Here is a 56,705-nt window from a genome sequence, read left to right as displayed (position 1 = left end):
ATCATCGGCATCCTGGGTGCGATCGTGCTGCGTACGATCATGATCTTCGCCGGCAGCGTGCTGATCAGCCAGTTCCATTGGCTGCTCTACGTGTTCGGTGCCTTCCTGCTGTTCACCGGCTGGAAGATGTGGTTCGCCGCCGGCCAGGAACCGGATCTGGAAACCAACCCCGCCCTGCGCTGGATGCGCAAGCACCTGCGCCTGCTGCCGGACTACGCCGGCAATGCGCTGAGCGTGAAGCGCGATGGCGTGCGCTGGTTCACCCCGCTGTTCGCGGTGCTGATCCTGATCGCGGTCACCGACGTGATCTTCGCCGTGGACAGCATCCCGGCGATCTTCGCGATCACCACCGACCCGTTCATCGTGCTCACCTCCAACGTGTTCGCGGTGCTGGGCCTGCGTGCGATGTTCTTCCTGCTGGCCGGCATGGCCGACCGCTTCCACCTGCTGCCGTACGGCCTGGCGCTGGTGTTGGCCTTCATCGGCATCAAGATGATGATCATCGACCTGTTCAAGATCCCGACCCCGGTGTCGCTGGGCGTGGTCGCGGTGATCATCGCCGCCACCGTGGTGCTGAGCCTGAAGTACCCGCCGAAGGAAGGCTCGGGCCACGCCTGAGCCTGAGCGGTGGGAAGGCGCGGCCGGCGGGATTGTCCCGCCGACCGCACCCACTCTCCCGCAACAGTGGCCTTGGTTTCGCGCCAGCCACCGCCATTGCTGAGGTATGGACAACAACACGCCCCTGCCCGCCGGCGACGTGCCGGCCCCCCGCAATGACCGCTCGCGCATCCTGCGGGCGTTCAATGTCAGCCTGGCGGCCGTGCTGGTGCTGGTGGCCGTGTTCGCCCTGCAGGGCACGTTCGACTGGCGACCGTGGGCGGTTGCGCCACTGGAAGCCAAGGGCCTGCTCGGCCTGATCGGCGGCCCGATGCTGCATGCCTCGGTCGAGCACATCGCCGCCAACAGCATCGCCATCCTGATCCTCGGCACCCTGGCCGGCAGTGTGTATCCCAAAGCCACCGTGCGCGCCCTGCCCCTGCTGTGGCTGGGTTCAGGCCTCGGCGCGTGGATGCTGGGCAATCCGGGCAGCGTGCACCTGGGTGCCAGTGGCGTGACCCATGGCCTGATGTTCCTGCTGGCCAGCCTCGGCCTGCTGCGCCGCGACCGTGCGGCAATCGCCACCGGCCTGATCGGCATGCTGTTCTATGGCGGCATGCTGATGACCATCCTGCCGCATGCCGATGGCGTGTCCTGGCAGTCGCACATGGGCGGCGCCTTCGCCGGCATCATCGCCGCGCTGCTGTTCCGCAACGCCGATCCGCTGCCGCCGCGCCAGCGCTACAGCTGGGAAGACGAAGAAGACGAGGCCGAGCCGCTGGCCGACGACGAGCTGGAGCCGCCGTCACCGCAGCGCGTGCCGGTGCTGTGGCAGCCGCGCGAGGGCCAGGACTACGTGGTGATCCCGTTCCGCCGGCCGGACGAGCCGCGCGGTTGAGGGGACGGTCGTGCCGGCCGCTGGCCGGCAACCTCATGAACCGGTAGTGGCCGACCTTGGTCGGCGCGGTTGTTGCGTGCCAACCAAGGTTGGCACCTACCAGAGCACACCGGCCCCCGGGTAGCGCCGGGCCATGCCCGGCGCGTTGATCGCTCAGTTCCCCGCTGTGCCCATCCCATCCACCGCCTGCCGGCCCAGCGCCGGATCATCGGTGAAGAAGGCATCGATGCCGGTCGCCAGGTAGGCGCGCATCTCGGCGATCGAGCCTTCGACGTTGCGCGCGTTGTCGGCGCCCTTGCGCAGGTTGCTGGGCTGGAAATGGTTCTCCGGGCGGAAGGTGTACGGAATCACCATCAGGCCGGCCGCGTGCGCATCATGTACCAGCGAGGTCGGCGTACCCAGCGCGCCCTTGGCATCCAGCGGAATGATCGAGCGCAGCTCGGGGCCGATGCCATCGGCGTAGGCGGCGATGTCCTTCAGCCCGGCCGGGGTCATCATCTGTGCGTAGGTCAGCGTGCCGCCGGCCTTGGCGATGTCGGCCGGCTGGGTATCGCCCTTCCACAGCAGCTGCAGCAGGCGGATGTTGCTGCCCCGGCCGATCTTGCCATGCAGGTAGCGCAGGTTGGCAGTCTCGAATGACTGGATCGTGACCGGGCCGACATTGGTGTACGCGTTGCCACGCAGTGCGGCCAGCAGCTTGTCTTCCATCGGCAGGCCGATGGACTGGAAATAGGTCGGGTGCTTGATCTCCGGCACGAGGCCGATGCCACGGTTGGCGCGCCCGGCCTGCTGCACCAGGAAGGCCAGGATCTCGTCCAGGCTGGCGATGCGGAACTGGCCGTCGTAGGCGGTGCTGCGCAGTTCCGGCAGGCGCTCACGGGCGTACAGGGTCTTCAGCTCGGCCAGGGTGAAGTCCTCGGTGAACCAGCCCTCGACCTGCTGCCCATCGATCACCTTGCGGGTGCGGCGGCTGGCGAACTCCGGATGCGAGGCGACGTCGGTGGTGCCGCCGATCTCGTTCTCGTGGCGGGCCACCATCACCCCGTCCCTGGTCATCACCAGGTCCGGTTCGATGTAGTCGGCGCCATCGGCGATGGCCTGCGCATACGAGGCCAGGGTGTGCTCGGGCAGCAGTGCGCTTGCCCCGCGATGGCCGTAGACCGACACCTTGGGCACGGCCGGGGTGGAGGATTCAGCACTCATGGCCACCGATGGTGCCACGGCCAGCGACAACAGCAACGCACAACCCCACGACTTCACTGCGACTTCCCCAAGCGGTATGTGATGGGCGTCAGTATGCGGCGGCAATGTGACAGGTGGGGGACCTGGGGTCGGATCCCCGCAGGGGCTCCGACCCCGTGGCGGAACCGTGCAGGGTCAGAGCCCCTTTGGGGATCTGACCCCGTGTTACTTGCCGATGCAGAAACTGGAGAAGATCCTCCCCAGCAGATCATCGGCACTCATCTGCCCGGTGATCTCACCCAGCGCATCGTGGGCCAGCCGCAGTTCCTCGGCGGCCAGCTCCAGGTGCTCGTGCGCCAGCTCGCCATCGGCGCGCTGCGCATGTTCCTGCGCGCGTTCAATCGCATCCACGTGGCGCGTGCGCGCGGAGAACTCGCCGTCCACCTGCTCACCGGCACCGGCCGAAGCAATCGAACGCAGGCGCGCATGCAGATCGTCGAGCCCGGCGCCGGTGGCGGCCGAAACGAACACCCGATCCGGATCAGCCAGCGACGGCAGCGCCGCCAGCAGATCCGACTTGTTGTGGATGTAGAGCTTGTGCGGTACCGCCGCCACGGCCTCGCCCAGCGCCGCTTCACCGGCCGCCGGATCGCGCGCATCCAGCACGATCAGCGCCAGGTCGGTGCGCTCGATTTCCACGTGGGCGCGGCGCATGCCTTCGCGTTCGATGGCGTCGCCGCCGTCGCGCAGGCCGGCGGTGTCGACCAGGGTCAGCTCCAGCCCGTCCAGGCGGATGGTTTCGCGCAGGGTGTCGCGGGTGGTGCCGGCGATGTCGGTGACGATGGCGCGTTCGCTGCCGGCCAGCGCGTTGAGCAGTGAACTCTTGCCCGCATTCGGCGGACCGATCAGCACCGCGTGCAGGCCATCGCGCAGGCGACGGCCGCGTTCGGCATCGCGGCGCAGAATGGCCAGATCGCTGCGCGCCTGTTCCAGCCCACGCCGCACCTGCGCGCCGCCGAGGGTATCCAGCGGTTCGTCGGCGAAGTCGATGGCCGCTTCCACGTGGATGCGCAGCATCACCAGCTGCTCGACCACCGCATCGATGCGGCGCGAGAACACGCCATCCAGTGAACGACGCGCCGCGCGTGCGGCACGGTTGTCGCCCGCGGCGATCAGGTCGGCGATGGCCTCGGCCTGGGCCAGGTCCAGCTTGCCGTTGAGGAACGCCCGTTCGCTGAACTCACCCGGCCGCGCCTGGCGCGCACCGAGCGCGATGCAGCGCGCGACCAGCTGCTGCAGCAGCACCGGGCTGCCATGGCCCTGCAGTTCCACCACCTCTTCGCCGGTGAAACTGTTCGGTGCCGGGAACCACAGCACGATGCCATCGTCGATGACCTCGCCGTCGGCATCACGCAGGCGCGCGTAGTGCGCGTGGCGCGGGCGCAGTGCAGGCGCCCCCAGTGCATTGGCAATCGCCGCAGCGCGCGGACCGGACAGGCGCAACAGGCCGACACCGCCGGCGCCGGTGGCGCTGGCGATGGCCACGATGGTGTCGGTGCGGATCGCGTCGTTCATGGCTCAGAGCTTCTCCAGCTGCGCGCGCGCCTGGGCCGCGCCGCTGCCCTGCGGCTGCAGCGCCAGGTAGGTGGTGTAGGCCTGCTTCGCCTTGGCCTTGTCGCCGGCGTTGAAGTAGGCATCGCCCAGGTTCAGATGGGCCACCGCGCGCGACGGGTCGATCTTCAGCGTGTTCTCCAGCCAGCGCGCGGCTTCTGCATAGCGCTGCTGGCGGTAGTAGACGAAGCCGAGGTTGTTGGCGGCCTGGGCGAAATCAGGACGCAGCTTCAGCGCTTCGGCGAACTGCGCGGCTGCCTCGTCGTACTGCTTCTCGCGGTACAGCTGCAGGCCGCGGTCGTTGGCCTGCTGCGCGCGCTGGCGGTCGGACGCCGGGCCAGCGGTGGGCACCACCAGCTTGGCCTTGCCACCCTGCAGGTCGGCCACCGTCACCGGCGCCTGGCTGCCCTTCGCCTCGCTGGCCGCATCCACCTTGTTGTTCAGCGCGATCGCATCGGCGGTCAGCTGGCGCGTATCGGCGTTGAGGAATTCCTGGCTGTCCGGCACCTGGAACACGAACTCGCCGCCCTGCGAACCGGGCAGGCTGCCGAAGGCCGGGGTCTGGTGCGAGACCGCCGATACGGCCGGCGCCACGTAGGCGGCCAGCTCGGTACCGGTGATCAGGCCGTCGCCGTTGAGGTCGCCCTTGCCGGCCAGCGCCTGCAACAGCACCCAGGTGAACACCGAGTGGCCGTTGGGGCCAGCATCGGCCACCTGCTGGTCGGCACCACCGGCGGTCAGCATCTGCCGCGCGCTGCGACGCGCGTTCTCGCGCAGGAACGACGACGACGACGGGCCACCGCGGGTCAGGCCCAGGCCGCTGTAGCAGGCATCCATCACGAACATCACATGCTTGGCCTGCATGCTCTCGGCAATGTTCTGGATGTCGGTCATCGCGATGGCGTCGGTGGCGAATTCCTTCGGGTCCGAATCGACCGGAATGATGTAGCCCAGGTCGCGCCCGGAAGCGAGCTGGCGGGTCGCGCCATGGCCGGCGAAGAACACGAACACGCGGTCGTTCTTGCCGGTGCGGTCATCGGCCAGGCGATCGTGGAAGGCCGCGAGGATGTTGTTGCGGGTCGCCTGCTCGTTCTTCAGCACGATCACCTGCGAGGACGGGAAGCCGAACTGCCCGGTCAGGGTATCGGCCACCGCCTGCGCGTCGTGGCTGGCGTACTCCAGCTTCGGCCACTTGGCATAGTTGTCGATGCCGACCACGATCGCCCAGGACTTCTCGTAGCCGGTGGTGACCGTGGCGGCACCGGCATCACCCTTGCGCGCACGGGCGACAGTGAAGTCACGGCCGTTCCAGCCGGCGAACTGGTAACCATCGGCGATCAGCCGGTCGAGGATCTGCGGCAGCGCCTTCACCGCACGATCGTGGATGTCGTGGAACAGGATGATGCCGCGCTGTTCCTTGTTCACCTGGTCTAGCACGCGCTGCACGATCGATTCCGGTACCGGGTCGGCCCAGTCCATCGAGTCGATGTTCCACATGATCGACTTCAGCCCGGCCTCGTTGAGCAGCTGCAGGCCTTCGGCATTGCGCGCGCCATACGGGAAACGGAACAGCGGCGCGCGCTTGCTGTCGACGTCCTTCAGCAGCGTGTCGGTGTCGAGCACCTGCTGGCGCAGCGCGTCACCGGTGGTGCGCGACAGCTGGGCGTGGGTCAGGCTGTGGTTGCCGACCGCATAGCCCTCTTCCATCAGGTTGCGGCTGATCTTCGCCATCGGGCCGAGGCTGACCTTGCCATCGGCCTCGACCTTGCCAAGGTTGCGGCCCACTTCAAAGAACACGCCCGGCACGTCGTAGCGCTTGAGGATGGCCACCACTTCATCGGTATAGGCCTTGTGCGGGCCATCGTCGAAGGTCAGCACCACGGTCTTGGCCGGCAGGTCGCGGCCGAAGATCTCGCGGTCGCTGTCCTTCATCGACATCGGGTAGGGCTCGATCACGCCGTAGTCGCGCAGGATCGCTTCGCGGCTGTAGTCCTTGTGCAGGTGGGCGATGTAGTCGTCCCACTTCTCACGCTTCAGCTCGATGGCACGGGTGCGCTCGAAGCGGCTGAAGATGCGGGTCAGTTCCTGGTTGTAGTTTCGCTCGATCTCGTCGAGTGCCTCCAGGTCCTCGCCGATGCGCTGGTGCAGCTTGACCGCCGGCAGCGACGAATCAGTGCCGACCCGCTCATGCAGATCACGCAGCACTTCGCGGAAGGCCAGGCGGTCGGCGTCGAACAGTTCCGGCGCCGACTCGATGTAGTCCAGCACGGTGCCGAGGGTGGCGAAGCGCTGCGGGCTGGAGCCGCGCAGCAGGGTGTCGAACTGCGCGGCGATCGCCGTGCGCTGTTCCAGGCCATCGTGGAACAGCTGCTGGCCCACACGCGTGGAGGTGCCGCGGTCGGCGGCCGATTGCTGTTCCTCGTCTGCCAGCAGCACGATGATCCGGCGGTAGCCGTCGAGCTGCTTCTGCAGCGCCGCCAGCAACGGCGCGGCGGCCGGATCGGCGGCGGCCGCGGCCTGCGCGCTTGGCTGGGTGACGGTGGTCGCCGGCGCCTTCGCGTCCTTGTCGCCGCAGCCGGCAACAACCAGGGTCAACAACAGCGAGGGCAGGAACAGGCGGAACGACGACGCACGCGGCATGGCGGACTCGAAGGTGGGAGGAACGGTGTGCCGGCGATTCTACCGCCGCATGCGAAAAGCCCGCCTTGCGGCGGGCTTTTGCTGGGGTCAGCCGGCCAGCGGCCGGCTCTACCGATTACTTCTTCTTGACCGGGGCCGGAGCGGTGGTGGCCGCAACCGGCTCGCCGCCATGGCGCTTGGTCATCCACCACTGCTGCAGCAGGCCCAGGCCACCGTTGACCACCCAGTACAGGACCAGGCCGGACGGCATGAAGGCCATCATGACGCCGAACACCAGCGGCATGAACTGCATCATCTTCTGCTGCATCGGGTCCATGCCCGGTGCCGGGGTCAGCTTCTGGGTGAACCACATCACTGCCACGTTGATGACCGGCAGGATGAAGTACGGGTCGCGTGCGGTCAGGTCCTGGATCCAGCCGAACCAGGGCGCCTGGCGCAGTTCGACCGATTCCACCAGCACCCAGTACAGGGCGAAGAAGATCGGCATCTGGATGAGGATCGGCAGGCAGCCGCCCATCGGATTGATCTTTTCCTTCTTGTACAGCTCCATCATCGCGGTCTGGAACTTCTGGCGGTCATCGCCATAGCGTTCCTTCAGCTGCGCGATGCGCGGCTGGAAGCGGCGCATCTTGGCACCGCTCTTGTACTGGGTCGCCGACAGCGGGTACAGCACCAGCTTCAGCAGCACCACCAGGCCGACGATCGCCCAGCCCCAGTTGCCGACCAGCTTGTGCACCTGGTTCAGCACCCAGAACAGGCCCTGGCCGATCACCGCCATCATCGAGAAGCGGCTGTAGTCGACCACGCGGTCCAGGCCCGGCACGTCTTCCTTGGCGATCAGGTTGACCAGCTTCGGGCCGACCCACAGGCGGGCCTCGGTGCTGGTGGACTGGCCCGGGGCCACGGTGAAGGCCGGGCCACGCGCTTCAATCAGGTCACGACCGGCCACCTGCGACAGCACGTAGTGCGCGGTCTGGTCCTTCTGCGGGATCCAGGCGGTGAAGAAGTGATGCTGCAGCATCGCCAGCCAGCCGCCGGTGATGTTCTGGTTCAGTGCGCCGTCGTCCAGGTAATCCTTGAACGCACGACGCTGGTACTTCTTGTCGTTGTCGTACCAGGTGGCGCCGTTGAAGCTGAACGAATCCGGGTTGGTCATGCTCCGCGACAGGATGGTCGGGGTGCGGTCCAGGGTGCGGTAGACGTAGCCGTTCCACGGTGCGGCGCCGGCATTGCTGACTTCGTCCTTGAAGCGCACGGCGTACTCGTTGCGCGAGACGGTCAGGGTGCGCTTGATGGTCACGCCGTTGTCGGCGGTCCACACGAACGGGATCTGCAGTTCGTTCTGGCCCTTGGCCAGCACGAAGTCCTTGGTATCACCGACCAGCTTGAAGCCGTCAGCGCCGGGAACCGGGGTGTTCTTGTCTTCGCTGGCCCAGCCACTGATCGCGCTGTACGGATGCGCGGGGTCTTCGGTCAGCAGGCGAACCGGCGGGCTGCCTTCGTCCTTGGTCTGCGGGAACTGCAGCAGCTCGGCATCGAGCACACGGCCGCCGTCCAGTACCAGGCGCAGCACGTCGGTGGTGACGGTCACGCGCTGGCTGGCCGGGGTGGCGCTGGCCTGGGCCTGCACAGCGGCCTGGCCCGGCGCACCCGGGACCTGCGCGCTGGGGATGCTGCCCGGGGTCGCGCCCGGAACACTCTGTGCAGCAGCCGGGGCCGACGTGGTCGTCGGTGCCGGGGTCGGAGCAGCCTTTTCACGGCTCCACTCCATCCACAGCAGCACGGCCACCATCAGCCAGGCAAAAATGAGGAATACGCGGGTCTGGTTCATCAGCGGACAGGCTCGGCGGGGCCGGGACGCGATGCCGGCTCGGTCAAAGAAGGAGTTGCGATGCCATCAGGCGGCGGCATTGTGCCGTCCACGCCCGGCGCGGGCAATGCACGCAGGCGACGCAGCAGGCGCAGGAAGGCCTGGCGGATCTCGTCGTTGCTGGCGGAACGCGCAGCACTACGCGCCACGACGACGAAGTCGCCTGGCTGGATTTCGGTACGTGTCTGACGCAGGATGTCGCGCAGGACGCGCTTGATCCGGTTACGCCCCACGGCGTTCGGATCAACCTTGCGGGAAACCGCCAGACCCAGCCTGGCCGGCCGGTCAGCCGGCAGCCAGTGCAGGGTCATCAGCGGATCGGACACACGGCGGGCGCCGTTGAAGACCGTTGAATATTCGGCACGCGTGCGAACCCGCGCAGAGCGAGGGAATCGCTTGCGCGGGTCTGCAGTATTCACTGTCGAAGGGATTGCGTCTGCCGCGGGGTGCGGCATGGCAATCAGGCGCTCAGGACTTTGCGGCCCTTGGCGCGGCGACGCGACAGGATCTTGCGGCCGTCAGCGGTCTTCATACGGGCACGGAAGCCGTGGTCGCGCTTACGCTTGAGGTTGCTGGGCTGGTAGGTGCGCTTCGTGGCCATTGGGGGCCTCTCGTATGAATGGGACGGAAAGAACCGGAAATTCTAGAGAGGTACCCTACCCCGCGTCAACCCCTGGCAGCTACGCGAATTCACCGGGCTGTGCAATAGCTGTGGATGTTTTTGTGAATAAGTAGGGGACAAGCATTCCGAAGGCGGGCGCTCGGTGGTAGTCTGAGCCATCCATTTCCCCCCTTTCCGGCCTGTGTTTGGGCGCCTTGTCGCGTCCATGCCCCGGCCACCGGACGATTATTGCTGATGGATGCCTGGTCCCGTAGTCTCGAGCGCCTCGAAGCGGAGTTCCCGCCGGAAGACGTTCATACCTGGTTGAAGCCGCTGCAGGCCGATCTGCGCGTGGACAGCCTGGTGCTGTATGCACCGAATGCCTTCATCGTCGACCAGGTTCGCGAGCTGTACCTGGCCCGGATCCGCGAGCTGCTGGCGCATTTCGCTGGTTTCAGCGACGTTTTTCTTGAAATCGGCTCGCGCCCGCGCCCTGTGGAGGCGCAGAACGCGCCGGTTTCCACGCCGTCGGCGCATGTGTCCAGCGAACCGCAGGTGCCCTTCGCCGGCAATCTGGACAGCCACTACACGTTCGCCAACTTCGTCGAAGGCCGCAGCAACCAGCTGGGCCTGGCCGCCGCCTTCCAGGCAGCGCAGAAGCCGGGCGACCGGGCGCACAACCCGCTGCTGCTGTACGGAGGCACGGGCCTGGGCAAGACCCACCTGATGTTCGCCGCCGGCAACGCCATGCGCCAGGCCAATCCAGGTGCAAAGGTGTTGTACCTGCGTTCGGAACAGTTCTTCAGCGCGATGATCCGGGCCCTGCAGGAAAAGACCATGGATCAGTTCAAGCGCCAGTTCCAGCAGGTGGATGCGCTGCTGATCGATGACATCCAGTTCTTCGCCGGCAAGGACCGCACCCAGGAAGAGTTCTTCCACACCTTCAACGCGTTGTTCGATGGCAAGCAGCAGATCATCCTGACCTGCGACCGCTATCCGCGCGAAGTCGAGGGCCTGGAAGCGCGCCTGAAGTCGCGGCTTGCCTGGGGCCTGTCGGTCGCGATCGAACCGCCGGACTTCGAGACCCGCGCCGCGATCGTGCTGGCCAAGGCGCGCGAACGCGGTGCCGAGATTCCCGATGATGTTGCGTTCCTGATCGCCAAGAAGATGCGCTCCAACGTGCGCGACCTCGAGGGCGCGCTGAATACCCTGACCGCCCGCGCCAACTTCACCGGCCGCGCGATCACCACCGAATTCGCCCAGGAAACCCTGCGCGACCTGCTGCGCGCCCAGCAGCAGGCGATCAGCATTCCCAACATCCAGAAAACCGTTGCCGACTACTACGGCCTGCAGATCAAGGATCTGCTGTCGAAGCGTCGGACCCGCTCGCTGGCCCGTCCCCGCCAGGTCGCCATGGCCCTGACCAAGGAACTGACCGAGCACAGCCTGCCCGAGATCGGCGACGCCTTTGCCGGTCGCGATCACACCACGGTGCTGCATGCCTGCCGCCAGATCCGGACCCTGATGGAGACCGACGGCAAGCTCCGCGAGGACTGGGACAAGCTGATCCGGAAGCTGAGCGAATGATGCACGGATGCCGATGAGGCGTCATCGCACAAAACGGTGCAGAATCCGGTAGCAAGCGCGGGACACGTTGTGGATAAAAATGCCGTTTGAAATCGCGCCAGATTTATCCACAGCTTTCCCCACCCCTTGGGGGTCGGTAATGCAGAGGGTTTCGAGGTCTGAAATACCTTTAATTACAAAGACTTAGCATTGTTTTCCAGCGATTCTGTCTCTACCAGCACCACCAAGCTTTTGATTTATTCCACATTTTTTAAAGCATAGGGGCACGGAACCACATGCGTTTCACACTGCAGCGCGAAGCCTTTCTCAAGCCGTTGGCACAGGTCGTCAACGTGGTCGAACGCCGCCAGACCCTTCCGGTTCTGGCCAATTTCCTGGTCCAGGTGCAGAACGGCCAGCTGTCGCTGACCGGTACCGACCTGGAAGTGGAGATGGTGTCGCGGATCGCGGTTGAAGATGCCCAGGACGGCGAAACCACCATTCCCGCCCGCAAGCTGTTCGAGATCATCCGCGCCCTGCCCGACGGCAGCCGGATCACCGTCTCGCAGACCGGAGACAAGATCACCGTGCAGGCCGGTCGCAGCCGTTTCACCCTGGCCACGCTGCCTTCGAACGACTTCCCGTCGGTGGATGAAGTGGAAGCCACCGAGCGCGTGGCCATCGGTGAGGCGACCCTGAAGGAGCTGATCGAGCGCACCGCGTTCGCGATGGCCCAGCAGGACGTGCGCTACTACCTCAACGGCCTGCTGTTCGACCTGCGCGGCTATGCCCTGCGTACCGTTGCCACCGACGGCCACCGCCTGGCGCTGTGTGAAACCGATCTGGCCAAGCCCAGCGGGTCCAAGCGCCAGATCATCGTGCCGCGCAAGGGTGTGACCGAACTGCAGCGCCTGCTGGAAAGCGGCGATCGCGAGATCGAGCTGGAAGTCGGCCGCAGCCACGTGCGCGTCAAGCGCGACGATGTCACCTTTACCTCGAAGCTGATCGACGGCCGCTTCCCGGACTACGAAGCGGTGATTCCGATCGGTGCCGACCGTGAAGTGAAGGTTGATCGCGAAGCGCTGCGCGCCTCGCTTCAGCGCGCCGCGATCCTGTCCAACGAGAAGTACCGCGGCATCCGCGTGGAAGTCTCGCCGGGCAACCTGAAGATCAGCGCGCACAACCCGGAACAGGAAGAAGCCCAGGAAGAGATCGAAGCCGACACCACGGTCAGCGATCTGGCCATCGGCTTCAACGTGAACTACCTGCTGGACGCTCTCTCCGCCCTGCGCGATGAGGAAGTCATCATCCAGCTGCGCGATTCCAACTCCTCGGCGCTTGTACGTGAGTCCAGCAGCGAGAAGTCGCGCCACGTGGTGATGCCGCTGCGTCTCTGACAGCTGCTGTTCCACGTGGAACCGAACGACGCCCGGGATCTTCCCGGGCGTTTTTTTTTGCAGGTTCCACGTGGAGCATCGAGAAGACGCAGTTCTCCGGACGACGTCACTTCCGTCGATGGGCTCGGTTGAAATCCGTTGCCTTTCCGGGATGTTCGTCTCGATCGTTGAAAACAGGATCGCTGGATCGTAGCAATGACGAGTCGCGATTGATCGAAAGTCCAGGTGCAGGATCCGATACTCGTCGCCTGTCCCCAGATCTGGCCTGACAGGGACCGATGATCCTGCATCGCGGCGCGATGGACTTCCCTCTGCAAACGCCGCTGTCCACAGGGAAGATTCGATGCAGATTGGGGCAAGCCTAGCTTCTAAATCTGGGTATAAATCTAAAGCATGGTGGTGATGGTAGAGCCAGATCTCGTGGAAAAACACCTTATCTGACTGATTTAAAAGAAATTTATGCACCTGAAACCCCCTGTATATCGGCCTCCCAGCCTGGGGGGGAACCTGTGGATAGTTTCGAAGGCATGGCAAAAGGGCTTTTTTATCCACAGATTGCCCATACCTTGTGTATAAGTCATACAGGGCAGCTGTGGACAGCGTGGAACGATCGGTCTGAATTCTTTGAAATCTGTGGAACCGCCCAGGGCATGGGACCGTAGATTTCGAGGAATCTGCAGGTTCATCCGCCGGTACTCGTCGGCGACGAGGCAAGTGCTGTCCACGGCATCGCCTGAAATTGGCGAAATCCAAGGCTCACACCCCCGCTACCCTTCGTAGAATCGAAGGATTTCCGGGCTTGCCGAGACCCGCATCTGCTGGGATGAGGAAACAGCGCCACGTGGAGCCAGCGGTCAGGGCGCAGGCAGACCTGCGGTAACTGCTCCATAGCTGGCCGGATAGCTGGCCGGGCACGTCCGGCTTGACCGATGCAGTAAGCTGATGAATTCCCTGCCCCTCTGCCGCCCCGTGCGGATGGTCTTTCGCGCCCCATGCTTATCCGCCGCCTCGCCCTGCACCAACTGCGTCGCTTCAATGCGGTGGAGCTGTCGCCCCAGCCGGGATTGAACCTGCTGACCGGCGACAACGGTGCCGGCAAGACCAGCGTGCTCGAGGCCCTGCACCTGATGGCCTATGGGCGCAGCTTCCGTGGTCGTGTCCGCGATGGATTGGTGCGCCAGGGCCAGGAAGCGCTGGAAATCTTCGTGGAATGGGACGAACAACGTGCCAATCACCCGCCGCACCGCCGAAAGGCCGGCCTGCGGCACAGTGGTCAGGATTGGAAGGGGCGCCTGGACGGCGAAGACGTGGCCCAGCTCGGCAATCTGTGCGCAGCGCTTGCGGTAGTCACATTCGAGCCAGGCAGCCATGCGTTGGTCAGCGGTGGTGGTGAACCCCGCCGCCGATTCCTCGATTGGGGCTTGTTCCACGTGGAACCTGATTTCCTGTCCCTGTGGCGCCGGTATTCGCGGGCACTGAAACAGCGCAATGCCCTGCTCAAGCAAGGTGGCCCGTCGCGGATGCTGGATACCTGGGATCACGAACTGGCTGAAGCCGGCGAACCGTTGACCAGCCGTCGGCAGCACTACCTGGAGCGTCTGCAGCAGCGCACCGTGGCGCTGGCTTCCAGCCTGGCCCCGCAGCTCGGCATCCAGGCACTGGAACTCAGCCCGGGCTGGCGTCGGCACGAGCTCCCTCTGGCCGATGCGCTGCTTCTGGCCCGGGAACGTGACCGCCAGGCCGGATACACCTCGGTCGGTCCGCACCGGGCAGACTGGAGCGTGGATTTCCACAGCATTCCGGGTCGCGATGCGCTGTCCCGCGGCCAGGCCAAGCTGACGGCATTGGCCTGCCTGCTGGCGCAGGCCGAGGACTACGCGGAACAGCGCGGCGAATGGCCGGTGATCGCATTGGACGATCTGGGCTCGGAGCTGGATCGCACCCACCAGGCGCGGGTTCTGCAGCGCCTGCTCGGTGGGCCGGCGCAGATCTTCATCACCGCCACCGAAACGCCGGCGGCGCTGCAGGAACTGACCCACATCGCCCGGTTCCACGTGGAACATGCACAGATCGTGGCTGTGCCATAGTGGGCACACCAGGGCCGCTCGACCCCGGCTGGTATAATTCGGGTTGAAATCCTTTCATTCTCGGCGCATCGCTCCAAGCGGTGGCCGACCTGCGGAGCCTACGGCAAGCGCAATGAGCGACGAACAGAACACCCCGGCAAACAACGGCAATTACGACGCCAACAGCATCACCGCCCTGGAAGGCCTGGAGGCTGTCCGCAAGCGACCCGGCATGTACATCGGCGACGTGCATGACGGCACCGGTCTGCACCACATGGTGTTCGAGGTTGTCGACAACTCGATCGACGAAGCGCTGGCCGGCCACGCCGATCATGTCGCGGTGACGATCCACGCCGACGGCTCGGTCTCGGTGTCCGACAACGGTCGCGGCATTCCGACCGGCAAGCACGAGCAGATGAGCGCCAAGCTCGGTCGCGAAGTGTCGGCCGCCGAAGTGGTGATGACCGTCCTGCACGCAGGCGGCAAGTTCGACGACAACAGCTACAAGGTGTCCGGCGGCCTGCACGGCGTCGGCGTCAGCGTGGTCAACGCGCTGTCGCAGAAGCTGCTGGTGGACGTGTTCCAGAACGGCTTCCACTACCAGCAGGAATTCAGCAACGGCGCCGCCGTGACCGCGCTGGCCAAGCTGGAAACCACCACCAAGCGCGGCACCACCGTGCGCTTCTGGCCGTCGACGGTCGCCTTCCACGACAACGTGGAATTCCACTACGACATCCTGGCTCGCCGCCTGCGCGAGCTGTCGTTCCTGAACTCCGGCGTCAAGATCGTCCTTGCCGACGAACGTGGCGATGGCCGCCGTGATGACTTCCACTACGAAGGCGGCATCCGCAGCTTCGTGGAGCATCTGGCCCAGCTGAAGACCCCGCTGCACCCGAACGTCATCTCGGTCACCGGCGAGCACAACGGCATCGTCGTGGATGTGGCGTTGCAGTGGACCGACTCCTACCAGGAGACGATGTACTGCTTCACCAACAACATTCCGCAGAAGGACGGCGGCACCCACCTTGCCGGCTTCCGCGGTGCGCTGACCCGTGTGCTCAACAACTACATCGAGCAGAACGGCATCGCCAAGCAGGCCAAGATCAACCTGACCGGCGATGACATGCGCGAAGGCATGATCGCGGTGCTGTCGGTGAAGGTGCCGGACCCGAGCTTCTCCAGCCAGACCAAGGAAAAGCTGGTCAGTTCCGACGTGCGCCCGGCGGTGGAAAACGCCTTCGGCGCGCGCCTGGAAGAGTTCCTGCAGGAAAACCCGAACGAAGCCAAGGCGATCGCCGGCAAGATCGTCGACGCTGCGCGTGCACGCGAAGCGGCGCGCAAGGCCCGCGACCTGACGCGCCGCAAGGGCGCGCTGGATATCGCCGGCCTGCCGGGCAAGCTGGCCGACTGCCAGGAAAAGGACCCGGCGCTGTCCGAACTGTTCATCGTCGAGGGTGACTCGGCAGGTGGCTCGGCCAAGCAGGGCCGCAACCGCAAGAACCAGGCGGTGCTGCCGCTGCGCGGCAAGATCCTCAACGTGGAACGCGCACGCTTCGACCGCATGCTGTCCTCCGACCAGGTGGGTACGCTGATCACGGCCTTGGGCACCGGCATCGGCCGTGACGAGTACAACCCGGACAAGCTGCGGTACCACAAGATCATCATCATGACCGACGCCGACGTCGACGGCGCCCACATCCGCACCCTGCTGCTGACCTTCTTCTACCGTCAGATGCCGGAGCTGATCGAGCGCGGTTACGTCTACATCGGCCTGCCGCCGCTGTACAAGATCAAGCAGGGCAAGCAGGAGCTGTACCTGAAGGACGACCCGGCGCTGGACAGTTACCTGGCCAGCAGTGCGGTGGAAAACGCCGCGCTGGTGCCGGCCACCGGCGAACCGGGCATCGAAGGCCTGGCGCTGGAAAAGCTGCTGCTGGCCTATGCCGCCGCGCTCGATTCCATCGAACGCAATGCCCACCGCTATGACCGCAATCTGCTCGAAGCGCTGGTCGATTTCGTGCCGATGGACATGGACAGCCTGCGCAATGCGGGCGAAGGCGAAGGCCTGGATGCGCTGGCCAAGCGCCTCAACCAGGGCAGCCTGGGCAGCCCGCGTTTCAGCCTGGAACTGCAGGAGGCCAACGAGGAGCGCCCCGCCGCCGTGCTGGTGACCCGTCGCCACATGGGCGAGGAGCACATCCAGGTGCTGCCGCTGTCGGCGTTCGAAAGTGGCGAACTGCGCGCGATCCACCAGGCCTCCAAGCTGCTGCACGGGCTGGTGCGCGAAGGTGCAACGATTTCCCGCGGCGCCAAGTCGATCGAAGTCGACAGCTTCGCGAAAGCGCAGAACTGGCTGCTCGAGGAGGCCAAGCGCGGCCGCCAGATCCAGCGATTCAAGGGTCTGGGTGAAATGAATCCGGAGCAGTTGTGGGATACCACGGTGAACCCGGAGACCCGTCGCCTGCTGCAGGTGCGCATCGAGGATGCGGTCGCTGCCGACCAGATCTTCAGCACCCTGATGGGCGATGTGGTCGAACCGCGTCGTGACTTCATCGAAGACAATGCGCTGAAGGTCGCCAACCTGGATATCTGACACAATCGGGACCTGGCCGGTGCGCGGGGAGCTGCACCGGCCTTCGTCCCTTGAACGCAGGTACCTGATGTCCGCATCCGCCCCGGTCTCCGCCGCTCCGCCTCCGGTTCCGCCGCCGTCTACCCCGCCGCGCGCCGTGGCACCGTTGGCAGGTTTCTTCATCGACCTGGGCATCGCCGCCGTCACCCTGGTCGGCCTGAGCATGGTCACCGGACTGTTCTGGGGCTTCTACCGTGCGATCGTGGTCAGCCGCGCCAACGTCGCGGCCAATGGCGGTGCACTCACACCTGACAGCGCCGGCGCGGCAGTGGGCCAGCCCGGGGCCCTGGCCCAGATCCTGATGGCCCTGATCGCCACCGGTGGTGCCGCGCTGCTGCTGTACTTCTGGCGGCGCCCGGCGAACGCCGGCGAACGCCTGGCCTCGCGACAGGCGCTGCAGCGTCCTTCCACCTGGGGCTGGACCCTGCTGGTGGCCACGCTGATCGTGGTTGGCAGCAACGGCGTCGCCTTCCTTTCCAAGCAGTTCGGCATCGAGCCGGTGCCGACCAACGTGGAACTGATGCAGAGCGCGATCGCGCGCTTCCCGTTGTTCCTGGTGCTGTTTGCGGTCGTTCTCGCCCCCGCCTACGAAGAGCTGCTGTTCCGTCGTGTCCTGTTCGGGCGCCTGTGGCAGGCCGGCCGCCCCTGGCTGGGCCTCATCCTCAGCAGCCTGGCGTTCGCCCTGGTCCATGAAGTGCCCGGTGTCAGCAAGAACTCGCTGCTGGGCATGGCGCAGCTGTGGCTGGTCTACGGCGGCATGGGTGCCGCCTTCTGCTGGCTGTACCGCCGCACCGGCACCCTGTGGGCGGCGATCACGGCGCATGCGCTGAACAACGCGGTGGCGCTCGCCGCAATGGTGTTCCTGGGGTCAACGTAACGCCGTGCCCGCTTGACGAAAGATTAAGCAGGTACGCTACACACTGCGCACATGAACACGGGGGCGGACCCATGAAACAACTGCTGCTGGCTCTAGTCATCACCACCGTGGTCAGTGCCTGTGCGACCACCACCTCGCCAACCGGAAGACGGCAGATGGTGGGCGGCGTATCGCAGGCACAGCTTGACCAGCTCGGCGCGCAGGCGTTTGCCGAGACCAAGCAGAAAGAGAAGATCAGCACCGATGGCCGCCAGAACGGCTACGTGCAGTGCGTGGTCAACGCGTTGGTCGCGCAGTTGCCGCCTCAGTACCGTGGCGTACGGTGGGAGACCGCCGTGTTCGTCGACAAAGAACCGAACGCCTTTGCCCTGCCCGGCGGAAAAGTGGGCGTGAACACCGGCATTTTCACCGTCGCCAAGAACCAGGACCAGTTGGCTGCCGTGATCGGCCATGAGATCGGCCATGTCATCGCGCGTCACCACGAAGAACGCATCACCCGGCAGATGGGCGCGCAGACCGGCCTGGCCGTGCTGGGCGCGCTGGCCGGTGCCGCCTATGGCGATGGCGCCGCCAGCACGGTCAACCAGCTGGGTGGGATGGGCGCGCAGGCGGCCTTCCTGCTGCCGGGTTCGCGCACGCAGGAAAGCGAGGCAGACGTGATTGGCCAGCGGCTGATGGCGCAGGCTGGATTCAACCCGGCCCAGGCCGTGGACCTGTGGCAGAACATGATGGCCGCCAGCGGCGGTCGCAGCCCGCAATGGCTGTCCACCCACCCCGATCCGGCCAACCGGATCCAGGAGCTGCGACGTGATGCACCGGGCCTGACGCCGGTCTACCAGCAGGCGCAGGCGGCCGGGCTGCGGCCAAAGTGCGGATGAGTGCGCAGTTCTATGCTGTATTGCAGCACATAAAACGATTTCTCACGCCATCTGTTTCTGATACGTTTGGCGGCTCAGATTTTTCTGACAGTCCGACTTTGCCGCTATCTGGCGGTTCGATCGAGGTGAACGATGATTTTCCGTAACCACAAAGCTGTGCTTTCCGTCCTCGTCGCGACCGCCCTGACCGGCGCCGTGGTCACCGATGCCTTTGCGCAGTCCTCGCGTTCCTCCGACCGTGGCAGCCGCGGCGGTAGCAGCAAGCAGGCCAAGGCCGAACCGCTGTACCCGAATGCGACCCGCCAGGAGCCGACCGCCAAGGCCTCGGCCAAGATGGGCAGCAAGCTGCAGAAAATGATCGACAGCTACAACAAGGAAAAGTTCCCGGAGACGCGCGAACAGGCTGACGCGATCCTGGCCGACAGCGCTTCCAACGAGTACGACAAGTCGCTGGCCGCGCAGCTGGCCTCGCAGGCCGCCTACCAGACCGACGACGTGCCGGGCGCCATCGCGTACCTGAAGCAGGTGATCCAGTTCAACGGCCTGGACAACAACGGCCACTTCCAGTCGATGCTGATGCTGGGCCAGCTGCAGCTGCAGGAAGACAAGACCGCCGAAGGCCTGGCCACCCTGGACAAGTACTTCGCAGAGAGCAATTCGACCAAGCCGGAAGAGCTGATCGCCAAGGGCCAGGCGCTGTACCAGCTGGAGCGCTACCAGGAAGCGATCCCGGTGCTGAAGCAGGCCATCGCCGGCGCCGCCGAGCCGAAGGACAACTGGAACCAGCTGCTGATGGCGGCCCTGTCCGAAGCCGGCCAGACCGGTGAGGCCGTGCAGGCCGCAGAAGCGCTGGCGGCCAAGAACCCGACGGACAAGAAGGCCCAGCTGAATCTGGCCAACATGTACATGCAGGCTGACCAGATGCCGAAGGCCGCCGCGGTGATGGACAAGCTGCGCAGCAGCGGCCAGCTCACCGAAGAGCGCGAGTACAAGCAGCTGTACTCGATCTATGCCAACACCGAGAACAAGGAAAAGGACGTCATCGCGGTCATCAACGAAGGGTTGCAGAAGGGCATCCTGAAGCCGGATTACCAGGTCTACCTGGCGCTGGCCCAGTCCTACTACTACTCCGACCAGGTGCCGCAGGCGATCGATGCGTGGCAGAAGGCTGCCCCGCTCTCCAAGGACGGTGAGACCTACCTGAACCTGGCACGCGTCCTGCATGCCGAAGGTCGCGTCCCCGAGGCCAAGCAGGCCGCCCAGCAGGCGCTGGCGAAGGGCGTGAAGAACCAGGCGGATGCCAAAAAAATCATCAACCTGAAGTAAGTAGGAATAACGCCTGAATGCCTGCTCAGTTGATGCGCAGGCGCTCAGGATTGGTATAAGCTTGGAGGTTCCTGCGGTGTCATGCACCGCTGATCAGGGATCCCGCCCCCGGGATTCCGGCCCCACTATTGAGCTCTTGGCGCATGACGGAACAACTAGTCGTTCACCGGTACGAACAACCCGATGACAAGGGGCTGAGCTGGCCTCGCATCGTCGGCATCGCGTTTGTAATTGCCCTGCATCTGGCCGCCTTCATGATGCTCCTCATTCCCGCCGTGGCTCCCAAGGCCGTCGCGGAGAAGGAGCGCAACGTCATGGTGACCATCGTCGACGCGCCGCCGCCGCCCCCACCGCCGCCGCCGCCGCCGCCGCCGCAGGATACTCCGCCACCGCCGGTGAAGAATCTGTCGCCGCCGAAGCCGTCGCCCGTACCGCCGCCGCCGCAGGCGCCGGTCGTGGACGTGCCGGAGCCGCGCCCGAACGATATCGTCACCCCGCCGTCGCCCCCGTCGCCGCCGGCTCCGCCGACCTCGATCGAGGCCAGCGTTGACATCTCGTCGAAGGCCATGAATCCGCCGCGCTATCCGCCGGCCGCCTTCCGCGCGGGTATCCAGGGCGAAGTGATCCTGATCATTGATGTCGATGCCAACGGCAACGTCACCAATGTCACGGTGGAAAAGTCCAGCCGTAACCGCGACCTGGACCGTGCTGCGATGGAAGCAGCTCGCAAGTGGCGCTTCAACGCCGCTGAATCTGGCGGTAAGAAGGCGGCAGGTCGCGTTCGCGTCCCGGTCAACTTTGCGCTGAACTGATGCGTCCGGGTGGCCCTCCGGCCACCCCCGCTCCCGGTTCGATTGTTTAGCTTAGCTACACCCTTTATCACCACACACAACAAAGGTAAGCGTCATGCTGCAGGAAATTTTCATCGCCGCTGCTGCCGGGGGCAATCCGTCCAACGCCCTGTCGCAGATGGGCTTCGAGCACCTGATCCACGAAATGACCACCAAGCCGGGTGATTTCGCGGTTTCCTGGGTCGTGCTGCTGACCCTGATCGCCATGTCGGCCATGTCCTGGTACTGGACCGTCATCAACATCTTCCGTGCCACCCGCCTGAAGAGCGCCGCTGACCGCGTCGTCAGCCTGTTCTGGGACACCCCGAACGCGCAGGACGCCATCCGTGCGATGGAAGAGCAGCCGGCTTCGGAGCCGTTCTCGAAGATCGCCCTGGACGCTGCCCAGGCCGCTGCCCACCACCAGCGCGCTGAAGGCGGTGCTACCGGCGGCGTCGGTGAGAACCTGAGCCGTTCGGAGTTCGTCGACCGCGCTCTGCGCCAGGCCGTCACCCGCGAAAGCAACAAGCTGCAGTCGGGCATGACCCTGCTGGCCACCGTCGGCGCGACCGCTCCGTTCGTCGGTCTGCTGGGTACCGTGTGGGGCATCTACGGCGCGCTGATCAAGATCGGTGCCACCGGCTCCGCTTCGATCGACGCCGTTGCCGGCCCGGTGGGTGAAGCGCTGATCATGACCGCGATCGGTCTGTTCGTCGCAATCCCGGCCGTGTTCGCCTTCAACTTCTTCAGCAAGATCAACAGCGCGACCATCAGCAAGTTCGATACCTTCGCGCACGACCTGCACGACTTCTTCGCCACCGGTTCGCGCGTCCGCTAATTGCGGCGCGCGTCACCCAGCGACGAAGTAAGTAGTCACCAAGATCTAGACGGAGCCCGTTATGGCTTTCAGTAGTGGTAACAGCGGCGGCCCCATGGCCGACATCAACGTTACGCCCCTCGTGGACGTGATGCTGGTGCTGCTGATCATCTTCATCATCACGGCGCCCCTGATGTCCCACAAGGTCAAGGTGGATCTGCCGGAAGCCAACCTGATCCAGAAGCCGGAAGATGCTGAAAAGCGTCCGAACCCGATCACGCTGGCAGTCAAGGAAGACGGCTCGATCTACTGGAACGACGAAGAAATCAACAAGCAGACTCTCGAGTCCCGCTTGGCGACCGCCGCACAGCAGACCCCGCAGCCGCCGCTGAACCTGCGTGGTGACCGCACCACCAAGATGCGCGTCATCAACGACCTGACCAAGGTCGCGCAGGAACAGGGCATGCTGGACGTCGGCTTCGTTGCGACCAAAGAAAAGGGGCAATAAGCCATGGCATTCAGTAGTGGTGGTGGCAAGGGCCCCATGGCAGACATCAACGTCACGCCCCTCGTGGACGTGATGCTGGTTCTGCTGATCATCTTCATCGTGACCGCGCCGATCATGACGTACCCGATCGCCGTGGACCTGCCGCAGCGCGTGCTCAACCCACCGCCGCAGCTGGTCGAACCGCCGCCGCCGATCGAGCTGAAGATCGACGCCAGCAACCAGGTCTCGTGGAACAACAGCCCGATCAATACCAGCGAGCTGCAGCAGCGGATGGAGCAGGAGGTCCAGCGTGACCCGACCAACCAGCCGGAACTGCGCATCGACGCCAGCCCGGATTCCGAGTACGACGTGATGGCCAAGGTTCTGGCCGCCGCGAAGAATGCTCAGATGAAGAAGATCGGATTTGTGCAGCAGTAAACGCTACACCGCAATACAACAGTCATGACGCGACTGCAGACGCCCCTGGAAACAGGGGCGTTTTTTTGTGTTCTCGTCGTGGCGCACGGGTTGGGGTCAGATCCCTTTTCCTGAGGAAAGGGATCTGACCCCATCCGACCCCATCCGGCAGCAGGCGCCGCTATGATCGGCGGATGCTCGCCCTCTTCGACTCCCTGCGCCATTGGCTCGACGGCATCGCCCACCTCGGCACGATCCTGGCGGTGGCCTACCTGCTCTACCTGTTCGCGCTGGCGGGCTGGATCATGCTGCAGAAGCGCGAGCCGGTGGCCACGCTGAGCTGGATCCTTTCGCTGGCACTGCTGCCCTACCTCGGGCTCTTCATCTACTACCTGCTGGGGCCGCAGAAGGTGAAGCGGCAACGGCTGCGTCGTGGCCGTGCACGCTCGGGCATGGAGCACTACAGCGATGTCTGCCCGCCCGATTCGGACTGCACCGAGCTGGCCAAGGTTGCCCAGGCCACCACCGGACTGGCGCCCAGCAGTGCCACCGAGGTGACCTGGCTGGTCGACGGCGCAGCCACCTATGCCGCGCTGCTCGACGCGATCGCGCAGGCGCGCGACCACGTGCACCTGGAGTACTACATCTTCAACCCCGACCATGCCGGCACCGCACTGCGCGATGCCCTGGTCGAACGTGCGCAGGCCGGTGTGCAGGTGCGCCTGCTGCTGGATGCGGTGGGCTCTTCCGCCCTGCCCCGGCGCTTCCTGCAGCCACTGCTGGACGCCGGCGGCGAAGCGATCTGGTTCCACCCGCGACAGCTGCTGAAGCCGTTCAAGCGCCCGTGGCTGAACCTGCGCACCCACCGCAAGCTGGTGATCGTCGACGGTCGCCTCGCCTTCACCGGCGGCATCAACATCACTGACGAGGAAGACGAGAGCCGCAGGCCCGACGCTTACCGCGACCTGCACATGCGTATCCGCGGCCACGTGGTGCGCAGCCTGCAGCTGGTGTTCGCCGAGGACTGGCTCTATGCCAGTGGCCAGGACCACTCGCGTTTCGACATCGCCCGCCTGTGGCCGGCCGACATGCCGCTGCGTGCGGATGGACCGATCAGCGCCCAGGTGCTGGTGTCCGGGCCCGACTCGGGCTGGGAGACCATCCACCGCCTGCACGTGGCGGCGATCCAGGAAGCACACGAGCGCGTGTGGCTGGTGACGCCCTATTTCGTGCCCGGTGAAGCAGCGAGGATGGCGCTGACTTCGGCCGCGCTGGGCGGCCTGGACGTGCGCCTGCTGGTGCCGAAGATGAGCGACTCCTGGTTCGTCACCCAGGCCGCACGGTCCTACTTCGACGAACTGCTGCACGCGGGCGTGAAGATCTACGAGTACGGCCCGCGCATGCTGCATACCAAGGCGTTCATCGCCGACGACGATGTCTGCATCGTCGGCAGCGCCAACTTCGACCACCGCAGCTTCCGGCTGAACTTCGAACTGTCGATGATGATCAGCGACCGTGACCGCGTCGCTGCGCTGGCCGAACTGCTGCAGGGCGAATTCGACCGTTCCATGCGGGTGCACGACCAGGCCGGTCGCTCGCTGTGGCTGCACCGCCTGCCCGAGGCCTTCGCCCGGCTGGCCTCGCCGCTGCTCTGACGCAGCGCTACACTGCGGCGATCATCCGGGGAGCCCGACTATGTACTGGTTGTACCTGCTGCTGGCGCTGGGCTGCTTTGCCTTCGCGCTGAAGACCCCGAGCGCGGGGTTGATGACCCTGTGCCTGCTGGCGGCGCTCGGCTTCCTGCTGGCCTGGGTGCGCGGCCGCTACGTGGCCCGTTTCGGCGACCTGCAGCGCGACCCGGCCACGCTGATCGATGCCGAGGAGCTGCGCCGCCTGCGCGAACAGGCCCAGGCCCGCCGCACTGACGACCACAACGACCACGACCCGTCCCCTCTTTCCAAGTAGTCCCGTTCCATGACCCAGCTCAGCGTCAACGTCAACAAGATCGCCGTCCTGCGCAATTCGCGCGGCGGCGCCGAACCGGGCGTGGTGCGCGCCGCCCAGGCCTGCCTGGATGCCGGCGCGCATGGCATCACCGTGCATCCGCGGCCGGACCGCCGGCATATCACCGCCGAGGACGTGCTGGCCCTGTCCACGCTGACCCGCGCGCGTGGCGTTGAATTCAACATCGAAGGCAATCCGTTCGCGCCGCCGCGCGAGGGCTACCCGGGGCTGCTGCCGCTGTGCGAACAGACCCGTCCGGCGCAGGCCACCCTGGTCCCCGATGATGATGGCCAGATCACCTCCGACCACGGTTTCGACTTCGAACGCGATGCCGAGCGCCTGCGTCCGCTGGTGGCTGCGCTGAAGGCCATGGGGTGTCGGGTCAGCCTGTTTGTTGACGCGGGCAACCCATTGCTGGAGCAGGCAGCTGAGGTGGGGGCGGACCGCATCGAGCTGTATACCGGGCCCTATGCAGAGGCGCATGCGGCGGGCGATGCCGATGCGATGCTGGCGCTGTTCGCCACTGCTGCCCGACGAGCGCAGGCCGTCGGCCTGGGTGTCAATGCTGGCCACGACCTGTCGCAGGACAACCTGCGCGACTTCCTGGCCCACGTGCCAGAGGTGCTGGAGGTGTCGATCGGTCACGCGCTGATCGGCGAGGCACTGTATGACGGGCTGGATGCCACCGTGCGCGGGTACCTGGCGCTGCTCTGATGCATTGCAGCCGAGCGTAGGCTCGGCTCCACAAGGTCTCTGCATCAACTGTAGAGCCGAGTCCATGCTCGGCTCAGCCTCGCCCTGAACCCTTCAGGCGGCCGTCGCAGCCATTGAGACAGCCACGACGTACCCTGCCGCAATGGGTATTGCGATCAAGGGCCGAGGTTCCACGTCCCACCTTGCCGGGCGCTTTGAAAGCACCGTCAGCGAGGCGGTGGACGACGGCTGGGCGGTCGACGAAAGCGATGAGTTCCTCGCCCCGCGCCTGCGCACCGAAGTACGCGCCGAAACCGCGCGCAGCATCATCACCCGCAACAACTCGCCCGACGTCGGCTTCAGTCAATCGGTGAATCCCTACCGCGGTTGCGAGCACGGCTGCTCGTACTGCTTCGCCCGCCCTTCGCATGCCTATCTGAACCTGTCGCCGGGGCTGGACTTCGAGACCAAGCTGTTCGCCAAGACCAATGCGCCGCAGCTACTGCGCAAGGAACTGTCGAAACCGGGCTATGTGCCGCAGCCGATCGCACTGGGCATCAACACCGATGCGTACCAGCCGATCGAACGCAAGTTCAAGCTGACCCGCCAGCTGATTGAAGTGATGCTGGAGACCCGGCATCCGTTCTCACTGATCACCAAGAACGCACTGGTCGAGCGCGACATCGATCTGCTCGCGCCGCTGGCCGCGGAGAACCTGGTCAGCGTGCACTTCTCGGTGACCTCGCTGGACCCGCATCTTTCCGCGAAGCTGGAACCGCGTGCATCAGCGCCACATGCACGGCTGCGCGCGATGAAGCGCCTGCATGACGCCGGCATTCCGGTCGGTGTGATGGTGGCGCCGGTGATTCCCTGGATCAACGACAGCGAGCTGGAAGCCGTGCTGGAGGCTGCGCACGGCGCAGGTGCGAGCACCGCCGGTTACGTGCTGCTGCGCCTGCCGCTGGAAGTGGCACCGCTGTTCCGCGACTGGCTGGATACGCACCATCCCGATCGCGCTGCGCACGTGATGAGCACCATCCAGCAGCTGCGCGGCGGCAAGGACTACGACAGCCAGTTCGGCACGCGTATGCGTGGCCAGGGCGTGTATGCCGATCTGTTGAACAACCGCTTCAAGCTGGCACGCAAGCGTCTGGGCTTCAATGCACAGAACAGCCATTGGCCGAAGCTGGATTGCAGCCGGTTCCAGAAGCCGCTGCCGCCGAAGAAGGAGTCGCCGCAGGGCAGTCTGTTCTAGGGCTCTGGACCGCAGCGCGATCCACCGGTAACAATCCACACCCTGCCGCATCGCCTGGTGTTGTACACGATGAAATGCAGTCACTGCTTCCGTGCCAGTGGTCTTCTTCTCTGCCTTGCGACCCTGCAAGTCCAGGCCCGCGCCCTGCACGAATGCATCGTCGTTCCGCAGGCCGCGGTCGTCACTGAAATGCCGGCTGGCCTGGACGAGTTCGAACAACGTTTGTGGACAGCAAATGCAGGTCAGGTGGTCAGCAAGGGCACCGACACCCTTCTTCTGCTTCGCCTGTTCTCGGAATCACCGGGCGTGATGGATTCCCAAGAGTCCACCAAGGTCACCGGCACCCTGTCTGGATACACTCCGTCCTCTGAAGGGATTCCGGCCGTGCTCGGCGCACGCCTGAGCAGTGGCAGCGCGGGCTTCGCGCACAAGGGAGACTACTGGTTGTCCGATTCAGCGGATATCGAACTACATCGGCCGCACAAGGGCGACAGTCGGATCGAAGTCAAAGTGACGGCTGTTGGGTGGAACAGCTATCGAAAGGAGGACCGTTCCTTCTATCTCCAGTTCACCTGTCAACTCGAGGAGATCCCCGTCGAGAAGCTCAGTGCCTGGCAAGGCGGCAACGGCAACCTCTTGGGATCCTTTGGACCTGCCAGATAATCGAGCGGATCAACCTTTACCCAATACTGGCTTATTTCGATGTATCTGGAACAATGCGATAACTGAAATGAAGATCATCCACCGGCTCGGCATCGCGTTCCTTTGGATGCTTCCACTGAACTTTCTTCTGCTGACGACTGCCAAGCTGATGTCAGGAAACGCGCTTGGGAACGAAGAACTCGTGGGCTTCGGCGTCGCCCTCTTTGGTCTGATGGCGGGAGGGATTCTCTATCGCCGCCGCCCTCGGTAGAGGTGAGTTCGTTCGACCGTGGTCCGGGTCCATTGCTGAGAAAGCATTGACTGGAGGTCCTGGCATGGCAGCCTTGAAGAGTGGCGGAGCTCTCCTGGGGCATCACAGAGCCAAGGCAGTCAGAATCATTTCTGACTGGACGACCGCTCGCGGCGGATTCAAGGCACTGGGTACATCATCCGCGGTAAGGCGACTGTGCGAGGAACTTATGGCACCGCGAAAAAGCAGGAAAAGAGATCCAGGATTGCCAGTCGTCCAGCACTGGTTTGTGCGATCGCGATTTGGAGAGTGATGAAGATTCTACTTTGGGTACCTGTTGGTTTATTTGCTTTGCTGTCATTGAGAGCAATCGCGTTCGTCGCCTATCAAGGGCTAAATGGAACTGCCTTCGAGGAAGAGGAAATCATTGTCGCGGGGATCGGATTGGTCTGCGGCTGGATCGCCTGGGTCATGCACAAGACCTTGATCAGGCCAGGTAGGAAGCCGAGACCCTGATTCTGAGCCGGTGGTTCCGGGCGAGCTGGTCGGTGTCGACCGCCGTGGTTACGACGCGAGCGATATAAAAAATTCGCACCGTACAAGTAGATGTTTCTGGGGAGCGCGACTGTGCGAACGAGATTGTTGATTGCGCTTGTTCTAGGCTTGAGCTGCAGCGCGTGCGCGTCGCTGCTTCCTGGTAGCCATAAGATCAGCGCCTTCTACGTGTCTAACGCCAACTCTGATGTGACCGGCTGCGAAAGGTCTGACTACAGGGAAATTTCACTTGCGTGCCATCGGATTGTTGATGGCGACAATGTCGTAGTGGCATTGCGCGAGTACACAGCGACCAAGATTGAGAATGAAAGATACAGGAAGCTGACATTGATCCTTCCCCCGAATCTGGCGGAGGGCGATGTCTTCAGTTTGACGGAGGGTGATATCAGGGCGTTCTACAGCACTGGCCTTAGCCTGAGACCTGGCAGCACTGGATGCTACGGAAAGGCCGTTTCAGGCAGCGTCGAAATCCTCAGGAAATCCAATGATCTGATGCAGCTTCGCATCAACGCGCGCTTTGATCTCGATAGCCCCGCGGGCTGGAAGGACCACTGCAAGATGCGCGAGCTCAGCTATGAACTGAATGCCATCCGGAGACCGCTGGGTCAGGTGGGCGCCTGGGAAGGCGTGCACGCCCCTGGAGATTCTCTTATCAGCGAGGGCAGCCCGAGTAGCGGATTGCCTTAGGAGATAGCACCAACTGCCCGCACGACAGCACAGGATCTCGGGGGCCCGCTTCTTGATCCGGACAAGATGCTGAGAACATCGAGTGACCAGTTTGCTTCACCCTCCTCCAAACAACTTCTGCGCACTCTGGAACAGGATCCAACTGGTCGCGATGAACTTGTCGCCGCCCTGTGGCCGATTCCCGCGATGGGTGTGGGTGAACGCCGTCGGGGCGATCAACAGGCTGCCGGTACGTGGCGCGATCTTGCGGCCCTGGAACATGAACTCGGTTTCGCCCTCTTCGAATTCGTCGTTGAGGTACAGCGTCCACAGCACATGCCGGTGCAGGGTCTCGGCCTGCGCATCCTTCGGGTACAGCTCGCAGTGCCAGTACGGGTAGCCGCCCTCGCCCGCCGCATACCACTGCAGGTTGATCGCACCCGGGCGCAGGCAGGTGCGGGCCAGGTCGGCCAGCTGCTGCTGCGGCATGTCGGGGAAGTCCTCGGCAGACAGGCGTCGCGGTTGGCCGTTGCTGTCCTGGATCTGCAACATCAGTGGGGCGATCAACGCCTGTGGATAACGGCGTAGATAAGTCAGCAGGCCGTTGAACACCGCAATCTGCAGCTGCTGATCAACATCCTGCCAGCCGTCCAGGCCACTGATGCGCAGATCCTTGCTGTGCTTGAGTTCCGGGAACACGCCACTGCCCACCGCACCGGGCAGCAGGCCACGCGTCGCACGCATGCGCTCGACGATCGCCGCGCAGACCTCGCTGGGGACGGCGTTGTGGATGACTTCGATGAAATCGACCGGGCCCTGCTCGTGCATGCGTGCGTTCCTTCGGCGGCAACGGCTTGATGGTGCCGTTTGCCGCCCTCGGTGTCACCCCACGGTCATGTCATCGATCTGCCATGACCGCTGTCAGGCGATCGGTTGTCAGCCCTGTGCGTCGTCGTGTGCGTGGTGGTAGCGCACGGCCTCGGCCACTTCCTCGCGCGAACCGAGGAACACCGGCACGCGCTGGTGCAGCTGGTCGGGCTGGATGTCGAGGATGCGCTCGCGGCCGGTCCAGGCGGCACCGCCGGCCTGCTCGACCAGCAGGCCCATCGGGTTGGCTTCGTACATCAGGCGCAGCTTGCCGGCCTTGGACGGGTCCTTCTTGTCCCACGGGTAGATGAAGATGCCGCCGCGGGTAAGGATGCGATGCACGTCGGCCACCATGCTGGCGATCCAGCGCATGTTGAAGTTCTTGCCGCGCGCGCCTTCCTTGCCTGCCAGCAGGTCGCCGACGTAGGCCTGCATCGGCGCTTCCCAGTGGCGCTGGTTGGACATGTTGATCGCGAATTCCTGGGTGGTCGCCGGGATCTGCATGTTCTCGGTGGTCAGCACGAACTCGCCCTTCTCGCGGTCCAGGGTGAAGGCGTGGGTGCCATGGCCGACGGTCAGCACCAGCTGGGTGCTGGGCCCGTAGATGCAGTAGCCGGCGGCGATCTGCTTGCTGCCCGGCTGCAGGAAGGCGTCGTCGCCCGGCAGCTCGACATTGGTCGGGCAGCGCAGCACGGAGAAGATGGTGCCGACGGAGACGTTGACGTCGATGTTGGAGCTGCCATCGAGGGGATCGAACAGCAGCAGGAAATCACCCCGGGGATAGATGTCCGGCACCGGCTGGCTGTGGTCCATTTCCTCCGAGGCGCAGGCGGCGAGGTGGCCACCCCAGGCGTTGGCTTCGAGCAGGATCTCGTTGCTGATGACGTCGAGCTTCTTCTGCGCTTCACCCTGCACGTTGCCGGTACCGGCGTCGCCGAGCACGCCACCGAGGGCGCCCTTGCTGACGGCGATGGAGATGCTGGTGCAGGCGCGGGCGACGACCGCGATCAGCTGGCGCAGGTCGGCATTGATGCGGCCGGCGTGCTGTTCCTGGATCAGGAAGCGGGTCAACGAAGTACGGGACATGAGCGGGCAGGTCTCGGCAGCGGGAAAACGCCTATTGTCGCCCGTCTGGCGGGGGCGTGCGTGAGCGCGGGAAGGCGTAATCGTTTCCAGATGCGTTGCGCTCGTGGCGCCTTCCTTCTGTAGAGCCGAGCCCGCGCTCGGCTGCTCTTCGTCCTTCATGCCGCACAAGCCGAGCGTAGGCTCGGCTCTACAGAGACCAGGGCGCAAAAAACAAAGGCGCCTTTCGGCGCCTTTGTCCTCAAGCTACTGGAGCGTTGCTTCAGCCCTTGGCGACGGTGGCCACGGCCTTGGCGACGTATTCCAGGTTGTTCTGGTTCAGCGCGGCCACGCAGATACGGCCGGTGCCGACGGCGTAGATGCCGAACTCGTCGCGCAGGCGCTCGACCTGCTCACGGCTCAGGCCGGAGTAGGAGAACATGCCGGCCTGCTCGTTGATGAAACCGAACTGCGGTGCACCGGCAGCGGCCAGCTTCTCGACCAGGCCGTGGCGCAGGGCGTGGATGCGCTCGCGCATCTCGGTCAGCTCCTGCTCCCACATCGCACGCAGTTCCGGGTTGGTCAGCACGCCGGCCACCAGTGCAGCGCCGTGGGTGGATGGGCTGGAGTAGATGGTGCGGATCACGCGCTTGACCTGCGATTGCACGGCCTTGGCGTCAGCGGCGGTCGGCGCCACCATCGACAGCGCACCCACGCGCTCGCCATACAGCGAGAACGACTTGGAGTACGAGTTGGCGACGATGAAGCTGTCGATGCCGGCTTCGGCGATGATGCGCACCGCTGCGCCGTCCTGCTCGATGCCCTTGTCGAAGCCCTGGTAGGCCATGTCGATGAAGGGGAACAGCTGCTTGTCCTTCAGCAGTTGCGCGACCTGCTTCCACTGGGTGACCGTGAGGTCAGCGCCGGTGGGGTTGTGGCAGCAGGCGTGCAGCAGCACCACGGTGCCGGCTTCCAGCTTGCCCAGGTCGGCCAGCATGCCGTCGAAATCGACGCCATGGGTGCCCGGGTCGAAGTAGGTGTAATCCAGCACCTCGAAACCAGCGGCGCTGAACACCGCACGGTGGTTTTCCCAGCTCGGGTTGCTCAGCGCAACGGTGGCGTGCGGCAGCAGCTTCTTCAGCACGTCGGCGCCGACGCGCAGCGCACCGCTGCCACCAACGGTCTGCGCGGTGGTCACGCGGCCGGCGGCCAGCAGCGGCGAATCCTTGCCGAACACCAGCTCACGCGTCGCTTGCGTGTACGCCGGCAGGCCATCGATCGGCAGGTAGCCGCGCGGTTTGGCTTCAGCGGCGAGCTGCTGCTCGATCTGCTTGACGGCGCGCAGCAGCGGAATGCGGCCGCTCTCGTCGTAGTAGATGCCCACACCCAGGTTGACCTTGGTCGGGCGGCTGTCGGCGTTGTACGCCTCGGTCAGGCCCAGGATCGGGTCGCCTGGGACCAGTTCCACGTTTGCAAAGAAGGACACGGCGGTACTCGTTCGGTAGACGGAAAGGGGGAGGAAGTGCGCTACGCGGTCCGCGGCTTTTCGGCCGGAAACAGCCCATCGTAACAAAGCCTGCCGGGGCTGGCCGCCGCCATCGTCATCCGCGGCCCCGTACCATGGCGTGCGTTGCCGCCCGATCCATCAACCTGAATCATGAATCCCGCCGCACGACGCCGTTGCCTGCCGCTGTCCGCCCTGCTGCTGTCGCCTTGGACGGCGGTGGCCGAGCCTGCGCCCACCGCCCTGCCTGCGGTGCAGGTACAGGCCGCCCGGGTGCCGGGCATCGATCCGTTCGCGCTGCCGGCCAGCCAGGACACGGTCTGGATCGACGCCAGCCGCGCGGGCACCGGTGCGCAGCTGTCTGAGGCCTTGGCCGGGGTCCCCGGACTGCTGGCACGTGACCGGCAGAACTTCGCCCAGGACACGCAGCTGTCGATTCGTGGCTTCGGCGCACGCTCGACCTTCGGCGTGCGCGGGGTGCGGGTGCTGATCGACGGCGTGCCGGCCACCATGCCTGACGGCCAGGGCCAGCTGTCGCATGCCAGCCTGTTGGGCGCCGAGCGCATCGAGGTGCTGCGCGGGCCGTTCTCGGCGCTGTACGGCAATTCCTCCGGCGGCGTGCTGCAGGTCTGGAGCGCGCAGGGCCAGGCCGGTGACCCGTGGCGGTTGCGCGTGAATGCCGGCGCCGACAACACGCTCAGTGTCGGCGCACAGCTCAAGGGTGCCGGCCCAGCGCTGGACTACAACATCGCGGCCAACCACTTCCGCACCGATGGCTGGCGGGACCACAGCCGTGCGCGCCGCGAATCGCTCAACGCACGCATTGGTGGTGATCTGGGCGGTGGGCGGCTGGAGCTGCTGCTCAATGCGCTGGATGCCCCCGATGCGCAGGATCCGCTGGGCCTGAGCCGTGCCCAGGTGGCGGCTGATCCGCGCCAGGCCACGGCAGTCGCGCACCAGTACAACACCCGCAAATCGGTGCGCCAGCAGCAGGCTGGCCTGCGCTGGACCTGGGAGACCGGGGCACAGCGCTGGCAATTGATGGGCTATGCCGGCCAACGCACGGTGACCCAATACCTGCCGATTCCGCCGGCACCCCAGACCAACAGCCCGCTGCATGCCGGCGGCGTGATCGATCTGCAGGGCGGGTATGGCGGGCTGGACGCGCGCTGGGGCTGGCACGGCGACCTCGCCGGCCGGCCGCTGGACCTGGTGGCCGGGCTCAGCGCCGACCGCCAGCGCCAGCACCGCACCGGCTACGAGAACTTCGTGGGCAGCGCCCTCGGGGTGCGCGGGCGCCTGCGCCGTGACCAGATCGATACCGTGCAGAACGTGGACCAGTTCGCCCAGGCCTGGTGGCAATGGAGTCCGCGCTGGTCGCTGCTGGCCGGGGTGCGCCACAGCGCGGTGCGTTTCGACTCGGACGATCGCTACATCACCACCCGCAACCCGGATGACAGTGGCCACCGGCGCTACCAGGCGACCACGCCGGTGGCAGGCGTCAGCTTCGAGGCCAGCCCGCAGTGGCGCCTGCATGCCGCCGTGGGGCGTGGATTCGAGACCCCCACCTTCAACGAGCTGGGGTATCGCGCCGATGGTCAGGCGGGTCTGGCGCTGGATCTGGCGGCCGCCCGCAGCCGCAGCCTGGAGCTAGGCAGCAAGTGGCACGCACAGGATGGAACCCAGCTCGATGTCAGCCTGTTCCGTGCAGATACCGACGATGAGCTGGCAGTTGCCAGCAACATCGGCGGTCGCAGCACCTATCGCAACATCGGCCGCACCCGCCGCCAGGGTGTGGAACTGCAGTATCGCCAGCCGCTGGCCGAGCAGCTGGAGCTGCAGCTGGCGTGGACCTGGCTGCAGGCGCAGGCGCGTTCGCCGTACCTCACCTCCAACACCCTGGTTGCCGCCGGCAGCCGCCTGCCCGGGGTACCGCGCCAGCAGGCCTCTGCCCGGCTGCAATGGTCGCCCGGCCAGTGGCAGTGGGCGCTGGAGGCCTCCGCCAGCAGTGATACCGTAGTCAACGACGTGGCGACCGAACGCGCGCCCGGCTTCGCCCTGCTGCATCTGGAAGGCGGCCGTCGCTGGGCCCTGCCGGGTGGCGAGCTGCGCGCCTTCGCCCGGATGGAGAACGTGCTGGACCAGGCCTACATAGGCTCGGTGATCGTCAACGATGGCAACGGGCGCTTCTACGAACCGGGACCGGGACGGCGGGCCAACGTCGGCCTGCAATGGTCGTGGCGTTGAAGGGGTAGTGCCGGCCGCTGGCCGGCATCGCGCCGTGCAGGACGTCAGGAGGTTGCCGGCCAGCGGCCGGCACTACCCGTCAGTCGGGGGCCTTGGCTGGCACGAACGGCGATGTCGGGTCGCTGGCCGGGAAGGTCTCCTCCAGCGCTTCGTCCTGGTTGTCGCTGGCGCGCTGCTTGCGTTCGCGGCGCTTGAGCGGGCTTTCCTGGCCACCGCGATGGCGGTCACCGCCATCCTTGCGGTCCTGCGCCGCCTGTTCAGCCTCGTGCTTCACCGGCAGATGGTCGCTCCCGTGCTCGGCATCGAAGAACGGTGCGCCGGTGCCACGGTAGTCGGCGTTGTCGGCATCGCGTTTGCCGCGCTGCTCGCCCGGAATGGGCGGGTGGTTTGCGCGCAGCGGGTCGCGGGAGGTCTCTCGGCTCATGGTCTGGCTACCTGCGCTCGGGGTTCCCACTACACCGCGACGCAGGTAAAGCCGCCGCGAACCTGGCGTCATGAACATCTCGCTCACCCGCTGGTAACGGCACCGCGCGTATTCCTGCCCACCCGCCCCGCTGCAGGAGCCGGCCATGCCCCGTCTTGAACGACCCGCACCGTCCGTGTTCAACGCCCTGCTCGATCCGCTCGGCCAACGTACCGCGCAGCGCCGCACGCGCCGCCATGAGGATCCGCAGGCGGTGGCCCAGGACTATCTGCAGTACATGCTCAGTGACTACGAGGAACGTCGCGGGCAAAGTCATCGCAACTGGCGTGACCTGTGCCCGGTCTATGCCTTCGCGTTGACCACCCATGCTGCCGACTGGCCGCGCGGTGACGCTGCCGATACCTGCGAGGAATTGGCCGAGCACTGGGAACAGATGCGCGGGCAGTCGCGGCTGGGCTGGTCGCAGGCGCGACCGGTGGTGGAGGACGCCTGGCGCGCGCTGGACCATATTCCGGCGGCGGCGGTGAGGCCGTTGCTGCAGTAGTGGCGGCCGCTGGCCGGCAACCCCAGGACACTTGAGGCCGCGAGCTCTGCCGGCCGGCGGCCGGCACTACCGCACCTGCGTGGAACCCACGTGCACGGTATCGACACGGGTGGTTTACACCGCCCATCTGAAGCTGGGTGCCCTGCCCCATCAGAGGTGCGTCCATGGCCCGCCCGATCTGGACCGGTACGCTGTCCTTCGGACTGCTCAATGTGCCGGTGTCGCTGATGTCCGGCGAACGCAAGGTTGACCTGCAGTTCCGCATGCTCGACTCGCGCGATCGCAAGCCGATCCGTTTCGAAAGGGTCAACGCCGACACCGGCGAGGAAGTGCCCTGGAAGGACATCGTCAAAGCCTATGAGTACGACAAGGGCAGTTATGTTGTGCTGGAGGAAGGCGACATCCGCTCGGCGGCGCCGGAAAGCCACGAAGCGGTGGAGGTGGAATCCTTCGTGGACGCAGCGCAGATCGACCCGCGCTACTACGAGAAGCCGTACCTGCTGGTGCCCGGCAAGAAGGCCGAAAAGGGCTACGTGCTCCTGCGCGAAACGCTGCGCAGTACCGGCAAGGTAGGCATTGCCCGGGTGGTGGTGCGCACGCGCGAGTACCTGTGTGCGGTGATGCCGCATGCGGACGCGCTGGTGCTGATGATCCTGCGCTATCCGCAGGAACTGGTGGATCCCGAGGACTACAAGCTGCCTGCCGGCAAGCTGTCCGACTACCGCATCACCAGCAAGGAAACGGCGATGGCCGAGCAGTTGATCGAGTCGATGTCCGGCGATTGGGACCCATCGCACTACCACGATGAATTCCGCGAGCGCCTGCAGCAGGTGCTGAACAAGCGCATCAAGTCCAAGGGCGGCACCACGCGGGTGGAAGATGAGCCCGCACCACACGAGGATGCGACAACGAACGTTGTCGACTTCATGGCGTTGCTGCAGAAGAGCCTGGATGCGAACAAGCGCACGCCGGCGAAGAAGGCCGCAACGCGCAAGGCAGCTGCAAAGTCGACGGTGAAGAAGGCCGCAAAGAAGACAACGAAGAAGGCTGCGAAGAAGGCCGCACCACGGCGCAAGGCAGGTTGAACCATGTCGCTGCACCAGTACCGGCGCAAGCGCCGGCTTGGCGGAGGCACAGGGCAGACGCCGGAGCCTGACGACACACCCGCACGCGGTGATCCGCAGCGGCGGCCAACCTTCCTCATCCAGCTGCATCATGCCAGTTCGCGCCACTATGACTTCCGCCTTGAGATGGACGGCGTGCTGAAGAGCTGGGCGGTGCCGAAAGGTCCTTCGCTTCGCGTCGGCGAGAAGCGGCTGGCCGTGGAAGTGGAAGATCACCCGTTGTCCTACGCTGGCTTCGAGGGCGACATTCCCGAAGGCCACTACGGCGCGGGGCACGTGGAGGTGTTCGATCAGGGCACCTGGGCCTGCGAAGGCGATCCACTGCAGGCGCTGGCAGCTGGAAAGATCGACTTCGTACTGCATGGACAACGCCTGGCCGGTGGCTGGAAGCTGGTGCGCACTGCAATGAAGGGACGCCAGGTGCAGTGGCTGCTGATCAAGCGCGACGACGAGCAGGCGCGCGATGCCGAAGCAGACGATCTGCTGGATGCGCACGTGCCCAAGCGCGCATCCACCGTGATGAAGCGCACTGGGCGGAAGGCAGGGCGTGCTGTGCCCGCCGCACGCACGGCTACCCGCAAGGCCGATGCACGCTGGCATGCGCGCGCGCTGAAACTGGACGGCGCACGTGACACGCCCTACCCGCATGGGTTCAAACCGCAATTGACCGATCATCGCGACAGCGCGCCGGACGGCGCGCGTTGGCTGCACGAGATCAAGTGGGACGGCTATCGCCTGCTGGCCGATCTGCACGACGGCGAGGTGAAGCTCCGCTCCCGCAATGGCCTGGATTGGACCGATGACTTCCCCGAGGTCGTGCAGGCCGTGCAGGCGCTGCCGGTGCGCGATGCGCGCCTGGACGGTGAGCTGGTGGTGCTGGACAAGGAAGGGCGCAGCGATTTCGCAGCGTTGCAGCGCGTGATCGATGGAAGCTCGAAGCAACCGCTGCGCTACATCGTGTTCGATCTTCCGGGTGTGGCCAACGCGGACATCAGTCGTGCGCCATTGCTGGAACGCAAAGCGCTGCTGAAGGATCTCATCGGACCGGTGCCCGGCATCCTGGCCTTCAGCGAACATGTGATCGACCAGGGCCCGCAGGTGTTCGATGCCAGTGGCCAGGCCGGATTCGAAGGCATCGTCAGCAAGCAGGTGGACGCGCCGTACGTGAACACCCGCGCGCGCAGCTGGGTGAAGGTGAAGCACGAAGACACCGACGAGTTCGTGATTGTCGGCTACACGGCCCCCAGGGGCTCGCGGGTGGGTTTCGGATCATTGTTGCTGGCAACGCCGGACAAGGAGGGTCTGCGCTATGTGGGCCGCGTCGGTACCGGCTTCGACGACGAGAACCTGCGCGCGCTGCTCAAGGCATTGCAGCCACTGGCAGTAAAGACGCCCGTGCTGCAGCTTCCGGCGCATGTGCCGTTCCGCGCCGCCAGCGTGCGCTGGGTGAAGCCGGTGACGGTGGCGGAAGTGGCGTTCCGTGGCTGGGGCAAGGAAGGCCTGCTGCGCCAGGCCAGTTTCAAGCGGCTGCGCAGCGACAAGCAGAAGGAGGACCTGGGAATGAGCAACGCAACGGCAGTTGCTGAAGCCGGGGGTGAGGTCCAGATCACGCATCCGGAGCGGGTGGTGTTTCCCAGTCAGGGACTGGGCAAAGGCGACGTGGCCGACTATTACCGGCGCATGGCGCGCTGGATCCTGCCCGAAATTGCCGGACGGCCGCTGTCATTGCTGCGCTGCCCCGATGGGGTGGGCAAGGCCTGTTTCTTCCAGAAGCATCATGGCCCCGGCCTGGGCGACGCGGTGCACGCGGTGCCCCTGCAGCAGAAGAGCGGCCGCGAGGACTACGTCTATATCGACGACGCACGGGGCCTGCTGCAGCTGGTGCAGATGAACACGCTGGAGCTGCATCCGTGGGGTGCGACCGTAGCAGACACCGAGCATCCGGATCGACTGGTATTCGATCTCGATCCTGGCAACGGCGTCAGCTGGGCACAGGTGAAATCGGGTGCACGTGATGTGCGTGATCGTCTGCAGCAGGTGGGCCTGGAGAGCTTCGTGCGGCTGTCTGGCGGCAAGGGGCTGCATGTGGTGGTACCGCTGCAGCCCAAGGCTGGCTGGGACGAGGCGAAGGCGTTCTGCGAGGCCTTTGCGCAGGCAATGGCAAAGGAGCAACCTGATCGCTATGTGGCGACGATGAGCAAGGCCAAGCGCAGTGGCGTCATCTTCATCGACTGGTTGCGCAACACCCGAGGGGCCACCAGCGTGTGCTCGTGGTCGCTGCGCGCGCGCGATTCCGCCGGTGTGGCAGTGCCGCTGCGCTGGGAGGAACTGGCGCGTATCAGTGCTGCCGACGCCTTTCCCATGGGCAAGGCGCTGGCGAGGGCGCAACGCCTGAAGAGTGACCCATGGCAGGGCATCGCGCAGTTGGAGCAGACGCTGCCGCGCATGGACCTGTAGAGCCGAGCCCAAGCTCGGCTGCCTGTGTCGATGTGCATGAAAGCCGAGCATGGGCTCGGCTCTACAAAGGCGGCGTTACCCTGCGTCGCGCGAGGCGCGGCGGCCGAACCACCAACCGGCCAGCAGTTGCAGCGGCAGCGATGCCAGCAGCGAAATGACGAACCAGAACGGGAAATCCGCACCGGCCGTCCACATCGCGTAGCCACAGCCCAGCGCGATCAGCGACCAGATCGAGAAGCCATGCGAACGCGGCCAGCAGGGGGCGTAATAGGTGGCAAAGGAAACGCCCGCGATGCCACCAAGAACGCTGAAGGTGAGGTCCCAGCCCAGCTGCACGCTGTTGTTGTCCGGCGACAGGCCCAGCAACGGGGGCAGCCAGCTGGCGACGCTGCTGACCAGCGCAAGCGACAGGACGCCGCCGATCAGGGCGACGATGGACAGGAACAGGGTCTTGAGCAGGCCGGGCATGCGCGCATTGTACGGCGGCCAGAGTGCCCGCGTTGCCGGCCAGCGGCCGGCACTACCGAACCGCCTGGGGTTTGCCGGCCAGCGGCCGGCACTACCGATGAATCGGCATGGCCGCCGCGTCCGTGGGAGAGGGGGACGGAGCGACGGCGGCCATGCACAGGCGGTCAGGCAGCGAAGTCGAGTACCACGCGGCCCTCAATGGTGCCCGCGTGCATGCGCGCGAACACGTCGTTGATGTTCTCCAGGCGGTCGGTGCTTACCGTGGCCGCGACCTTGCCTTCGGCGGCGAACTGCAGCGACTCCTGCAGGTCCAGCCGGGTGCCGACGATCGAGCCGCGCACGGTGATGCCGTTGAGCACCATGCCGAAGATATCCAGCGGGAAATTGCCGGGCGGCAGGCCGTTGAGCGAGACGGTGCCGCCACGGCGGACCATGCCCAGCGCCTGCTCGAACGCCTTCGGTGAGACCGCCGTGACCAGGGCGCCGTGCGCGCCGCCGATCTCCTTCCTGAGGAAGGCGGCCGGATCGGTGGTACGCGCGTTCACGGTGATCTGCGCGCCGAGCTGCCGGGCCAATGCCAGCTTGCTGTCGTCCACGTCCACCGCAGCCACGTTCAGGCCCATCGCACGGGCGTACTGCACCGCCATGTGGCCCAGGCCACCGATGCCGGAAATCGCCACCCAGTCGCCGGGCTTGGTGTCGGTGACCTTCAGGCCCTTGTAGACGGTCACGCCGGCGCACAGCACCGGTGCGATCTCGACGAAGCCCACGTCCTTCGGAAGCAGGCCGACATAGTTGGCATCGGCCAGTGCGTACTCGGCGAAGCCGCCGTTGACCGAGTAACCGGTATTGCGCTGTGTCTCGCACAGCGTTTCCCAGCCACCCAGGCAGTGTTCGCAATGGCCACACGCCGAGTACAACCAGGGGATGCCGACCCTGTCGCCTTCCTTGACGTGCCCTACCCCGCCTCCCACGGCCACGACGTGCCCCACGCCCTCGTGGCCGGGGATGAACGGCGGGTTCGGTTTCACCGGCCAGTCGCCCTCGGCGGCGTGCAGGTCGGTGTGGCAGACGCCACAGGCCTCGATCCTGACCAGTACCTCGCCCGCCCCCGGGCGTGGTACCGAGACTTCCTCGATCACCAGTGGCTTGCCGAACTCACGCACGACAGCGGCCTTCATGGTCGAATTCATGTTCGGATCTCCGTAGTGCGCTTGCCCACAGAATGACGCCGGCACGAGGCCGGCGCTTTGATCACGATCAAACCTTTGAAGATTCGCGGAGCAGGTTCAGCTGGCCAGCACGGACGCCTCGCGGGCCAGGCGTTCGATCGCCTCCCAGTCGCGGGTCTGCAGCAGTGCCGGGGTGGTCAGCCACGAACCGCCGACGCACAGCACGTTGGGCAGATGCAGGAACTGCGGCGCGGTCTGCGCACTGATGCCGCCGGTCGGGCAGAAGCGCACATCGGCGAACGGACCGTGCCAGGCCGCCAGCAGTGCAGCGCCGCCGGCCTGCACCGCCGGGAAGAACTTGAAGGTGTCCTGGCCATGCTCCAGGCCCAGGATCAGATCCGAGGCGGTGGCGGCACCGGGCAGGTATGGCAGGTCGGCATCACGCGCGGCCGCATACAGCGCCGGCGTGGCACCCGGGGACACCGCGAATCGCGCGCCGGCCTGCTTCGCTGCCTGCATCTGCGCGGCGTCGAGTACGGTGCCGGCACCGATCACCGCGTCCGGCACGGCCTCGACCATCGCCTTGATCGCATCCAGCGCCTGCGGCGTGCGCAGCGTGACCTCGATTACCGGCAGGCCGCCGCGGAACAGTGCCTGGGCGACGTCGACCGCTTCATTCACGTCTTCGGGGGTGTACACCGGGATCACCGGTGCCAGCTTCAACAGCGCGCGCAGGCGCGGATCAGCGCTGGACATGGTCTTGCTCCTTGCCCGACGGGGCATCGCGGATCGCCGCCGGGTACGGCAGCGCAGCGGCGCATGATGCCACGTGGCTCACGAAGGTGCTGGCAGCGTCGCCCCGCCCTGCCCCGGTCAGGCCGGGTCGGCCTGCAGTGCCTGGATGCGGCGCTGGTACCAGTCGCCACCGAGCGGGTCGAACACCGCCGAGCGCTCCATCTGCGACTCGTACACGTGCACAGAAATCGCCAATGCGTCGTCGCTGGCGTTGCGCAGGGTGTGGTACTCGTGCGGCGGGATCAGGCTGCCGGCACTGCCGCAGCCTCCGCGCAGCGTGGCGTGGCGGTGGAAACGCCAGCGCTCGCCGGCGCGCTCCAGCAGCTCGTAACGGGTGATCTCCAGTTCGCCCAACCACACTCCCTCCACACACCACATGGCATCGTGGTCGTGCAGCGGCGTGCCCTGCCCTGGGCCCCAGCTCATGGCGATCACGCTGTAGCCGTGTTCGCGGCTGTGGTACAGCGGACGTCGCGCGTAATGATCACTGACCGGCCGATGCACGCATTCGGGCAATTCGATGCGGCTGTCGGTTATGGCTTCCTGCAGCGCCAGCTGCAGGTCGGCGGTGATGCGCCCGGCATCACCGGCGGTCACCGCCGCATCGACCGCAGCGATCAACCGGTCGCGGCCACGGAACGGCGGAAACGGAGAGGTCTGCAGGTCCATGCACCTGACTGTAGCGGAGCATGGTTAAGGGAATGTTGGCGTTCGCGCGCGTCGCGTCCGCATTCAGGGTGAACACGCGCAGAAGAACGGTTCAGATGCAGAGGCACTAGAGCAATCACAAGGGAACCTCGCGCAGCAAAACGTGTCGAACACGACGCGATTCAGATCCGCTGCGACGTTCCGCAACTTCGCATCCGACGGGTGCAAGGCTAGAATTCTCCGACTTACCTGGTTCTATACATGTCAGTGCGAAATATGAGCGATGCCGCGTTGCCGGCATCGAAAGGCAAGGCTGCCACGATCAACGACATCGCACGACTGTCGGGAGTTTCCAAGAAAACGGTTTCAAGAATCATCAACAACTCGCCGCTGGTGCGCAAAGACACCCGCGACAAGGTCGAGGCGTTGATGCGCGAGGTCGGTTACGTGCCCGACCCGCTGGCGCGCGGACTCGCGTTCCGCCGCTCCTTCCTGATCGGCCTGGTGTATGACGACCCCGGCGCCCAATGCATTGTCGACCTGCAGCACGGCGCGCTGGAAGCGCTGCGCGGCACCGGCTATGAGCTGGTGGTGCACCCGTGCAACAGCCAGGATCCGGACTGTGCGGACGGCGTGCGCCGTTTCGTGCAGCAGCAGAAACTGCATGGCGTGATCCTCGGCCCGCGCGCCTCCGAATCGATGGCGCTGGCGCAGATGCTCGACGCGATCGACTGCCGCCACATCCGCATCAACGCGCATGCGTCGGAAGAAGACGTGCAGGCGGTGGTCACCCACGATCGCGATGGTGCGGCGGCGGCTGCGGGCTACCTGCTCTCGCTCGGCCACCGCGACATCGCGGTGATTGCCGGTCCCGGTGACCGGCGCGCTGCCCGCGAGCGGACCCACGGCTTCCTTGATCGGCTGGCCCAGGTCGGCGTGACCCTGCCGGGCGAGCGCGTGCTGGAAGCGGGCGACACCTTCGAGTCCGGCGTGCATGCCGCCGAACGCCTGCTGATGGGCGGACAACGCCCCAGTGCGATCTTCACCGGCAACGACGAAATCGCCGCGGGCGTCTACCAGGTGGCATTGCGTGCGGGCATCGCGGTGCCGCAGCAGTTGTCGATCGTCAGCTACGACGACAGCCCGCTGGCGTCGCGGCTGTGGCCGCCGCTGACGTCGGTACGCCGCCACGTCTCCGACATCGGCCGCATGGCTGCCGCGATGCTGGTGCAGACCGACGTACCGGAGGCGCCGGCTGCGGCCAGCGTGCATCCGCAACTGATGGTGCGCGGTTCCTGCCGGGCTGTGGACGGCTGAGTGTCCTGCCCTCGCCTGCGCCGTCGCGACAGAACGGTGCAGGCAACAACGAAAACGGCGCACCAGGGTGCGCCGTTTCCACTGCGGAGCGGTGTGCGTTACGCGCTTACACGTCGCCGCCGTCGGCCCAGCCTTCACCCGTGCCCTTCTGGAACACGCGGTCATCGCCCTGCACATCACCGGCCGGCAGATGCGCCTGGTCGGCCAGTGCCGCGTAGATCGGGGTGAAGTCCGGCGACGTCGCCTGCATCAGCTGTTCGAAGCTGTCGATGACGAAGTAGGTCTTCTGGAAGGTGTCGATGCGGTACTTGGTGCGCATGATCCGCTGCAGGTCGAAGCCGATGCGGTTGGGCGCGGTCGATTCCAGCGAGTACAGCGACTCGCCCTTCGACGACACGATGCCGGCGCCGTAGATGCGCAGGCCGTCGGGCGTATCGATCAGGCCGAATTCCACCGTGTACCAGTACAGGCGGGTCAGGTTCTGCAGTGCATCCGGGCCGATCGCGTGGGCCTTGACGCCGCCACGGCCGTACGCCTCCATGTAGTCGGCGAACACCGGGTTCATCAGCAGCGGCACGTGGCCAAACAGATCGTGGAACAGGTCCGGTTCGGCGATGTAGTCGATCTGGTCCGGGCGACGGATCCACCAGGTCACCGGGAAACGGCGGTTGGCCAGGTGGTCGAAGAAATCCAGTTCCGGCAGCAGGCCTTCAACGCCGACCAGGGTCCAGCCGGTGGCGGCGCCCAGTACTTCGTTGAGCTGGTCGAAGCGCGGAATCATGTGTGCGCTCATGCCCATCTCGTCCTGCGCGTCCAGGAACTCCTGGCAGGCGCGGCCGACCAGCAGTTCGCGCTGGCGCTGGTACAGCGTGCTCCAGGTGGCGTGGTCGTCGGCGCTGTAGGTGTCCCACGGTTGCTCGACGAGCGCGGTGGTATACACCGGCACGTAGCCCTTGTCGGTCTGCTGGTGTTCGACGCGGCGGGGCTGGGCGAGGTCCATGGGGCACTCCTTGACGGGATACCCACGATGCTAGGGCAGGGCGCGCGCAACAGGGTTGCAAAAGTTGCGTCGATTGGCCTTGTTGGCGCAATATCCTTGCGTACTCACCATGTTGCGGGGCAACAATGGCCGGAGAAGTCCAGTTCGATCGCACGGATATACGTCTACTGGCTGAAATCCAGCGGGATGGGCGCGCCACCAACGCCGAGCTGGCGACACGGGTGAACCTCTCGCCCTCGGCCTGCCTGCGCCGCCTGCAGCGGCTGGAAAGCGAGGGCGTGATCGTCGGCTATGGCGCGCGGCTGGAACCGCGCCAGCTGCGCCTGGGCCTGCAGGCCTTCGTGCGCGTGCAGCTGGAAAAGCATGACCAGGCCGCCATCGGCCACTTCGTGGACAGCGTGCAAGCGTGGGACGAGGTGGTGGCCTGCCATGCGCTGACCGGCGACATGGACTACCTGCTGCACGTCTACGTGCGCGACCTGGAGCACTTCTCGCACTTCCTGCTGGACCGGCTGCTCAACGCCGGCGGCGTGGCCGATGCCAATTCCAGCTTCGTGCTGCGAACGGTGAAGGGTTTCCAGGCGTTGCCGTTGTCGCAGCTGGAGCCCTGAGCAGCCACCAGGCGTGCCCGGTGGCCTGGCATCAATGGATCAGCACTTGTCCTTGCGGCCCATCAGTTTGCCCAGGCGCGAGGCTTCCTCGCACTTTGGTGCGGCCACCGGCGCGGGTGCCGCCGCGGCGGCGCGCGCGCGCTGCAACTGCTGGATCTTCGCGCGGATCTGCGGCATGGCCGCCATTGCGGCCTTCTCGCCTTCCAGGATCGCGGTGCCGCGCTGGCTGAAATCGGCGGCGCCGATGTCCAGTACCTTCGGACGGATGACGATGTCGGCGCGCGCCAGCTCCTGCTCGCCCAGGCGCTGGCCCATGATCGAGATGGACTGGTTGACGATGCCCAGCATGTCCGTCGGTGCCTTGCCGCTGGCCTTGCTGGAGATGTCCACGGCGATCACGAAGTCGGCGCCGAGCTGGCGCGCGGCATCCACCGGCACCGGGCTGACCACGCCGCCGTCGATATAGTTGCGGCCGCCGATCTTCACCGGCTCGAACACACCGGGGATGCTGCTCGACGCGCGCACCGCCTGGCCGACGTTGCCGCGCACGAAGATCGCGCGCTCGCCCGTTTCCAGCTGGGTGGCAACGGCGGCGAACGGCTTCTTCAGGCGCTCGGCGGGACGGTTGGCGACCTGCTCGTTGACGTAGTCCTGCAGCTTCTGGCCCTGCACCAGGCCACCGGAGAACAGGCGTACGTCGCGGATGCTGGCTTCGTCCAGCGCGACTGCCTTGCTCTGCATCTGGAAGGCGTCCATGCCGCTGGCGTACAGCGCACCGACCACGCTGCCGGCGCTGGTGCCGGAGACCACGGCCGGCTCGAAGCCGTTGGCTTCCAGCATCTTGATCACGCCGATGTGCGCGAAGCCCTTGGCCGCGCCGCCACCGAGGGCGATGCCGATCCTGATCGGCTTGGCCTGCGGCACCACGGTCGGTGCCGGCGGCGGCGTGGGACGGACCGGGTCGCCACCGCAGCCGGCCAGCAGGCCGATCAGGGCGACGGACAGCAGCATGCGGGGGCGGAACAGGCTCATCGGCAGTGCGCTCGCGGCGCCGGATTCAGGAAAGGGCGCCAGCATACCGAAGCCGTGGCGGGGCGGGCAGGGTGGGGGGAACTCCCTATTCAGCAAAAAAAACGTGAATCGCTTCTGGTGGGTGCGGACCTTGGTCCGCACAAATGCCTGGTCGCGCGCTGAAGGAATGTGCCAACCAAGGTTGGCACCTACCAAATGAGTGGGTCAGAACCGGTTGTCACCATCCAGCATCCGGCCCAGGCCGCCCAGCACCGAGCCTTCGCCGCGGCTCTGGCCGCCGCCCTGCGGTGCGGCCATCCACATGCGGCCGGCCAGGCGCGAGAACGGCAGCGACTGAAGCCAGACCTTGCCGGGGCCGGTCAGCGTGGCCAGGAACACGCCTTCGCCGCCGAACAGCATGCTCTTGATGCCGGCCACCCGGCGCACGTCCATGTCCACGCTGGAGTGGTAGGCCACCACGCAGCCGGTATCCACGTCCAGGCGCTCGCCGGCGGCCAGCTCGCGCTCGATCACGCAGCCACCGGCGTGGATGAACACCCAGCCGTCGCCTTCCAGCTTCTGCATGATGAAGCCCTCGCCGCCGAACAGGCCGGTCATGATCCTGCGCTGGAACTGCACGCCGATCTGCACGCCGCGCGCGCCGGCCAGGAAGCTGTCCTTCTGGCAGATCAGGCGGCCGCCGTGCTGGTCCAGTTTCATCGCCAGCACCGTGCCGGGGTAGGGCGCGGCGAAGGCGACCTTGCCCTTGCCATGCCCGCTCTGGGTGTAGACGGTGGCGAACAGGCTCTCGCCGGTCAGCACACGGCGGCCGGCGGCCATCACCTTGCCCATGAAGCCGCCCTGGTCACCGTTGGCAGCGCCAAACACCGTGTCCATCTGCACCGTGGCGTCCTTGAACATCAAGGCGCCGGCCTCGGCAATGGCGCTCTCGCCGGGGTCGAGCTCGATCTCCACGAACTGCATTTCATGGCCGACGATGCGGAACTCGATGTCGTCGGCGCGGCCGCTGGCGCCGGCGGTGACCGGGACCGGCGGCGGCGTGTTGGGCATGCCCGGGGCTGGAGCCTGCAGCTCGGCCACCTCGGCGATCGGCGTCCACCCGCTCATGCCCTGGCACCATGCCAGGGCGCGTGGATTGGCCTGCGCGTAGCGGCGTGCGGCCCCGTCATCAAGCGGGCCGATGCGCTCGGCCTGGGCGGAGGCATGGAAGTACCACTGGGTCATGGCGGCGGGTCCGTCGCGTGGAAACCCCGAGTCTAGCGAGCGCCCGGGGGTGCCGGCGACGGGGCCATGAACGGCGGGCATTTGCGGCGTAGGTGCTGTATTGCAACAATTATCTGGTAGCGCCGTTTTACCACCCCTCCAAACACAGCCTACCGCCATGTCCCCGACCCGCACTTCCCGTGGCCGATTTCCGGTCGCGCGCCCCCTCGTTGCCGCTCTTTCCGCCCTGCTGCCGCTGGTAGCAGCCGCCCAGGAAACCCCCGCTGCCAAGGATCCGGTTGCCCTCGACGCCCTGCAGGTGACCGCGCAGCGCCGTGTCGAGAACGCCAAGGACGTGCCGGTCGCGCTCTCCGCGATCCAGGGCGAGAAGCTGGATGTGCTCGGTTCGGCCGGCGATGACATCCGTTTCCTGGCCGCACGCGTGCCCAGCCTCAACATCGAGTCGTCCTACGGCCGTGCCTTCCCGCGCTTCTACATCCGCGGTCTGGGCAACACCGACTTCGACCTCAATGCGTCGCAGCCGGTGTCGCTGGTGTACGACGACGTGGTGCAGGAAAGCCCGCTGCTGAAGGGCTTCCCGCTGTTCGACCTGGCCAACGTGGAAGTGCTGCGTGGTCCGCAGGGCACGCTGTTCGGCCGCAACACCCCGGCCGGCGTGGTCAAGTTCGATTCGGCGCGACCGTCGCAGGATGCCGACGGCTACGTGCGCGTGGGCTACGGCAGCTACAACAGCTGGAACGTGCAGGGCGCCTACGGCGGCCCGCTGACCGATCGCTGGTCGGCACGCGTCTCGGCGATCTACCAGCGCCGCGATGACTGGGTCGACAACACCCGCGTCGGCGCTCCCAACAGTGGCTTCGAAGGCTATGACGAAGCCGCCGGCCGCGTGCAGTTCCTGTACGAAGGCGATGACTTCGAAGCGCTGTTCAACCTGCACAAGCGCAAGCTCAATGGCACCGCCCGCCTGTTCCGCGCCAACATCATCGAGAAGGGTGGCAACTCGCTGGTCGAGAACTTCGACCGCGACAAGGTGGCCAACGACGGCGTCAACTTCTCCGACCTGAAGACCTGGGGTGGCAGCGCGCGCCTGCAGTGGAACCTCGGCTCGGTGACGCTGCACTCGATCACCGGCTACGAAACCGCCGAATCGCTCAACCGCGGTGACATCGACGGTGGCTACGGCGCGGCGTTCCTTGGCGCCGGCAACTACGGCCCCGGCCTGATTCCGTTCTCGTCGGAGTCGGCTGACGGCCTGCCGCATCACCGCCAGTGGACGCAGGAAGTCCGCATCGAGTCCAACGAGTGGGGCCGCTTCGACTGGCAGGCCGGCGTCTTCTACTTCGATGAAGACGTGACCATCAACAACTTCAACTACGACTCGCTGGCCCCGGGCAATCCGCAGACCGGCCACGTGGTGCAGAACCAGCGCAACAAGGCCTGGGCGGTGTTCGCCTCGGGTGACTTCGATGTCACCGACCGCTTCAAGCTGCGTGCCGGCGTGCGCTACACCCAGGACAAGAAGGACTTCAGCGCCAGCGTGCTGCAGGCCGTTCCGTTCGGCACCCCGGTCAGTGGCCCGTACCTGGCCAACACCGACGTCAACGACGTCAGCTGGGACCTCAGCGGCGTCTACAAGCTGACCGACGACATCAACGCCTATGCCCGTGTGGCCAAGGGCTTCCGCGCGCCGTCGATCCAGGGCCGCCTGGCCTTCGCGCCAGGCCTGTCGCAGGCCGATTCGGAGAAGGTGATCTCGTACGAGGCCGGCATCAAGGCCGACCTGTTCGAGCGCCGCGCGCGCCTGGGCCTGAGCGTGTTCCGCTACAACGTCGATGGCCAGCAGCTGATCGCGGTGGGCGGCAGCAACAACACCGCCACCCTGCTCAACGCCGACAAGACCATCGGCCAGGGCGTCGAGCTGGACCTGGAGGCCTACCTGGCCGACAACGTCCTGCTGACCTTCGGCAGCAGCTACAACGACACCGAGATCAAGGACAAGAACCTGGCGGTGGCGATCTGCGGCGGTGGCTGCACCATCACCGACCCGACCACGGTGATCAACGGCCAGACCTATGCGCTGGTGAACGGCAACCCGCTGCCGCAGGCGCCGAAGTGGATCCACAACGCGACCCTGCGCGTGGGCTTCCCGCTCAGCGATGGCAGCGAGCTGTACGCCTACACCGACTGGGCCTACCGCAGTGCGGTGAACTTCTTCATCTACGAGTCGCCGGAATTCCGCGGCCGCAGTTCGCTGGAAGGCGGCCTGCGCCTGGGCTACAACTGGGATTACGGCCAGTACGACGTGGCGGTGTTCGGTCGCAACCTGACCAACCAGACCCGCGTGGTCGGCGCGATCGACTTCAACAACCTGACCGGCTTCCTCAACGAGCCGCGTACCTGGGGCGTGGAGTTCACCGCGAAGTTCTGATGCGGTGGCTGCGTTGATGCAATGCAGAAGGGCCGGCGCAATGCCGGCCCTTCTGGTTTCCTGCTTCGTGTAGAGCCGAGCCTGCGCTCGGCTGCTCTGAGCCGAGCATGGCTCGGCTCTACAGAGGCGTGGCCTACAGCGCGCTCTGCGGGCGCACCTTCAGCACCGCATTCTCGGTGGCGCAGTCGCGGCTGGAGTGCCGACCGGCCTTGCGCGCCGCCTCGATCTCCTTGCGTGCGGCCAGCAGGTCCTTGTTGAAGGCAGCGTTGTCATGCAGGCGGGCCACGGCGGCCGCGCCCATGAAGCGGCCCTCGAGGATGTCGCTCTGCCAGTGCACGTTGCACACCAGGCGGCTCTCGCCGTAGTTGCGGCCGCGGGCCTGGATGGCATCGGCGCGGTCCGGCGCGATCTCCGACAGGATCAGGGCCCAGGCCCAGCCGATCGAGGTGTGGCCGGACGGATAGGAACCGTTCTTGCGCAGGCCGTCCTCGTCCTTCGGCGAGCAGGTCGGCTCACCGTTGACCATGAACGGGCGCGGGCGCTGGTAGTGGTTCTTGGCCGCCTTGGTGGCGGCGCTGGCGTCGATCCGGCTGCGCTCCAGCAGTCGGTACAGCGCCGGGGTCTTCACTGCATCGACGTCGATGTCGGCGGCGCAGGAGAAGTGGTTCGCGCCTTCGGGGAAGCCGAGTTCCGCATCGACGCCGGCCTGGGCGAAGCGCGGGCTGCCACGCAGCGCGCGGGCTTCACGGCTGACCTGTTCGTCCAGGGCGAGGGCGGCCGAACCGGCCGCCGGTGGTGCCGGCACCAGGTCCAGGCTGGCCGGAACCGCGCTCGTGTCCAGATAGCCCACCGCCTTGGTGGTGATGTTGGCTTCGACGGCGGTCGGCTTGCTGGCGGTGGCTGCGCAGCCAGCCAGGACCGCGACAACGGTGAGACCGAGCAGTGGGCGGGGGGTGTGGGAAATCAGCGACATGGACGGCTCCAGAGGAAAAACATCGCGTCATGATCGCAGCCCGTATGCGACACCGCAGTGGCCATCGGTCATACGGCCAGACCCGGCATGGTCATCGGGGCAGTATGAAAAACGTCATCGAGTGTCGTCAGTCTCCTGAATCCGGGCGCAGCGCACGGACTTTCACGCGCCTGCGCCGCGAGCATCGACACAACGGGGTCGAGAGGCCGTCCAGTTCCAGCCGGGTCGGGGGGATCCACTGACAGAGGGAGAGAAGCGATGCGCAGCACCGCAACAGGAAGTACCGTCCTGGCCCTGCTCCTCGGGCTGGCAACCGCCCCGGCGCAGGCCGCCGACGTGGTCGGCGTGGCCTTCGTGCATGGCACCGGCGCGCAGACCAATGCCACCCAGGACTACTGGCAGCCGGCGATCATCGACACCGTGCGCCAGGGCCTGCCGAACAGCAGCAACTACGTCGTCATCAACTGTGACTTCACCCAGTACATGTGGAAACCGGAAGCGGCCGGTTGCCTGGCCAACCAGCTGACCGGCTTCATCGACAGCCGTGGCATCACCCAGCTGGTGGTGATCACCCACTCCAACGGCGGCAACGTGATGCGCTGGATCCTGTCCAACCCGACCTACGACAGCCGCTATCCGAAGATCATCCGCACGGTGCGCAAGGTCAATGCGCTGGCTCCGTCCTCGGCCGGTACACCGCTGGCCGATGCAGTGCTCAACGGCAATACCTTCGAAACGTCGCTGGGCTGGCTGCTGGGCTACAAGAACGACGCGGTACGCCAGCAGCAGGTGGCAAGCATGGCCACCTACAACGCGCAGAACCTGTACGGCACGGCCGGTCGCCCGGCGCTGCCCAAACCGTTCCGTGCGGTGGTCGGCAGCGATGTGGAATCGGCGGTGTGGGACAGCAACAGCTACTGCGGTGGCTACGCCGCCAATGTCGGCCTGGAGTTCACCCAGAACTGGCTGTCGTCCTGCTCCGATGGCTTCCTGGAGTGCAGCAGCCAGAAGGCTGCCGGCACCACCTGGTTCACCGACAAGGCACGCACCCAGGGCGCCGAACCACTCAGCCACAACCAGAGCCGGCGCGAGTGCTTCGGCCTCGGCACCCTGCTGCGCAACGACCTGAACCAGTGAGGGAGATGACCATGACGAACCATTCCACCCTGCTGGCCAGTGCTTTGCTGGCCGTGCTGTCCCTTTCCGCAGCGCAGGCCGCGCAGCCGCTGCAGGCCGCCCGCGCGGGCGATCAGGTGCCTGCCGCACTGGTGGCCGCGCCGCTGCCCGCCGATGAAAGCGAGCACGCGCCGCTGTCCTTTGCCTGGGCGCTGGACCCGGCACAACCGCTGCAGGCGGCCACGCCGTATGCCTCGGTCAGCCGCAGCTACTGGCAGCAGGTCGATGGCACGCAGCTGCAACGCGGCCTGGACCTGCCGCTGACGGCGCCCGATGCGGTGATCCAGCTGAGCCCGGCCGCAGGTGCCCGCGCGCTGCCGGCCAACACCCTGCAGGTGCGCGACCCGGCCGGCCGCAGCAGCGTGGCCCGCAGTGTCGATGCGCGCGCGCTGCAGGATGCCGGCATGCCGGTGAGTGATGGCAGCAGCATGCTGCGCACCGGCGCGACCAGTTCGGCCGGTGCGTACACGCTGCAGAGCACGCAGGCGCAGGGCCGCTATGTGGTGCAGGTGCTTGAGCCGAACAGCCCGCTGCGGCTGGAAGTGCAGGCCAACCAGGCGCAGGTGCTGGCTGGTGGCAACGTGCAGCTGCAGGCACGCCTGCTGGAAGACGGCGCCACCACCGCGCAGCTGGCATCGCGCCGTGGCGGCCTGGGCGGTGAAGCCCTGCTGGTCGCACCGGATGGCCGCAGCTGGCCGCAGCGCCTGCTGCGCACCACCGACGGCAGCCTGCGCGCGCAGGTGCGCATCCCCGCCGATCTCGGCAGCGTGCAGGGGCTGTGGGAACTGCAGGTGTTCGCCCAGGCCGATGGCGTGCTGCGCGACGGCAAGGTGGCTTTCGCGGTGGCACGGCCGACCGCGCGCTTCAGTGGCCAGGCGGCACCGGACCCGTCCAGCCGCCAGGTGGCACTGCCGCTGCAGGTGGCCGCCGCTGGCCGCTACGAAGCACGCGGCACGCTGTACGCCACGGCCCGCGATGGCCAGTTGAAGCCGGTCGCGCAGGCACATGCGGCGGCGTGGTTCGATGGCGCGGGCGCAGGCCAGCTGGTGCTGCCGTTCGACCAGGCCGCATTGCCGGCCGGTTTCGGTGCGCCGTACGAACTGCGCGACCTGCAGCTGCAGGACCAGAGCCGGATGGCACCGATCGAGTCGCGCGCGCTGGCGTTGCGGTTCTGAGCACGGCGGTGGCGGGCCGGGATATCCGGCCCGCTGCATTGCATCCTGTAGAGCCGAGCCGATGCCCGGCTGCTGTCTGCCGTGATCAGGAGCAGCCGAGCATCGGCTCGGCTCTACAGTGGCATGTCGATCACCCCGCGTACGCGGTCAGCCGGCCTTCCTGCTCGCATACGGTGATCGCGCCGCCGAACACCGCCGACAGCGGTTCGTTGCGCAGCAGCTCGGCGCGGGTGCCGTCGGCCAGTACGCGACCATCGCGCAGCAGCACCACGCGCTCGATCTCGGGGATGATCTCTTCGATGTGGTGGGTCACCAGCACCAGGGTGATGCCCTGCTGCGCCAGCACCCGCATGGTCGCCACCAGCTGCTCGCGGGCGACCAGGTCCAGCCCGGTGGAGGGTTCGTCCAGCAGCAGTGCCTGCGGTCGATTGACCAGCGCGCGGGCGATCAGCACGCGGCGGGTCTCGCCGGCCGACAGCTCGGCATAGGCGCGCTCGCGCAGCGACAGGGCACCGGTCATCGCCAGCGTTTCGCCGACGCGTGCACGCATGTCGGCGGTCACCTCGCGGAAGGCCGGCACCACGTAGCTGGCGAAGAAGCCGGACAGCACCGCCTGTTCCACGGTCAGGCCGGGCATGTCGGCCAGGTTGCTGCTGAGGTCGCCGGTGACGATGCCCAGCTGCGAGCGCAGCCGGTCCACCTGCCAGCGGTTCTGGCCCAGCACCTTCACCGCCACCGTGCCGTCACCCTGGGCCAGTGGATACAGTTCGCGGGTGATCAGCTTGATGAAGGTGGATTTGCCGCAGCCGTTGGGGCCGAGCAGGGCGGTGTGCTGGCCCTGCGCGATGCGCAGGCTGAGCCCGTGCAGCACCTTCACCTGGCCGCGCACCACGGTGGCGCGGTCCAGTTCGATCAAGGGGGGCAGCTCCGCGACGGGCGGGGCGGCGGTCATGGCGCTGGCGCGTGGATCAAGGCTCGACAACTCAGGTCCCCAACTGTGAACGGTGCCACGGATGGCGATGCGATACATCGCCGCAGGGATGCAGTTTGCAACGCAAGCGGCCATCATGTCTGCCATCCCCGCGTCGATCCGGAGAGCCGTCATGCCTGATGCCCTGATGTCCCTGTTGACCGGTGGTGTGCTCGGCCTGGGGTGGTGGGCCATGCTGGCAGTGCTCCTGGTCTTCACCCAGATCACCATCTTCTCGGTGACCCTGTACCTGCACCGCAGCCAGGCCCATCGCGGGGTCGATTTCCACCCGGCGCTGGCCCACGTGTTCCGTTTCTGGCTGTGGCTGACCACCTCGATGATCACCCGCGAGTGGGTGGCCATCCATCGCAAGCACCACGCCAAGGTGGAGACCGAGGACGACCCGCACAGCCCGGTCACCCGCGGCATCGGCAGGGTGTTCTGGCACGGCGTGGAGCTGTACCGGGAGGCACGCGGCATGCGCGCGGACATCGAACAGTACGGGCGCGGTACCCCGGACGATGCGATCGAGCGCCACCTGTATACCCCGCACGCCACGCTGGGCCCGGTGCTGCTGCTGGTGATCAACAGCGTGCTGTTCGGCCTGCCCGGCGTGGCCCTGTGGGCGATCCAGATGGCATGGATCCCGTTCTGGGCAGCCGGCGTGGTCAACGGCCTGGGCCACTGGTGGGGCTACCGCAACTACGAGTCTGCCGATACCTCCACCAATCTCACGCCGTGGGGGTTCTGGATCGGTGGCGAGGAGCTGCACAACAACCACCATGCCTTCCCCAGCTCGGCGCGCTTCGCGATGCGGCGCTGGGAATTCGACATCGGCTGGAGTGCGATCCGCCTGCTGCAGGCGCTGCGCCTGGCCAAGGTGCTGCGGGTGGCACCGGCCATGGACGTGCGTCCGAACATCGCCGTGCCCGATGCCGAGACCCTGAAGGCGCTGCTGTCGCACCGCTTCCAGGCGATGACCGACTACCAGCGCAATGTGTTCATGCCGGCCCTGCGCGAGGAAGCCGCCCAGGCCGGAGCCAAGCTGCGCCGCCTGCTGCCGCGCCGGCTGCGCCGTGGACTGGTCAACGATGGTCGCTGGCTGAAGCCGGACAGCCGTGCCCAGCTCAGCGCATGGGTGGCACAGCGCCCGCGCATCCGCACCCTGGTCGAGTACCGCGCGCGGCTGGCGGCGTTGCTGGAAGCCCGAGGCCACGACGCCGCCGAGCGCCTGCACCAGTTGCAGGCGTGGTGCCGCGAGGCCGAGGAAAGCGGTATCGCGGCGTTGCAGGCCTACGCCGCACGCTTGAAGGGCTACAGCCTGGTGGGCGCGTGAGGGCAGGGTACGGGCTTCTGCTGGCGGCACTGCTGCCGGGCGCGGCGCTGGCCCAGGTCACCGACACCGCCAGCTATCTGCAGCGGATGGACAGCGATGGCGACGGCAGGGTCAGCGAGGCCGAGTACGTGCAGTGGATGCTGTATGCCTTCGACCGCATGGACCGCAACGGTGATGGTGTGCTGACGGCCGAGGAGCTGCCCGGTGGCAAGGGCAGGGCGATCAGCCGCGAGCAGCAGCGGCAGGTGATCGTGCAGCGCTTCCACAAGCAGGATGCCAACGGTGATGGTTTCCTGGATGCGCGCGAACTGGCGGCGCCTCCGCGCTAAAGATTCCCGGCGTGCTGCCGATGGTGGGTTCGACGCGATCCCGGGTACCGGTCGATCCGCACGGGTAAGGCGATCTGGCATGTCGACCGCGATGGATCGCGGTAGGGGGAAGGACATGGAAGGGAGTGCGGTGCCATTGCGATGATCGATGCCGAACGGAATCGCCTGCACTGGCCCGACACGACCCAAGGATCCCCCATGAAATCGAACCCACCCCTGCTGGCGGCCGCGCTGCTCGGCAGCCTCGTCATCGCCTCGCCTGTGCTGGCCAACGAGCCACCCCCGACCGCCCCGTCCGACACGGCGACGGCTGCAGACGTTCCCGCCGCTGATGCCGGCGTTGTCGCCGCCGTGGCGGAGCTGCCTGCCTGGGAAAGCCGGGTGCCGGTGAGCGTGAAGCTGCAGATGGGCGCGGATGGCCAGCCAGTCGGCGACAAGACGCTGCGCCTGGTGCAGCGTTCCACCACCGGCAAGCTGGTGGCCGCGCAGGTTGCCGTGTCATTGTTTTCCGGCACGCTCGGCGGCAGCTCGTTCAAGAAGGACCAGCTGAAGGGAACCCGGGTGGAGACCGTTCCGAACCCGGCCTTCGGTTACCTGCAGGACCAGGTGCGCATGCGCCTGGCGGAGTACTTCACCGCGCATCCGGGCGCTGTGCCGGCAGAGGTACGGCCGGTGCAGATCACCGCCGATGGCTTCACCCTGATCTACAAGGAACTGGGCGATGCCGATACCCAGTACGAGCTGCGCCAGACCCAGCACGTCGGCTTCCCGTATACCCGCAAGCTGTTGCGCCTGGTCGGTGGCGAAGGCGTGCAGTGCCAGGTCGACGCACCGGTGGCCGCACCCCTGGAAGCCTGGCAGGCCGGCGACTATGCGTTGGTCAAGCAGACGGCCGAGCGCTACAGCGACCAGTGCCTGGCCCGGTTCGTGGAAACGCTGCCGTCGCTGTTCCCGGACCGTTCCGCCGCTGCGGCACCGGTTCCGGCGGAGCCTGTGCGCGCCGGCCAGGGCGCCTGACACCGGTCGATGCCGGGGATCATTCCCCCGCATCGACGGCCACGTGCC

At 66.1% G+C, this 56,705-nt stretch carries 51 protein-coding genes (1 of these 51 running past the window's edge); 32 read left to right on the top strand and 19 right to left on the bottom strand.

What is annotated here, in order from left to right:
• Positions 1-618: the 3' portion of a TerC family protein gene (locus VG561_RS14595; RefSeq protein WP_014648950.1), read on the top strand. 345 nt of this gene lie to the left of the window's left edge; 618 of the gene's 963 nt are visible here — the last part of the coding sequence; its start codon lies beyond the left edge, outside the window; it ends in the stop codon at positions 616-618.
• Positions 619-724: 106 nt separating this feature from the next.
• The gene (locus tag VG561_RS14590; RefSeq protein WP_032958447.1) at positions 725-1,495 is read left to right on the top strand and encodes a rhomboid family intramembrane serine protease; all 771 of its coding nucleotides are present in this window, start codon (positions 725-727) and stop codon (positions 1,493-1,495) included.
• Positions 1,496-1,648: 153 nt separating this feature from the next.
• Here the strand turns inward: VG561_RS14590 and VG561_RS14585 are convergent, their stop codons facing one another.
• The 6 genes from VG561_RS14585 to rpmH all read right to left on the bottom strand — a co-directional run bounded on the left by VG561_RS14585 (position 1,649) and on the right by rpmH (position 9,399).
• Positions 1,649-2,755 (bottom strand): glycerophosphodiester phosphodiesterase, encoded by a 1,107-nt coding sequence (locus VG561_RS14585; protein ID WP_197605461.1) that lies wholly within the window; start codon positions 2,753-2,755, stop codon positions 1,649-1,651.
• Positions 2,756-2,902: 147 nt separating this feature from the next.
• The gene (mnmE, locus tag VG561_RS14580; RefSeq protein WP_169411746.1) at positions 2,903-4,252 is read right to left on the bottom strand and encodes a tRNA uridine-5-carboxymethylaminomethyl(34) synthesis GTPase MnmE; all 1,350 of its coding nucleotides are present in this window, start codon (positions 4,250-4,252) and stop codon (positions 2,903-2,905) included.
• A 3-nt stretch (positions 4,253-4,255) separates the two neighbouring features.
• A complete protein-coding gene (locus VG561_RS14575; protein WP_032958459.1) occupies positions 4,256-6,928 on the bottom strand; it encodes a polysaccharide deacetylase family protein in 2,673 nt (890 codons plus the stop codon).
• A 115-nt stretch (positions 6,929-7,043) separates the two neighbouring features.
• Complete coding sequence (gene yidC / locus VG561_RS14570; RefSeq protein WP_014648955.1) at positions 7,044-8,759, bottom strand: membrane protein insertase YidC; 1,716 nt, start codon at positions 8,757-8,759, stop codon at positions 7,044-7,046.
• Positions 8,759-9,253: a ribonuclease P protein component gene (gene rnpA, locus VG561_RS14565; protein WP_080053031.1), complete on the bottom strand. Its 495-nt coding sequence runs from the start codon at positions 9,251-9,253 to the stop codon at positions 8,759-8,761. The genes yidC and rnpA overlap by 1 nt, the downstream gene beginning before the upstream one ends.
• Before the next feature lie 5 nt (positions 9,254-9,258).
• The gene (gene rpmH / locus VG561_RS14560; RefSeq protein ID WP_005411729.1) at positions 9,259-9,399 is read right to left on the bottom strand and encodes a 50S ribosomal protein L34; all 141 of its coding nucleotides are present in this window, start codon (positions 9,397-9,399) and stop codon (positions 9,259-9,261) included.
• Positions 9,400-9,654: 255 nt separating this feature from the next.
• Between rpmH and dnaA the strand changes: the two genes are divergently transcribed.
• The 18 genes from dnaA to VG561_RS14470 all read left to right on the top strand — a co-directional run bounded on the left by dnaA (position 9,655) and on the right by VG561_RS14470 (position 28,778).
• Positions 9,655-10,986, top strand: a complete 1,332-nt coding sequence (dnaA, locus tag VG561_RS14555) for a chromosomal replication initiator protein DnaA (RefSeq protein WP_014645405.1) — start codon at positions 9,655-9,657, stop codon at positions 10,984-10,986.
• A 275-nt stretch (positions 10,987-11,261) separates the two neighbouring features.
• Entirely contained in the window at positions 11,262-12,362 is a 1,101-nt protein-coding gene (dnaN, locus tag VG561_RS14550; RefSeq protein WP_423179722.1) for a DNA polymerase III subunit beta, read from the top strand.
• Positions 12,363-13,354: 992 nt separating this feature from the next.
• A complete protein-coding gene (gene recF, locus VG561_RS14545; RefSeq protein WP_014645406.1) occupies positions 13,355-14,449 on the top strand; it encodes a DNA replication/repair protein RecF in 1,095 nt (364 codons plus the stop codon).
• A gap of 112 nt (positions 14,450-14,561) precedes the next feature.
• Entirely contained in the window at positions 14,562-17,021 is a 2,460-nt protein-coding gene (gene gyrB / locus VG561_RS14540; RefSeq protein ID WP_014645407.1) for a DNA topoisomerase (ATP-hydrolyzing) subunit B, read from the top strand.
• A gap of 67 nt (positions 17,022-17,088) precedes the next feature.
• Positions 17,089-17,937 (top strand): CPBP family intramembrane glutamic endopeptidase, encoded by an 849-nt coding sequence (locus VG561_RS14535; protein WP_046433405.1) that lies wholly within the window; start codon positions 17,089-17,091, stop codon positions 17,935-17,937.
• A gap of 71 nt (positions 17,938-18,008) precedes the next feature.
• Positions 18,009-18,815 (top strand): M48 family metallopeptidase, encoded by an 807-nt coding sequence (locus VG561_RS14530; RefSeq protein WP_014645409.1) that lies wholly within the window; start codon positions 18,009-18,011, stop codon positions 18,813-18,815.
• A 132-nt stretch (positions 18,816-18,947) separates the two neighbouring features.
• Entirely contained in the window at positions 18,948-20,141 is a 1,194-nt protein-coding gene (locus VG561_RS14525; RefSeq protein WP_423179721.1) for a tetratricopeptide repeat protein, read from the top strand.
• Positions 20,142-20,284: 143 nt separating this feature from the next.
• The gene (locus VG561_RS14520; RefSeq protein WP_049408447.1) at positions 20,285-20,953 is read left to right on the top strand and encodes an energy transducer TonB; all 669 of its coding nucleotides are present in this window, start codon (positions 20,285-20,287) and stop codon (positions 20,951-20,953) included.
• Between the two features lie 94 nt (positions 20,954-21,047).
• Positions 21,048-21,809 carry a TonB-system energizer ExbB gene (gene exbB / locus VG561_RS14515; protein ID WP_005411738.1) on the top strand — a complete coding sequence of 254 codons (762 nt, stop codon included), beginning with the start codon at positions 21,048-21,050 and terminating at the stop codon, positions 21,807-21,809.
• A 61-nt stretch (positions 21,810-21,870) separates the two neighbouring features.
• Entirely contained in the window at positions 21,871-22,296 is a 426-nt protein-coding gene (locus VG561_RS14510) for an ExbD/TolR family protein (protein ID WP_005421196.1), read from the top strand.
• Between the two features lie 3 nt (positions 22,297-22,299).
• Positions 22,300-22,713 (top strand): ExbD/TolR family protein, encoded by a 414-nt coding sequence (locus tag VG561_RS14505; RefSeq protein WP_005411740.1) that lies wholly within the window; start codon positions 22,300-22,302, stop codon positions 22,711-22,713.
• A 173-nt stretch (positions 22,714-22,886) separates the two neighbouring features.
• Entirely contained in the window at positions 22,887-24,347 is a 1,461-nt protein-coding gene (cls, locus tag VG561_RS14500; RefSeq protein WP_423179720.1) for a cardiolipin synthase, read from the top strand.
• A gap of 40 nt (positions 24,348-24,387) precedes the next feature.
• Positions 24,388-24,657: a hypothetical protein gene (locus VG561_RS14495; protein WP_014645412.1), complete on the top strand. Its 270-nt coding sequence runs from the start codon at positions 24,388-24,390 to the stop codon at positions 24,655-24,657.
• Positions 24,658-24,666: 9 nt separating this feature from the next.
• Complete coding sequence (locus tag VG561_RS14490) at positions 24,667-25,410, top strand: pyridoxine 5'-phosphate synthase (RefSeq protein ID WP_075075944.1); 744 nt, start codon at positions 24,667-24,669, stop codon at positions 25,408-25,410.
• Between the two features lie 142 nt (positions 25,411-25,552).
• Positions 25,553-26,644, top strand: coding sequence for a PA0069 family radical SAM protein (locus VG561_RS14485; protein ID WP_241887643.1), 1,092 nt, complete (start codon positions 25,553-25,555; stop codon positions 26,642-26,644).
• 57 nt (positions 26,645-26,701) lie between these two features.
• Complete coding sequence (locus VG561_RS14480; RefSeq protein WP_423179719.1) at positions 26,702-27,307, top strand: hypothetical protein; 606 nt, start codon at positions 26,702-26,704, stop codon at positions 27,305-27,307.
• 67 nt (positions 27,308-27,374) lie between these two features.
• Positions 27,375-27,557 carry a hypothetical protein gene (locus VG561_RS14475; protein WP_041863994.1) on the top strand — a complete coding sequence of 61 codons (183 nt, stop codon included), beginning with the start codon at positions 27,375-27,377 and terminating at the stop codon, positions 27,555-27,557.
• A gap of 702 nt (positions 27,558-28,259) precedes the next feature.
• Positions 28,260-28,778, top strand: coding sequence for a hypothetical protein (locus VG561_RS14470; RefSeq protein ID WP_141098666.1), 519 nt, complete (start codon positions 28,260-28,262; stop codon positions 28,776-28,778).
• A gap of 96 nt (positions 28,779-28,874) precedes the next feature.
• Here VG561_RS14470 and VG561_RS14465 read toward each other — a convergent pair whose 3' ends face one another.
• From VG561_RS14465 to VG561_RS14455, 3 genes are all read right to left on the bottom strand, one after another.
• Complete coding sequence (locus VG561_RS14465) at positions 28,875-29,585, bottom strand: 2OG-Fe(II) oxygenase (RefSeq protein WP_053494964.1); 711 nt, start codon at positions 29,583-29,585, stop codon at positions 28,875-28,877.
• 108 nt (positions 29,586-29,693) lie between these two features.
• On the bottom strand, positions 29,694-30,710 hold the full coding sequence (locus VG561_RS14460) for a class 1 fructose-bisphosphatase (RefSeq protein WP_241883567.1): 1,017 nt from the start codon (positions 30,708-30,710) through the stop codon (positions 29,694-29,696).
• Positions 30,711-30,969: 259 nt separating this feature from the next.
• Positions 30,970-32,172, bottom strand: coding sequence for an aromatic amino acid transaminase (locus VG561_RS14455; protein WP_014645417.1), 1,203 nt, complete (start codon positions 32,170-32,172; stop codon positions 30,970-30,972).
• 171 nt (positions 32,173-32,343) lie between these two features.
• Between VG561_RS14455 and VG561_RS14450 the strand changes: the two genes are divergently transcribed.
• Positions 32,344-34,437 (top strand): TonB-dependent receptor family protein, encoded by a 2,094-nt coding sequence (locus VG561_RS14450; protein WP_423179718.1) that lies wholly within the window; start codon positions 32,344-32,346, stop codon positions 34,435-34,437.
• A gap of 79 nt (positions 34,438-34,516) precedes the next feature.
• Here the strand turns inward: VG561_RS14450 and VG561_RS14445 are convergent, their stop codons facing one another.
• On the bottom strand, positions 34,517-34,861 hold the full coding sequence (locus tag VG561_RS14445) for a hypothetical protein (RefSeq protein ID WP_014645419.1): 345 nt from the start codon (positions 34,859-34,861) through the stop codon (positions 34,517-34,519).
• 145 nt (positions 34,862-35,006) lie between these two features.
• Here VG561_RS14445 and VG561_RS14440 point away from each other — a divergent pair, with 145 nt between their 5' ends.
• The 3 genes from VG561_RS14440 to ligD all read left to right on the top strand — a co-directional run bounded on the left by VG561_RS14440 (position 35,007) and on the right by ligD (position 38,986).
• Entirely contained in the window at positions 35,007-35,405 is a 399-nt protein-coding gene (locus VG561_RS14440) for a hypothetical protein (protein WP_014035432.1), read from the top strand.
• Between the two features lie 164 nt (positions 35,406-35,569).
• Positions 35,570-36,490, top strand: coding sequence for a Ku protein (locus tag VG561_RS14435; protein ID WP_032958403.1), 921 nt, complete (start codon positions 35,570-35,572; stop codon positions 36,488-36,490).
• 3 nt (positions 36,491-36,493) lie between these two features.
• Positions 36,494-38,986 (top strand): DNA ligase D, encoded by a 2,493-nt coding sequence (ligD, locus tag VG561_RS14430; protein WP_262093428.1) that lies wholly within the window; start codon positions 36,494-36,496, stop codon positions 38,984-38,986.
• 75 nt (positions 38,987-39,061) lie between these two features.
• On the opposite strand, the gene VG561_RS14425 is transcribed toward ligD, so the two are convergent.
• The 4 genes from VG561_RS14425 to VG561_RS14410 all read right to left on the bottom strand — a co-directional run bounded on the left by VG561_RS14425 (position 39,062) and on the right by VG561_RS14410 (position 42,090).
• Complete coding sequence (locus VG561_RS14425) at positions 39,062-39,454, bottom strand: hypothetical protein (RefSeq protein ID WP_014645422.1); 393 nt, start codon at positions 39,452-39,454, stop codon at positions 39,062-39,064.
• A gap of 164 nt (positions 39,455-39,618) precedes the next feature.
• Positions 39,619-40,647, bottom strand: coding sequence for an alcohol dehydrogenase AdhP (gene adhP / locus VG561_RS14420; RefSeq protein ID WP_262093426.1), 1,029 nt, complete (start codon positions 40,645-40,647; stop codon positions 39,619-39,621).
• A gap of 96 nt (positions 40,648-40,743) precedes the next feature.
• A complete protein-coding gene (eda, locus tag VG561_RS14415) occupies positions 40,744-41,382 on the bottom strand; it encodes a bifunctional 4-hydroxy-2-oxoglutarate aldolase/2-dehydro-3-deoxy-phosphogluconate aldolase (RefSeq protein WP_014645424.1) in 639 nt (212 codons plus the stop codon).
• A gap of 117 nt (positions 41,383-41,499) precedes the next feature.
• Positions 41,500-42,090 carry a cysteine dioxygenase family protein gene (locus VG561_RS14410; protein ID WP_014645425.1) on the bottom strand — a complete coding sequence of 197 codons (591 nt, stop codon included), beginning with the start codon at positions 42,088-42,090 and terminating at the stop codon, positions 41,500-41,502.
• Between the two features lie 240 nt (positions 42,091-42,330).
• Here VG561_RS14410 and VG561_RS14405 point away from each other — a divergent pair, with 240 nt between their 5' ends.
• On the top strand, positions 42,331-43,386 hold the full coding sequence (locus tag VG561_RS14405) for a LacI family DNA-binding transcriptional regulator (protein WP_041862907.1): 1,056 nt from the start codon (positions 42,331-42,333) through the stop codon (positions 43,384-43,386).
• A gap of 106 nt (positions 43,387-43,492) precedes the next feature.
• Here VG561_RS14405 and phhA read toward each other — a convergent pair whose 3' ends face one another.
• Positions 43,493-44,386 (bottom strand): phenylalanine 4-monooxygenase, encoded by an 894-nt coding sequence (gene phhA / locus VG561_RS14400; protein ID WP_134808378.1) that lies wholly within the window; start codon positions 44,384-44,386, stop codon positions 43,493-43,495.
• Positions 44,387-44,511: 125 nt separating this feature from the next.
• Here phhA and VG561_RS14395 point away from each other — a divergent pair, with 125 nt between their 5' ends.
• The gene (locus VG561_RS14395; RefSeq protein ID WP_014645428.1) at positions 44,512-44,997 is read left to right on the top strand and encodes an Lrp/AsnC family transcriptional regulator; all 486 of its coding nucleotides are present in this window, start codon (positions 44,512-44,514) and stop codon (positions 44,995-44,997) included.
• Between the two features lie 39 nt (positions 44,998-45,036).
• Here the strand turns inward: VG561_RS14395 and VG561_RS14390 are convergent, their stop codons facing one another.
• Complete coding sequence (locus VG561_RS14390) at positions 45,037-46,029, bottom strand: patatin-like phospholipase family protein (RefSeq protein WP_032958418.1); 993 nt, start codon at positions 46,027-46,029, stop codon at positions 45,037-45,039.
• A gap of 204 nt (positions 46,030-46,233) precedes the next feature.
• On the bottom strand, positions 46,234-47,253 hold the full coding sequence (locus VG561_RS14385; protein WP_423179717.1) for a TIGR00266 family protein: 1,020 nt from the start codon (positions 47,251-47,253) through the stop codon (positions 46,234-46,236).
• A gap of 157 nt (positions 47,254-47,410) precedes the next feature.
• Between VG561_RS14385 and VG561_RS14380 the strand changes: the two genes are divergently transcribed.
• A complete protein-coding gene (locus VG561_RS14380) occupies positions 47,411-49,681 on the top strand; it encodes a TonB-dependent receptor (protein ID WP_075075932.1) in 2,271 nt (756 codons plus the stop codon).
• A gap of 133 nt (positions 49,682-49,814) precedes the next feature.
• Here the strand turns inward: VG561_RS14380 and VG561_RS14375 are convergent, their stop codons facing one another.
• Entirely contained in the window at positions 49,815-50,654 is an 840-nt protein-coding gene (locus VG561_RS14375) for an acid phosphatase (protein WP_014645432.1), read from the bottom strand.
• Positions 50,655-50,912: 258 nt separating this feature from the next.
• Here VG561_RS14375 and VG561_RS14370 point away from each other — a divergent pair, with 258 nt between their 5' ends.
• Entirely contained in the window at positions 50,913-51,791 is an 879-nt protein-coding gene (locus VG561_RS14370; protein WP_032962353.1) for a hypothetical protein, read from the top strand.
• Between the two features lie 11 nt (positions 51,792-51,802).
• Entirely contained in the window at positions 51,803-53,005 is a 1,203-nt protein-coding gene (locus VG561_RS14365) for a DUF4785 domain-containing protein (RefSeq protein ID WP_423179716.1), read from the top strand.
• Between the two features lie 130 nt (positions 53,006-53,135).
• On the opposite strand, the gene VG561_RS14360 is transcribed toward VG561_RS14365, so the two are convergent.
• Complete coding sequence (locus VG561_RS14360; protein ID WP_423179715.1) at positions 53,136-53,957, bottom strand: ABC transporter ATP-binding protein; 822 nt, start codon at positions 53,955-53,957, stop codon at positions 53,136-53,138.
• Between the two features lie 151 nt (positions 53,958-54,108).
• On the opposite strand from VG561_RS14360, the gene VG561_RS14355 reads away from it, so the two are divergent.
• The 3 genes from VG561_RS14355 (at position 54,109) to VG561_RS14345 (ending at position 56,657) form a co-directional block, all read left to right on the top strand.
• Complete coding sequence (locus VG561_RS14355) at positions 54,109-55,311, top strand: DesA family fatty acid desaturase (protein WP_014645436.1); 1,203 nt, start codon at positions 54,109-54,111, stop codon at positions 55,309-55,311.
• Positions 55,308-55,640, top strand: coding sequence for an EF-hand domain-containing protein (locus tag VG561_RS14350; RefSeq protein WP_014645437.1), 333 nt, complete (start codon positions 55,308-55,310; stop codon positions 55,638-55,640). Before VG561_RS14355 ends, VG561_RS14350 begins: the two co-directional genes overlap by 4 nt.
• A 198-nt stretch (positions 55,641-55,838) precedes the next feature.
• On the top strand, positions 55,839-56,657 hold the full coding sequence (locus VG561_RS14345) for a hypothetical protein (RefSeq protein ID WP_423179714.1): 819 nt from the start codon (positions 55,839-55,841) through the stop codon (positions 56,655-56,657).
• The last annotated feature ends 48 nt before the right edge of the window (positions 56,658-56,705 follow it).

Origin of the sequence: Stenotrophomonas sp. CASM110 (assembly GCF_049384345.1) — a bacterium.
Taxonomy (GTDB): domain Bacteria; phylum Pseudomonadota; class Gammaproteobacteria; order Xanthomonadales; family Xanthomonadaceae; genus Stenotrophomonas; species Stenotrophomonas muris.
The sequence above is the reverse complement of the archived record's forward strand: the minus strand, read 5'-3'. Positions and strand labels throughout refer to the sequence as shown.

What these genes read in the sequence shown, in the direction of transcription:
- VG561_RS14590 (WP_032958447.1), top strand. Translation starts at nt 725, where the DNA reads ATGGACAACAACACGCCCCTGCCCGCCGGCGACGTGCCGGCCCCCCGC.
- mnmE (WP_169411746.1), bottom strand. Translation starts at nt 4,252, where the DNA reads ATGAACGACGCGATCCGCACCGACACCATCGTGGCCATCGCCAGCGCC.
- VG561_RS14575 (WP_032958459.1), bottom strand. Translation starts at nt 6,928, where the DNA reads ATGCCGCGTGCGTCGTCGTTCCGCCTGTTCCTGCCCTCGCTGTTGTTG.
- yidC (WP_014648955.1), bottom strand. Translation starts at nt 8,759, where the DNA reads ATGAACCAGACCCGCGTATTCCTCATTTTTGCCTGGCTGATGGTGGCC.
- rnpA (WP_080053031.1), bottom strand. Translation starts at nt 9,253, where the DNA reads ATGCCGCACCCCGCGGCAGACGCAATCCCTTCGACAGTGAATACTGCA.
- rpmH (WP_005411729.1), bottom strand. Translation starts at nt 9,399, where the DNA reads ATGGCCACGAAGCGCACCTACCAGCCCAGCAACCTCAAGCGTAAGCGC.
- dnaA (WP_014645405.1), top strand. Translation starts at nt 9,655, where the DNA reads ATGGATGCCTGGTCCCGTAGTCTCGAGCGCCTCGAAGCGGAGTTCCCG.
- dnaN (WP_423179722.1), top strand. Translation starts at nt 11,262, where the DNA reads ATGCGTTTCACACTGCAGCGCGAAGCCTTTCTCAAGCCGTTGGCACAG.
- recF (WP_014645406.1), top strand. Translation starts at nt 13,355, where the DNA reads ATGCTTATCCGCCGCCTCGCCCTGCACCAACTGCGTCGCTTCAATGCG.
- gyrB (WP_014645407.1), top strand. Translation starts at nt 14,562, where the DNA reads ATGAGCGACGAACAGAACACCCCGGCAAACAACGGCAATTACGACGCC.
- VG561_RS14535 (WP_046433405.1), top strand. Translation starts at nt 17,089, where the DNA reads ATGTCCGCATCCGCCCCGGTCTCCGCCGCTCCGCCTCCGGTTCCGCCG.
- VG561_RS14530 (WP_014645409.1), top strand. Translation starts at nt 18,009, where the DNA reads ATGAAACAACTGCTGCTGGCTCTAGTCATCACCACCGTGGTCAGTGCC.
- VG561_RS14525 (WP_423179721.1), top strand. Translation starts at nt 18,948, where the DNA reads ATGATTTTCCGTAACCACAAAGCTGTGCTTTCCGTCCTCGTCGCGACC.
- VG561_RS14520 (WP_049408447.1), top strand. Translation starts at nt 20,285, where the DNA reads ATGACGGAACAACTAGTCGTTCACCGGTACGAACAACCCGATGACAAG.
- exbB (WP_005411738.1), top strand. Translation starts at nt 21,048, where the DNA reads ATGCTGCAGGAAATTTTCATCGCCGCTGCTGCCGGGGGCAATCCGTCC.
- VG561_RS14510 (WP_005421196.1), top strand. Translation starts at nt 21,871, where the DNA reads ATGGCTTTCAGTAGTGGTAACAGCGGCGGCCCCATGGCCGACATCAAC.
- VG561_RS14505 (WP_005411740.1), top strand. Translation starts at nt 22,300, where the DNA reads ATGGCATTCAGTAGTGGTGGTGGCAAGGGCCCCATGGCAGACATCAAC.
- cls (WP_423179720.1), top strand. Translation starts at nt 22,887, where the DNA reads ATGCTCGCCCTCTTCGACTCCCTGCGCCATTGGCTCGACGGCATCGCC.
- VG561_RS14495 (WP_014645412.1), top strand. Translation starts at nt 24,388, where the DNA reads ATGTACTGGTTGTACCTGCTGCTGGCGCTGGGCTGCTTTGCCTTCGCG.
- VG561_RS14490 (WP_075075944.1), top strand. Translation starts at nt 24,667, where the DNA reads ATGACCCAGCTCAGCGTCAACGTCAACAAGATCGCCGTCCTGCGCAAT.
- VG561_RS14485 (WP_241887643.1), top strand. Translation starts at nt 25,553, where the DNA reads ATGGGTATTGCGATCAAGGGCCGAGGTTCCACGTCCCACCTTGCCGGG.
- VG561_RS14475 (WP_041863994.1), top strand. Translation starts at nt 27,375, where the DNA reads ATGAAGATCATCCACCGGCTCGGCATCGCGTTCCTTTGGATGCTTCCA.
- VG561_RS14465 (WP_053494964.1), bottom strand. Translation starts at nt 29,585, where the DNA reads ATGCACGAGCAGGGCCCGGTCGATTTCATCGAAGTCATCCACAACGCC.
- VG561_RS14460 (WP_241883567.1), bottom strand. Translation starts at nt 30,710, where the DNA reads ATGTCCCGTACTTCGTTGACCCGCTTCCTGATCCAGGAACAGCACGCC.
- VG561_RS14450 (WP_423179718.1), top strand. Translation starts at nt 32,344, where the DNA reads ATGAATCCCGCCGCACGACGCCGTTGCCTGCCGCTGTCCGCCCTGCTG.
- VG561_RS14445 (WP_014645419.1), bottom strand. Translation starts at nt 34,861, where the DNA reads ATGAGCCGAGAGACCTCCCGCGACCCGCTGCGCGCAAACCACCCGCCC.
- VG561_RS14440 (WP_014035432.1), top strand. Translation starts at nt 35,007, where the DNA reads ATGCCCCGTCTTGAACGACCCGCACCGTCCGTGTTCAACGCCCTGCTC.
- VG561_RS14435 (WP_032958403.1), top strand. Translation starts at nt 35,570, where the DNA reads ATGGCCCGCCCGATCTGGACCGGTACGCTGTCCTTCGGACTGCTCAAT.
- ligD (WP_262093428.1), top strand. Translation starts at nt 36,494, where the DNA reads ATGTCGCTGCACCAGTACCGGCGCAAGCGCCGGCTTGGCGGAGGCACA.
- VG561_RS14425 (WP_014645422.1), bottom strand. Translation starts at nt 39,454, where the DNA reads ATGCCCGGCCTGCTCAAGACCCTGTTCCTGTCCATCGTCGCCCTGATC.
- adhP (WP_262093426.1), bottom strand. Translation starts at nt 40,647, where the DNA reads ATGAATTCGACCATGAAGGCCGCTGTCGTGCGTGAGTTCGGCAAGCCA.
- eda (WP_014645424.1), bottom strand. Translation starts at nt 41,382, where the DNA reads ATGTCCAGCGCTGATCCGCGCCTGCGCGCGCTGTTGAAGCTGGCACCG.
- VG561_RS14410 (WP_014645425.1), bottom strand. Translation starts at nt 42,090, where the DNA reads ATGGACCTGCAGACCTCTCCGTTTCCGCCGTTCCGTGGCCGCGACCGG.
- VG561_RS14405 (WP_041862907.1), top strand. Translation starts at nt 42,331, where the DNA reads ATGTCAGTGCGAAATATGAGCGATGCCGCGTTGCCGGCATCGAAAGGC.
- phhA (WP_134808378.1), bottom strand. Translation starts at nt 44,386, where the DNA reads ATGGACCTCGCCCAGCCCCGCCGCGTCGAACACCAGCAGACCGACAAG.
- VG561_RS14395 (WP_014645428.1), top strand. Translation starts at nt 44,512, where the DNA reads ATGGCCGGAGAAGTCCAGTTCGATCGCACGGATATACGTCTACTGGCT.
- VG561_RS14390 (WP_032958418.1), bottom strand. Translation starts at nt 46,029, where the DNA reads ATGAGCCTGTTCCGCCCCCGCATGCTGCTGTCCGTCGCCCTGATCGGC.
- VG561_RS14385 (WP_423179717.1), bottom strand. Translation starts at nt 47,253, where the DNA reads ATGACCCAGTGGTACTTCCATGCCTCCGCCCAGGCCGAGCGCATCGGC.
- VG561_RS14380 (WP_075075932.1), top strand. Translation starts at nt 47,411, where the DNA reads ATGTCCCCGACCCGCACTTCCCGTGGCCGATTTCCGGTCGCGCGCCCC.
- VG561_RS14375 (WP_014645432.1), bottom strand. Translation starts at nt 50,654, where the DNA reads ATGTCGCTGATTTCCCACACCCCCCGCCCACTGCTCGGTCTCACCGTT.
- VG561_RS14370 (WP_032962353.1), top strand. Translation starts at nt 50,913, where the DNA reads ATGCGCAGCACCGCAACAGGAAGTACCGTCCTGGCCCTGCTCCTCGGG.
- VG561_RS14365 (WP_423179716.1), top strand. Translation starts at nt 51,803, where the DNA reads ATGACGAACCATTCCACCCTGCTGGCCAGTGCTTTGCTGGCCGTGCTG.
- VG561_RS14360 (WP_423179715.1), bottom strand. Translation starts at nt 53,957, where the DNA reads ATGACCGCCGCCCCGCCCGTCGCGGAGCTGCCCCCCTTGATCGAACTG.
- VG561_RS14355 (WP_014645436.1), top strand. Translation starts at nt 54,109, where the DNA reads ATGCCTGATGCCCTGATGTCCCTGTTGACCGGTGGTGTGCTCGGCCTG.
- VG561_RS14345 (WP_423179714.1), top strand. Translation starts at nt 55,839, where the DNA reads ATGAAATCGAACCCACCCCTGCTGGCGGCCGCGCTGCTCGGCAGCCTC.